The following is a 57,671-nucleotide window of genomic DNA, read 5'->3' on the forward strand; positions in this document are numbered from 1 at the left end:
TGCCGCTCTACCTCGAGGCAGACCTGCTCGCACACCTCCAGCCGACACTCGACGACCTCGGGCCGCGACTGGGTGGCGAGATGGACGACTGGGCGCACCAGGCGGATACCAACCCGCCAGTCCTCCATCACCGCACGCGCTCCGGGCGCGACCGCCAGTGGATCGAGGTGCACCCGGCCTACCGGTCGCTGCAGAAGGTCGCGTTCGAAGAACTGGGCATGCACGCGATGAGCCACACGCCCGTGCTGGGTTGGGATCGGCCGATGCCGCCGCTCGTGAAGTACACGTTCTTCTACCTCTTCGCGCAGGCCGAGTTCGGGCTCGAATGCCCCGTCTCCATGACGGACGCGCTCACCCGCACCCTGCGGAAGTTCGGGGACCAGGAGCTCATCGACCGCTACCTGCCGTCGATGATCTCGACCTCGATGGACACGCTCACGCAGGGCGCGATGTTCATGACGGAGCAGGACGCGGGATCCGACGTGGGCCGTGCGACGACACATGCCGAGGACAACGGTGACGGCACGTGGGCGCTCACGGGGGAGAAGTGGTTCTGCTCCAACGCCGACGCGGACGTCACGATGATCCTCGCCCGCCCGGAGGGTGCGCCCGCGGGCATCAAGGGGATCGGTCTCTTCCTGCTGCCCCGCACACTGCCGGACGGCACCCCGAACGCGTACCGGATCGTGAGGCTCAAGGACAAGCTGGGGACCCGGTCCATGCCGTCCGGCGAAGTGAGCCTGGACGGCGCGACCGCCTACCTGGTGGGCGACCTGGGGCAGGGCTTCAAGCAGATGGCGGACATGGTGAATTCCTCCCGCCTGTCGAACGCCGTCCGTTCCGCCGGCATGATGCGCCGAGCTTTCGGCGAATCCCGCTTCGTCTGCCTGGAGCGCGAGGCGTTCGGCACCCGCCTGCTCGACCTGCCGCTGCAGCGCCGCCAGCTCGCGAAGCTGCTGCTGCCCACCGAACAGGGGCTCAGCATGTCGCTGCACACCGCCCGCGTCTTCGAGCGGGCCGATGCCGGCGACGACGAAGCCGCTGCCGTCCTGCGCATCCTCACCCCGATCATCAAGTTCCGCACGACGCGGGAGGCCCGCAAGGTCACCGCCGACGCGATGGAGGTCCGCGGGGGCGTGGGCTACATCGAGGAGTACGGCGACGCCCGCATGTTCCGCGATGCTCAGCTGGGGTCCATCTGGGAGGGCACCTCGAACATCGTCGCTCTGGACGTCGTGCGTGCCGCCCACCGGTCGTCGGCGCTCAAGCCGCTCATGGGCTACCTGGGTGAGCTGACCGCTGAGCTCGCCGGCCGTACCGCCCCCGAGGCCGCTGTCCCCGACGCTGCCTTCGCACCTCTGGCGAACGAGCTGGACCGGATCTCCGCAGAGCTCATGCACGCCCTGGAGACCCTGGGGGACAGGCAGAACGAGGCGCAGACACGGCAGATCGCCACCGCGCTGTACTGCCTGTGCTCGGCGGTGTTCCTCGCATGGGAGGGACTGCGGATCGGTGCGCGCGACGGCGATTACTCCCGCGTGGTCCTCGCCGCGATGGTCATCCGTCATCGGCTGCTGCCGCAGGATCCGCTCACGGTCGTCGAGGACCCGGCCGACCTGCTCACGACGCTCATCCTGCAGGACACGGTGTCGAAGGAGACCGCGGTCGGCTACATCGGCCTGACGCTGGGAGCTGCCGTATGACGGGAGAGTGTCGATTTGTGGACCCACGGACGTGCGCAGTAATATAGAGCGGTCGTCTTCGGATGGCAGCGGTCTCGTGCGAGTGGCTGCGGGGCTATAGCTCAGTTGGTAGAGCGCTTCGTTCGCAACGAAGAGGTCAGGGGTTCGAATCCCCTTAGCTCCACCCCTGTCCTGAGTCGCGACATCGTTTTCCGCTGGTGTCGCGGCTCAGGGCTTTTTCGTGTGTCCGAACGCTAGTCGACGACAGTGATGCCCAGGTGGTTGGCGAAGATGCGGGCGAGGTCGACGGCTTGGGCGGGGGAGACGACGGCGCCACGCATCGACTCGACACCACTGATGCTCTCGAGGTCCAGGCCGCGCAGGTCGACGTGACGCAGCTGCGCATGGTCGAAACGGAGCGCGCGAACCGTGCAGTCACTGAACGCCAACCGCTCGACGAGTGCCTCACCAAGGTCGAGTTCATCGATGACGCAGTGATCGAACCGGACGTCGAGCAGCTTCGACGCCCGCAGGTTCACGAACGAGAGCTTGCTGTCGGTGATACGGACCGACTCGAGATGGGCGTCGTACATCTCGACCGCGCCGAACCGTGAGCCCTCGATGTGGACATCCCGCCACGTGGTGCGCGCAGAGTTGAGTGTCGTCGCGGTTGCGCGAGCGATGCGGGTCTCGATGAAACGGGACCCCAGCAGTTTTGTGTCGTGGATTTCGAGGCCGGTGAAGTCGCACTCGGTGAAGGAAGCGCCGGTGAGATCACGACCCGAGAGGTCCGCGTCGATGTAGCGGCAGGCTTCGTGGTCGCCCCGCGCAGCAATCTCGGAAGGGTCGGTTTCGGTGAGGTCGATGGGATGCAGGTCGTCGATGATCGGGGCGGGAATCTTCTGGCGACGTGCGGACATGCTGCCGATCCTACGGGCAGCGAGTCCTACTGCCCGCTCATCACGACCTGGGATCGCGGCCCAGGAAGGCGAGGAGCCGTTCACCCGTCGTCGCATCGACCGGGGCGGGGACCTCGGGTCCGCATATCCCGTCCATCCGCAGGGTGTCGCCGTGGGAGCGTGCGGCCTCCAGGTAGTGCGCAGCATCGGTGTCGTCGAGCCTCTGGTGAGCGGTCGTTCCGGCACCGCGTGCGATGTCCCAGCGGTGGACGAGGAGGTCCATCCCGTAGAAGCGGTCGACGACCTCTGCGATTGTCGTCGGCCCGAAGAATCCCTCGAAGGACGTAGCGCCGCGCTCATCGGCGAGGACCGACTGCGCGAGGGTGCGGACGTTCTCCCAGTCCCTGCGCACCTCACCCGTTGCAGGTTCGAGGTCGACATGCCGACCGAGGAAGTCGCGCTGTGTGTCGACGATGTGCTGAAGCACGTCCCGGACTGTCCAGCCCTCACAAGGGGTGGGTGCGTTCCAGGCCTCCGTCGGGAGGTCGTCGACAGCGGCTGAGAGCTGTTGGGAGAGCCGCCGGTAGCGGCTACTGATCGTGCTGTTCATGACGGCATCCCATCACAGGAGCGATCGGTGGCTCTTGTACGAATCGGACACGTGCGGGCAGCCGCCGTGAGGTCGAGCACGACTGTCTGCCCGTCATCTGCGAGGTGGTGGGCAATGGAGAACACCTCGAGGTCGATCGTGCGCAGCGCTTCGTCGAGCTGCCCCGCATGGAGTTCCATGAGCAGTCGACCACCCGCTCGCAGCCACGCGACCGATTGCTCGATGAGAGCGCGGGCGTGTGCGAGTCCGTCGTCGCCCCCGAACAGAGCCGCCGACGGCTCGTGGTCGCGTGCCTCCCGTGGGAGCAGAGACGCATGGGGGACCGGTACGTACGGCGGGACTGCCGCGATGACCGCGACTGTGCCGCGCAACCGGTGCGGCAGCCCCGCCAGCACGTCCCCTCGATGGACGCCGGCGTCGGCACCCGCGTTCGCGCGCGCAAACGCCAGTGCCTGTTCGTCGATGTCTGTCACATGGATCTCCGCCTGGGGCGCGGCTGCGTGCACCGACGCCGCGAGTGGGGCGACGCCGGAGAATGCTTCGACGAACACGGGTGTGGGAGTGTCCGACGACCGAGCCGCCTGCACCGCGTGGACCGTCAGCTCCGCCAGCAGCAGGGTGCGCTGCCGCGGCACGAAGACTCCCGGGCCCACCTGCAGCCGGAGTCTGCCGAACTCGACGTGTCCTACCACGTGCTCGAGCGGGGCGCCTGCCGTGCGCGCCGCCAGGAGCTCCTCGAAGTGGACCGCGCTGACCGCCGCTTCACGGAGGATCCGCGCCTCGTCCTCGGCGAACACGCACCCCGCGCGGCGCAGTGAAGTGACGACGAGGTCCTCATCCCGGTCGTCCGTGTGGGCGTCCCCCTGTGCCATGCGCCCTACAGTACTTCCGCGACGGGGGCTGAACCCGCGCGAGTCACCACCCGCGTTCGGCCAGGCGGTGCGGCGCCGGGAGGTCTGCGACGTTGATACCGACCATCGCCTCACCCAGCCCGCGCGATGCCTCCGCCACGACCGCCGCGTCCGCATGGTTCGCAGTCGCCCGCACGATCGCCTCGGCTCGCTGTTCGGGGTTCCCGGACTTGAAGATCCCGGATCCCACGAACACGCCGTCCGCACCCAGCTGCATCATCATCGCGGCATCGGCCGGTGTCGCCACTCCGCCCGCGGTGAGCAGGGGGACGGGCAGACGGCATGCGTCTGCGACCTCGGCGACGAGGTCGTGCGGTGCCTGCAGCTCCTTCGCCGCGACGTACAGCTCGTCCTTCTTCAGTGAGCCCAGCGCCGCGATCTCCGCCGTGATCGTGCGGATGTGCTTCGTCGCCTCCGACACGTCACCGGTACCGGCCTCGCCCTTCGACCGGATCATCGCCGCGCCCTCGGCGATGCGGCGCAGTGCCTCACCCAGGTTCGTCGCACCGCACACGAACGGCACGGTGAAGTCCCGCTTGCTGATGTGGTGGACGTAATCGGCGGGGGAGAGGACCTCCGATTCGTCGATGAAGTCGACCCCCAGCTCCTGCAGGATCTGCGCTTCCACGAAGTGCCCGATCCGCGCCTTCGCCATCACCGGGATCGACACCGCGGCGATGATCCCGTCGATGAGATCCGGGTCGCTCATGCGGGCCACGCCGCCCTGCGCGCGGATGTCCGCCGGGACGCGCTCCAGTGCCATGACGGCGACCGCGCCGGCGTCCTGGGCGATCTTCGCCTGGTCCGGGGTCACGACGTCCATGATGACGCCTCCGGTGAGCTTCTTCGCCAGATCCCGCCCGGCCCGGCCCGTGCTGCTGCTGGCGTGTGCTGTGGCCTCTGTCGTCGTGGTCATCGTCGTCCTCGAATCCTCTGTGTGTGCTGGTGGGGTCTGCAGCCGTGGCGTCTGCAGGTCCGTGAGGCCACTGCCGGCGGGTGCCACGTCCGGCAGCCCACCTGATTGGCCTAGGCCATTGTTTGACCTAGGCCAAAACATAGCATGCGTACCCCTAGACTCGGAAGAGTGGAATCACAGACAGGGGCGCCCGGAGTGGCCTCAGGCGCCAGTGGGCGCATCGCCATCAGCGGACGCACTGCGGCGGAGATCGCGGACAGCGTCCGCGACCTCGTCGACCGCGGCGACCTGGGGCCCGGAGACGGGCTGCCGTCGGTGCGGGCGCTGGCCGACGACCTCGGCGTCAACCGCAACACGGTCGTCTCCGCATACGGCCAACTGAGCCGGACCGGGGTCGTCGAGGGGCAGGGCCGCGCCGGTACTCGCATCGCCGGGCACGCTCCCGTTGCGCAGGAAGGGTATGCGCCGCAGGGGACGCTGCGGGACGTCGCCAGCGGCAACCCCGACCCCGCACTCATCCCGGACCCGTCGGACGCGCTGTACGCGGCAGGGGGACGGCCGGTCCTCTACGGAGAGCCGGTCATCGACGCGGACCTCGAGCAGTGGGCGCGGGCGTGGATAAGCCCGGACACGCCCGACGCCTTCGCGCTCACCGTCACGAGCGGCGCGGTCGACGCGGTCGAACGGCTGCTGGCCCAAGCGCTGTCCCGCGACGACGCGGTCGCGCTCGAGGACCCCTGCTTCCTCGCGAGCATCCACACCGTCCGCCTGGGCGGCTACCGTGCGGTCCCCGTCGCCGTCGACGACGAGGGCATGACGGTCGAGGGGCTGCGTGCCGCGCTCGACCAGGGTGTGCGTGCGGTCGTCTGCACCCCGCGCGCACAGAACCCCACGGGCGCGTCGAGGAGCGCCGCCCGCGCTGCCCAGCTGCGCGATGTCCTCGCCGATCACCCGTACGTGCTCGTCATCGAGGACGACTACTACTCGCTGCTGTCCCAGCGGCCCTTCCACCCGATCATCGGGCCGGGGCACCGCCGCTGGGCGCTCGTGCGGTCGCTGTCGAAGTTCATCGGCCCGGACATCGCCGTCGCCCTGGTCGCCTCCGACGAGGACACCGCGGACAGGCTCGCGATGCGGCTGAGCCCCGGCACGACCTGGGTGAGTCACCTCCTGCAGCGGGTGGCCCACGCGCTCCTCACCGACGACGCGGCGGTCGCGACCGTCGCACGTGCCGGTGCGCACTACGCCCGGCGGAACGCGCAGTTCGCGCGGCTGCTGAGCGAGCGAGGCCTGCAGGTGGCGGCCGGGGACGGGCTGAGTCTGTGGGTCCCCGTCGCCGTGCCCGCCGGGGGTGTCCGTGATTCCCTGGCCCGCCGAGGCTGGCTCGTGCGGCCCGGAGACGAATTCCGCTTCGCCGACCAGGCGGCCGTGTCCCACCGGCTGCGGATCACGGTCCATTCCCTCACCGACGCCGAGGCCGCAACCCTGGCCGACGCCCTCGTCGCCTCTGTCGAGGAGGCCGGCGGAGACGGCTGATGCTCAGCAGTGCCGCTCAGTAGTGCCCGGGTGGGTCGCTGCTGGGAAAGGACTCCTTGCCCCATTCGTCGGCGAGCGCGTCGTCGTGATCGTGTGCGGCCTTGTCGACAGCAGCCTGGCTGCGGTCCGGTGTCTCGTCCGTCGGCACGTCGACAGGAACGGGATCAGTCGTGGGCACCGCGGGGTCTGCGGGCCGACCGCCCGTCGGTCCGTTGGGCTCCGTCGTGTGTGCGTCCATCGTGATCGTCCTCCTCAGGATGCGACCCGGTGGCCACGACCGGGCCTCCCCTCTCACGGTACGCCCGCCGGTAAGGCGTGTCGAGGGTCACATGGGCCTCAGGTCGTAGCGTCTGCGCAACCCGGCGCCTCTTCTCGTGGCAGCCGGCGCCTGCGGCGCGGTCAGTGGTTCGCGGGCGGGTCGCTGGCGGGGAAGGATTCCTTGCCCCATTCGTCTGCGACCTCGACCTCGGTCTCGAGGTCCGTGTCCTCGGCCTCCCGCGCTTCGGCCCGCTGAGCCGCCGCCTTCTGCGCGTCGGCCTCCTGTGGATCGAGATGCTGCGGGTCGGCTGCCCGCGGGCCGTTGTCCTCCCGCGGTCGGTTCATGTCGTCCATCTCGCCCTCCTCCTGTCCGGGGTTGTGTGCGCCGATCGGACTGCGCCGGGTCCGGCTCTCACCGTACGTCTGCGAGTGGGGCGTGTCGAGAGCCCGTTAAGCAAGGCGGCTTGCTGAGGGCCCGCTGGGAGAACGATGGGCGGTGAGGGTGTCCGGGTCGGTGCCGGTTGTGTGTCGTGCCGGGCGCCCATACGGTCGAACCAGCACGAAAAGAACAAGGCACCTTCACCTCACGGCGTGCGCGCCCACAGAGAGCGAGTGACTATGAGCCCCACGAATATCTTCGTCCTGGCCATGACGGACGAACAGCGCAGAGAGCTCGAGACCGTACGGGGAGCAGAGGACCTCACGTTCCACAACCTTCTCGCTTACGACAGGGCAGTCGGGGTCGGAGAGATCGATTTCGAAGGACTCCTCGCGGAGGCGCGAGCCGAACTCGACGCGTTCGACGGCTCCGTCGACGCGATCATCGCCCACTGGGACTTCCCGTCGAGCATCATCGGACCGATCCTTGCGGCGGAACGGGGACTCCCCGCCCCGTCGCTCACGAGTCTGCTGGCGAGCGAGCACAAGTACTGGAGCCGCCTCGCCCAGCGTGAGTGCATCCCCGAATGCGTCCCCGGCTTCGCCGCGTTCGACCCGTTCGACGATGACGCGCTCACGCACGTCCGCAGCGAACTGTCCTTCCCGTTCTGGGTGAAGCCCGTCAAGGCGCACTCCTCGATGCTGGGGTTCAAAGTGACGAACGACGACGACTTCAGGGAGGCCCAGTTGGAGATCCGGGAGTCGATCGAGGGGATGGGCGATGCGTTCAACGCGGCTCTCCGGCTCGTCGATGTGCCGGACGAGGTCGGTGCGGCAGGCGGCAACACGTGCCTGGCGGAGCAGTTCGTCGAAGGGGTGCAGGCCGCGCCGGAGGGCACGGTGTTCCGCGGCGAATTCCGGGTCCACGGACTGTTCGACATGCACAAGGACGAGGCTGGGACCAGCTTCGACCGCCTCGACTACCCGGCCGGCAGCGTGCCCGAGCACGTGCAGACGAGGATGATCGACCTCTCGCGTCGCTACCTCGAGCACGTGGGATTCGACGACGGCTGCTTCAACGCGGAGTTCATGTGGGACGAGTCTGACGACCAGCTGTGGCTCGTCGAGGTGAACACCCGGATCAGCCAGTCGCACAGCGATCTCTTCGCCAAGGTGGACGGTGGATCGAACCACGAGGTGGCGATCGACATCGCACGAGGTATCACGCCTCGCATGCCGCACCGTGAAGGCGACTACGCCGTCGCAGGCCAGTGCATGGTCTTCCACGACGAGGATGTCGTCGTCACTCGCGTGCCCGACGACGAGGACATGGTGCGGATCCGGGCGCACTACCCTGATGTGAGGTTCGTCCCCGAGGTCGAGGTGGGGGACCGGCTGTCGGAGCTGGCGGGGCAGGACAGCTACCGCCACATCGTCGGCAAGCTCTACATCGGTGCGGACAGCCGCGACGAGCTGGGCCGACTGCACAAGGAGGTCGCGGCTGCGCTGCCGTTCGAGTACGAAGAGCCCGAGGACTGAGATCGGCGGTGCGCAGGCCCCTGGCCTTCACACGAGAGGAGACTCTGCATGAGAACCACCATGGACTTCCCCCACGAGGTGCGCGTCGTCGAGAACGTCTTCATCCCGCTGCGTGACGGCCAGCGGGTCGCTGCACGGATGTGGATACCGACCTCGGCGGAATCGCGCCCGCTCCCGGCCGTGCTCGAGTACATCCCGTACCGCAAGCGCGACGGGACCCGGGGCCGGGACGCGCTCAACCACCCGTACACGGCGGGGCACGGATACGTCTGTGTCCGCGTCGACATGCGCGGCAGCGGCGACTCCGACGGCGTCCTCGTCGACGAGTACATGGAGCAGGAGCACGCGGACGCGGAGGACGTCATCGCCTGGCTCGCCGAGCAGCCGTGGTGCGACGGCAACGTCGGGATGATGGGCATCTCGTGGGGCGGGTTCAACAGTCTCCAGGTGGCCGCCCGCAGACCGCCCGCGCTCAAGGCGATAGTGAGCGCCTCCGCCACGGACGACCTGTACGTGGACAACATGCACTACATGGGCGGTGCGCTCCTGTCGGACAACCTGTCCGAGGCGACCGTCATGTTCGCCTTCAACAGCCTCCCGCCGGACCCCGCGATCGTCGGGGAGCGGTGGCGGGACATGTGGCACGAACGGCTGGAGGGCAGCGGCCTCTGGATCGAGCAGTGGCTCCAGCACCAGCGTCGCGACGACTATTGGAAGCGCGCCTCTGTCAACGAGGACTATGCGGACATCACTTGCCCCGTCATGGCGGTGGGCGGCTGGGCGGACGGCTACACGAACGCGATCTTCCGGCTCATGGAGCACCTCGATGTGCCGCGTCGTGCCCTCATCGGACCGTGGGGCCACAAGTATCCGCACCTGGGTGTGCCAGGACCCACGATCGGGTTCCTCCAGGAGACGGTCCGCTGGTGGGACCACTGGCTCAAGGGCTCGGACACCGGGATCATGGACGAACCGATGATGCGGGTGTGGATGCAGGACAGCGTCGCCCCGCAGGCGTCCTATGCGGAGAGGCCCGGCCGCTGGGTGGCCGAGCCGTCCTGGCCCTCCCCGCACACGGAGACTCTCGAGTACGCGCTGAGCGGCCACCACCTCGTGCCCGAACCGGACGAGGGCCAAGCCAGTGAGGTGACCCTCGCGTCACCCCTGAGCGTGGGGCTTTTCGCGGGCAAGTGGGCCTCGTACGCCGCGACACCGGACCTGCCGTTCGACCAGCGGGAGGAGGACGGCGGCGCGCTCGTCTACGAGACGAAGCCGCTGGACCACGACCTCGAGGTGCTCGGGATGGCGGAGTGCGAGCTCGAGGTGTCGGCGGACGCTCCCGTCGCCCAGGTCATCGCACGACTGTCCGACGTGCTGCCCGACGGGGAGACGACCCGTGTGACCTATGGGGTCCTCAACCTCACTCACCGCGACGGCAGTGCGGAGCCGACCCCACTGGAGCCCGGTGAGAAGTACAGAGTGCGCATTCCCCTCAACGGCATCGCACAGCACTTCCCGAAGGGCCACCGCATCCGCCTGTCACTGTCGACGTCCTACTTCCCGCTCGTGTGGCCGGCACCCACGGCGGCCTCCGTCACCTTCACGACGGAGGTGAGCCGGTTGCGCCTGCCGGTGCGCCCGCCCCGGGAGGACGACGCCCGTCTGCGGGAACTCGAACCGGCGGAAGCGGCACCGGAGCTCGAGACGGAGACACTGGCACCCGGCAACCACCAGTGGCGAGTGATCCGCGACCTCGCGACCGACGTGTCCACCCTCGAGATCGTCAACGACGAAGGGGCGTTCCAGATCGCGGAGACCGGCACCGTCATGCGACGCGCGACGAACGAGTGGTTCAGCTTCCGATGGAACGACGTGAACTCCATTCGGGGCGAGACCAAGACCCTGAGGCGGATCGAACGGGAGGGATGGCGGACCGAAGTCGTCACCCGCACCGTCCTCACGTCGACGGAGCACGACTTCCACATCACTGCCGAACTGGACGCGTACGAACTCGATGCCGCACGTGGGCATCCGCGCGTCTACTCGCAGAACTGGCACACGTCGGTTCCCCGCGACTGCGTGTGAACCGGACTGAGCGGAGCCGGCGAGAGCACTGGTGGGGGCGCGACCCCCAGGGTCGCGCCCCCACCAGTGCTCTCAGGCGGACTTCGACGAACCAGAGGACTTCTTCGCTGAGGTCTTCGTAGGCTCGGTCTTCTTCGTCGAGGCCTTCGTCCCGGACCCTTGTGCTCTGGTCTTCTTCGTCGTGGCCTTCGTAGGCTCGGTCTTCTTCGCTGAACTCTTCGTCCCGGACCCCTTCGTTCCGGACCCCTTCTCTCCGCTCTTCTTCGCCGACGAGGCCCGGGGCTTCTTCTTCGGTGCGGAACCGGACTTCTTGGCAGAGCTCGTGGCCGTCGATCGTGCCTTCTTCGCCGCGGGCTTCCGCGCGCTCGTCCGCTTGGAGTCGACGCTTCGCCTGAGCGCCTCCATGAGGTCGATGACATCGCCACCACCGTCGGCGTCGTCCTCAGAAACATCCCCGAAGGTCGCGTCCGTGTCGAGGACGTCTCCGTGCTCCATCTTCGCGTCGATGAGAGCACGCAGCTGCTCCTGGTATTCGTCGACGAACCTGTCCGGTTCGTAGTCCTCGGAGAACTGCTCCACGAGGGACCGCGCCATCTTCATCTCCCGGGCACTGATCTTCACGTCGGACCGTGTCGACGGGAAGTCTGCCTCCCGAAGCTCGTCGGCCCACCGGATGGTCTGCAGCACGATGACCTCGTCCCGCACTCTCAAGGCGGCCAGACGGGTGCGGGAGCGCATCGCGAACTTCACGATCGCGGTCCGTTCGGTCTGCTCCAGCACATTCCGCAACAGGATGTACGCCTTGGGCGACTTCGAATCCGGCTCGAGGTAGTAGCTCTTCTCGAAGCTCATCGGATCGATCTGCTCGTCGGGCACGAACTGCACGACCTCGATGTCGCTGCCTTCGCCCGCAGGCAGCGAGTCGAGGTCCTCGTCGGTGATGATGACGGTGTCCTCACCGTCGTCGAAGGCCTTGTCGATGTGCTCGAAGTCGATCTTCTTGCCGCAGACCTCGCAGCGGCGCTGGTAGCGAATGCGCCCGCCGTCGTCGTCATGGACCTGGTGCAGTGAGACGTCGTGGCTCTGGGTGGCCGAGTACAGCTTCACGGGCACGCTCACGAGGCCGAACGCCACTGTTCCGGACTTGATCGCTCTCATGTCACACCCCTGTCGGTGGGCTCGGGACAGCAGTAGCATGTGTCGTGAACCAGCCTAGCGAGTTCACCAAGGAACACAACGGTCCTTGGCGTCAGGGGGAGTGGTGGCCGGATCCGGATCGCGCACGCAGCGGACAGTGACAGTAGACGGCCGGAAGCTGCGGCTCACTCACCTCGACAAGATCCTGTACCCGGAGTCGGGGACGACGAAGGCCGATGTCCAGGAGTACCTGGCCGCGGTCGCCCCCGTGCTCCTCCCACAGTCCGCGTGGCGGCCCGTCACCCGCAAGCGGTGGCCGGACGGCGTCGGGTCCTCCGACGAACCGCAGAAGCCGTTCTTCCGCAAGGACCTGGAGAAGTCCGCTCCCGACTGGGTGCCGCGGATGCAGCAGGAGCACAGCGACCACACGAACACGTATCCGCTGGCGAACGACCCAGCGGTACTGGCGTGGTTCGGTCAGGTCGCGGCACTGGAGATCCACGTCCCGCAATGGCGGTTCGCGCCCGACGGCACTGCACAGAACCCGGATCGTCTGGTGCTCGATCTGGACCCCGGCCCGGGAACGGGGCTCAGCGACTGTGCCGAGCTCGCCCGCCTGTGCCGGCAGATCCTCACCGACATGGGACTCGAAGCGGTCCCCGTGACCTCCGGGTCGAAGGGCCTTCATCTCTACGCCGCGCTGGATGGGAGCTACACCTCCGAGCAGGTCTCCCGGGTCGCCCACGAACTCGCGCGGTCCCTCGAGGCGGACCACCCGGACCTCGCGGTCAGCGATATGAAGAAGGAGCTGCGCCGCGGGAAGATCCTGGTGGACTGGAGTCAGAACAGTGCCAGCAAGACCACCGTCTGCCCGTACTCGCTGCGCGGCAGGTCCTGGCCCACGGTCGCGGCGCCACGGACATGGGACGAACTGGACGACTCCGGCCTCCGCCAGCTCGACCTTCACGAAGTGATGGCGCGGGTCGCGGAGGGGACCGACCCGATGGAGAGTTTCGGCATCGCACCTGAGGCCGGGGCGACAGAGGCCGCCGCGGATGCACTGCGCACCTACCGCTCGAAGCGCGACCGGCGGAAGACGCCGGAGCCGGTGCCATCCGACTCCCCACGGACCTCGGGGACGGATCCGATCTTCGTCATCCAGGAGCACCACGCGAGCCGTCTGCACTACGACACCCGGCTCGAGCGCGAGGACGTGCTCGTGTCGTGGGCCGTCCCGAAGGGGCCGCCCCTGCGCACGGGAATCAACCGCCTCGCAGTGCAGACCGAGGACCATCCCATGGAGTACGCGACGTTCGAGGGCCGGATCCCGAAAGGGGAATACGGTGCCGGCGAGGTCTCGATCTGGGACACGGGCACGATCGAGATCGAGAAGTGGAAGGACGGCGAAGAAGTGATCGCCGTGCTGCACGGGCGCCCGGACGGCGGACTGGGCGGTGAACCGCGACGCTTCGTCTTCATCCACACCGACGGCGACCAGTGGCTCATGCAGCTCATGAAGGAACAGCCGAAGAAGAGCCACGCGACCAGTGGCACCAGGAAGAAGGGGAAACGCGCCGGGCCCACGGAGAGGAAGACGTCTCCGCGTGAGGAAGCTCCGCCGGCGCCGATGCTCGCCACCCCCGCGTCCCCGGGTGACATCGATCCTGACGAGGACTGGGCCTTCGAGGGGAAGTGGGACGGCTACCGCGCGATCATCAGTGTCGGGGAGGACGGAGTGGACGTGCGCAGTCGCAATGGGAACGACATGAGCGACACGTTCCCGGAACTCGCCGAACTCGCACAGCTGGCCCCACCCGGCACCGTCGTCGACGGGGAGATCGTGGCGCTCGATCGAAGATCCCGGCCGAACTTCGGGCTCCTGCAGACGCGGGGGAAGCTCACGAGCAGACGCGGAATCGACCGCGCGCGGAACAGCACACCCGTCCAGTGCTTCGTCTTCGACGTGCTGCGCACGCCGGAGCGCGGAGACGTGCATGACCTCGACTACGATGCTCGGCGCGCCCTGCTCGAGCGCACTCTGAAAGCCGGTGCCCACGTGCAGGTACCCGCTGTGCTGGGCTCCTCGGAGGAGATCGGCCTCGACGACGCTCTCGACATCAGCAGGGAACTCGGTCTGGAAGGCGTGCTCGCCAAGCGCAGGGACAGCACGTATCGGCCCGGGAGGCGCACACACAGCTGGCTGAAGCTCAAGCACGACGCGCACCAGGAAGTCGTCCTCATCGGTTGGCGGCACGGCAGGGGCGAACGCTCTGACACCTTCGGGTCCCTGCTGCTCGCCGTACCCGATGAGGGGAAGGACAGCGACAGTGAACTGCACTACGCGGGGCGCGTCGGCACGGGGTTCGCAGCGGAAGAGCTCACAGACCTGCGTGCCCGGCTGCAGGGGATGGCGCGCAAGACCCCCGCCGCGCACGACGTTCCGGCAGCTGACCGCCGGGACGCCCAGTGGGTCAGCCCGAAGCTCGTGGGTGAGGTCAGCCACTCCGGTCGCACTCGAGACGGTCGGCTGCGCCATCCCGTGTGGCGAGGACTCCGCCCTGACAAGGAACCTGGCGAAGTGCGGTGGGAGGGACCGCAGACGTGACGAAGCTCCACCCGGTCGTTCGCAGGACCGGGTGGGCGGTTCGGACGACTTTCTGCATACTATGTGGTGTACACGCAGTGAATGCCGGATGTCGGCATGACCGCCGCCGCCCGACAGCGCCCGCCACTCGGCCCTGAAGGACGACGGGTTGTCCCCTCCAACTCTAGGTAGTCAGTGGAACTCCTCACCCTCACAGTCGTGCTGGTCATCGCACTCGCACTGTTCTTCGACTTCACCAACGGCTTCCACGACACCGCGAACGCGATGGCGACACCCATCGCGACGGGAGCTCTCAAGCCCAAGACGGCGGTCGCCCTCGCCGCGATCCTCAACCTGATCGGCGCACTGCTGTCGACAGAGGTCGCGAAGACCGTGTCCGGTGGGATCATCCACGAGGACCAGATCAGCGCGGACTTCTTCCCCTACGTGATCTTCGCGGGCCTCATCGGCGCCATCTTCTGGAACATGCTCACCTGGCTCCTGGGCCTGCCCTCCAGCTCGTCGCACGCCCTCTTCGGCGGACTGCTGGGGGCGACGATCGTCGGCGTGGGCTTCGCGTCCGTGAACGGGGCGGGCGTCATGTCGAAGATCATCCTGCCCGCCATCCTGTCACCCCTCACCGCGGCCGTCGTGGCGTTCGTCGCGACGAAGATCGCCTACCGGACGACGCGTCGCTACGACCGCAAGCCGAATGGTCGCGACGGCTTCCGCCGGGGACAGATCTTCACCTCGTCTCTGGTGGCACTGGCACACGGCACGAACGACGCACAGAAGACCATGGGCATCATCACACTGCTCCTCATCACGGTCGGATGGCAGTCTTCGACCCACCACGAACCGCAGCTGTGGGTCGTCCTCTCGTGTGCGATCACGATCGCCCTGGGCACCTACATGGGCGGGTGGCGGATCATCCGCACGCTGGGCAAGGGGCTCACCGAGGTTCGCCCGGCGCAGGGGTTCGCCGCAGAGACGTCGACGGGTGCGACCATCCTGGTCTCCTCCGCGCTGGGCTTCGCGCTGTCGACGACGCAGGTCGCCTCCGGTTCCGTCATCGGGTCCGGTGTGGGCCGTCGGGGGTCGACCGTGAAGTGGTCGACCGCGGGCAAGATCGTCTCCGGATGGCTTCTCACCCTGCCAGCGGCCGGCCTGGTGGGAGCCGTCGCGACGCTCGTGATCATGTGGGTCGGACCCTGGGGCCTCCTCATCGATGTGCTCGTCGCAGGAGGAATCGTCCTCACCCTCTACCTGCGGTCGCTGGCGACGCGCATCGACCACGCGAACGCGTTCAGCGACGTCGCGGCATCGGGTCACGCAGTCGACATCAAGGGCAGGAAGGAGGCTGATCGCGCATGATCGATTGGCTGGCATTCGTCGAGGTCTTCGCCGTCTCGCTCGTCTGCGCGGGTGTCGGGGTGTTCTTCTACTCGCTGGGGCTCAGGCTGCTGGTGTCCGGGGGCAGACCGCCCGTGGTGCCGCCCGCGGAATTCCCCGACGCGATCGCGGTGAGGTCGGACAAGCAGGCCGCCCGCATCGCGAAGAAGGTGAAGAAGGTCGCGTCACGGTCCCCGCTCACCCGGGGTCAGCAGCGGCTGCTGCTGGCGGTGGCGTACGCCTGCTTCGGGGTGTGTGCGCTCGCGGTCATCGGCGCCGTGCTCTACCTCATGCTGTACTGACGTGGCGACTGTTCCTCCGGAACGGGAGCGCCGTCCCGTGACCCCTCCTGCACGGGGGAGCCGCCCTCTCGTCCCCAGCGAGCGCCCCTTACTCACGGGCGACTACGTCCGGCAGTACTCTGCCGCGACCGTCGCCCTCCTCGCGACGATCGGGGTCCTGGCCTCGTACCTGCTCGAGACGGGTCAGGCCGTCCGCGGCCGCTCGAGCGGCGCCGCCTTCTTCTCCGCCTACTTCAAGGAAGCGGCGCCACTCGTCTACCTGGTCTTCTGGGTGCTCTTCTCCAGCCTCTACTGCGTCGTCACCCACTGGGCCTACGTGCGACTGGACTCCGCACGATTGCACGCGGTGTGCGCGGCACAGCACCGGGCTCCGGTGCGCTGGTGGCATTCGGCGCTCGGCTCCTCGAGCGCCGAATCATGGACGATGTCCGCAGCGACCGTGGCCGCCTGCCTCACGATCCTCATCGCCACGACGGGCATGCTGCGGGACTCCGTCCTCATGATCCTCCTGGGGTTCGGCACAGTCGCCGGATCCTGGGCGATGATGGTCTATTCGTTCGCTCTCCGCTATGCGCGCATCCGGGCTTCCGGTCAGCGGATGGACATCCCCGTCGAGGACGCGCCGGTCTTCGGCGACTTCCTCGCGCAGTCCATCTTCGTCTCCACGATGATCGGGGGCTACGCCCTCCTCCACACGCGGGAGGCGTGGACAGCGCAGCGGTCGCACACCGTGCTCGCCTTCGCGTTCAACACCGTCATCGTCGCGATGTCCGTGACGCTGCTGTTCGGAGGCATCGCCGGGTGACTCCCGCCCCTCAGCCGCCTGTCATCGAGCCGTGTGTCGCGAGCGCCTGCTGGTCTGTCATCGACGCGACGTAGTCGAGGATCGCGCGTGAGCGACCCTGACGCCGCAGGCTGGCGTCGTCTCTCCTGCCGACCAGCAGGTCCGGCCTGTGGTCGCGCAGGGAGAACGTCGCCTCCGTCGTCTCGTCGACCCACTCGAGGAGCCGTCGCGGAGCCCGCCCCGCATCGTGCGGGTCGTCCAGCCACGCATCGAAACCGCGCACCAGCTCCTCGATGACCCGGGTCTGCCCGCGCTGCGCCTGTGCGATGTCCGGGAGGTCCAGGACGAACCGCGCGTGCACGAACTTCAGGACGAGCACTTCGTGCCACGCCCGCTGGTCGAGACGCACGTGACCGCTGCGCACGTGCGGGTGGGCTTCGACGACGATCCCGCGGCGCAGCCTCTCGATCCATCGCCGGGTGAACGCGGACACGGCGCGCTCCGACTCGACACCCCCGTCGTAGGGCCGTGCGAGCAGCTGATCGCCCAGCTCGCGGCTGATCCGCCGCACAGCATCCGTGAAGACCTCCTTCTCAGCGATCCACGGATCCTTCCTGCGCGTCTCGCGCCACAGCAGCTCGAGTGAGACCCCCGGCTCCCGCCAGCGGCCCTGCAGCTGAGGGGTCTGCTCGTCGTCGACACCTCCGGTGTCGGCCAGCCATGCGTGGAACTCGCCCGCCACCTCCGCGTGCTGGAGCACACCGGCCCGCACGAAGTCGTCGAGGTCGTGGACGGCGTACGCGATGTCGTCGGCCAGGTCCATGATCGCGCAGTCGACCGTCTGGATACCGTCACCGATGGCGGGGAAGGCGGAGAGCACGTCGGCCATCTCCTCCGCTTCCAGCCCGTAGGCGGAGAACTTCGCCGCTCCCCGGGCCGGGTCCAGACCGACCCCGCGGGGACGGTCCTCGACCGGGACCTCGGCGCCGTCGACTCCGGTCCAGCGTCCGCGGGTCCACGGGTACTTGAGGACGGAGGCGCGCACCGCGGCGGTGAGGTTGATGCCGGGGAAATCTCGCCCGAGCGTGTCGAGGGACGTGAGGATCCGGAACGTCTGGGCGTTGCCCTCGAACCCTTCGGCGAGGCCCAGCTCCGTCGTCGCGAGTCGGTCGAGCACCCGCTCGCCCAGGTGACCGAACGGGGGATGCCCGAGGTCGTGGGCATGGGCCGCCGCCTGCGCCACGATCGTGTCGCATCCGCCCAGACGGTCCAGAGTCCTCCCGACCTCGTCGTCGGTGGTCTCGGCCCCGGCCACGTGTGCGCGGTGGTGGGAGAGGTGGGCTGCGAGGTTGGCTGAGATGACACGGGCCACCGCGCTCACCTTGAGCGAATGCGTGAGGCGATTGTGCATGACGGGGCCCACGCCTGACTGCGGCACCACCTGGGTGACGGCGGAGAGCCGCCCGAAATAGGGGGAGAAGCGCAGTCGCTCGAGGTCGATGCGGTACTCGTGGACCTCCGTCTGCGCGCTCGGATCGGCATCCTGCCGCTCCTCGATCTCCGACCGGTGCTGGGAACGGATGGATTCGGGGTGGCGCCGGCGGAGCCTGAGGTCCGCATCGGTGCGGGAAGAGACGACCATACCGGTCATTCAAACACGGACGTCGAGTTGCGCGAGCAGAGTGTCGCTCAGCGCGCCCCCGTCCGGATCGGACACCCCTCCGGTGACGAGGAGCTCGTCCGCACCGGTGTGGCGCACGATCTCCGCGAGTCGGGCGGCGACCTGGTCCGGCGTGCCGTGGACAGTGGTCGCGAGCGCCCGCTCGACACGTCGCGCCTGCTGCTGTGTGAGCCTGTCGACATCGAGGTCCTGCACCGACTGCAGCGGGTCGAAGGAACCGGTGGAGCGGGACAGTGCGAGCGCCCACGCTTCGGGCAGCGCAAGACTCCGCGCGGCCTCCTCCGTCGGTGCGATGGCGACGGAGACATTCACGAGGAGCCGTGGACCGGCGCACCAGGGCGACGGGGAGAAATCGCGCCGGTAGGCGAGTGCCGCCGGGTGACCGGGGCCTCGGGCCGGGGGGCCGGGATCCAGCCGAACGGAGTCGTCCGGCTTCGGCGGGTGGACGGAGGGGCCGCCGATCACGGCGCCGAGGCCCAAGCGTGCGGCCAGCGGCAGCCGACCACCGCCGGTGAGGACGAAGAGGGGAGTCGGAGCGGACGGCTGCGGACGCACCGTCACCGCGCTGCGTCCGTCCAGGACAGCCGTGAGCTCCTCCAGGTCGTCGTCGAACCGGTCCGCCGCATCCTCGGACTGCCGGAGCGCCCTGCGCACGGCCGCCGTGAACCCGGTGCTGGCACCCAGCCCGGCGTCGATGCGGCCCGGGTGGAGCGACTCGAGCGTAGCGATCGTCTCCGCGACGATGAACGGGGGATGGGCCGGCAGCATGATCCCGCCCGTGCCCACGCGGACCCGCGAGGTCGCCCCTGCGACGGCGGCGGCGAGCAGACCGGGGGAGGAGCCGGCGATACCGGGGACCGCGTGGTGCTCCGCAACCCACACGCCGCGGAAGCCAAGCTCCTCGAGACGGACCGCGCGGTCGACGACTTCGCGCAGGACGGAGGCGTCGGGAACGCCGTCGCGCGCGAGCGCCCGGTCGAGGACCGAAACCGGGACCCGGTCTGCGGTGCTCACCGCTCCGCGGGCTGCCGTTCGGTGTCCGGGAGGATCCACCCGAGCACCGCGGACACCACCGCGACGATGATCGCCGCGAGCACCGCGGTCCAGAAGAACGCGTCGACGGACAGGACGAACGGGGTGAACTCCGACAGCCATGCGGTGAGCGACACCATGAGCGCGTTGACGATGATCGAGAACAGCCCGAGGGTCAGACACGTGAGCGGCGTGGACACGAACGACACGACCGGTTTGATGAGCGCATTCACCAGCCCGAACACCGCTGCGATCACGAGGTACGCGACCACGGTGGCGGGCCGGTCGCCGATCGACCCGGCGAGCGTGTCGCTCCCGGCGATCGTGAGGCCTGGCAGCAGGAACGCCGCTGCGGCCAGGGCGAGCGCGTTGATGACGGTGCGGACGAGGAATCTCATGACCCTAGCCTACGGAGCGCCTCTGGAAGAACGCTCAGGGGAGCCGCGTGCGGATGTCGTCGAGGACACGTGCCGCCATCGACGCGTTCTTCTTGCCGTCCATGAGTGCGCGCGGGGCATCCGGGAGTCCCGTGACGACCAGTTCGACTCGCGCTCCCTCCGCCTCACCCAGGACCTGGGCCGTGACGACGTGGCCCCACGAGACGAGTGTCCTTTTCGTCTGGAACGTGACAGCGAGCGCTTCGTCATCCGCCTCGAGCACCTGCTGTGCGTCCGCCGCGCACGCCCGCAGCGCCTGGAAGACCCTGTCGGGGTCTTCGTGGTAGCTGCGCTGGCTTTCCTTCTCGAACATGCTCGTGCTCCGTGGCCTGGTCGGGCGGTCCCCTTCGTGAGACCGCTGCGATTCATAGAATAGAACGCTCCCGCGCGGCACGCGGGGGTATCGGTGTTCCCGTCCTGGCACACGTGTGACGGTGTTAGGAGCAGGAGCAGGAGCAGGAGCAGGAGCGCGGGCGAGGCCGTTCGGCCCCACCATGGGAGTGGTCGTCACCACATTGTGCGAGAGTGTCCTCTGGACCGCGTGAGGCAATCGGTGCCGAATCGTCGGTCGACGTGATGAGAACACAGATGTGAGGAGTACGAAGACGTGACCGCACAACCCACCACCCGCACCCTGTCCTACAGCTCGGGAGTGTCCGACACACCGCTGCTGGGGCGCACTCTGGGAGACGACCTCGCCGCGGCGACGGCCTCCCACCCGGGCCGTGAGGCGCTGGTCGACGTCCCCTCAGGGCGCCGGTGGACCTACACGGAGCTGGACGAGGACACCCGGGTGCTGGCCGTCGCGCTCCTGGACCGCGGTGTGGTGCCCGGCGACCGCGTGGCGATCTGGGCGCAGAACGTCCCCGAATGGACCCTTGTCATGTACGCGGTGGCGCGGATCGGTGGGATCCTCGTGAACGTCAACCCCGCCTACCGGGTGCACGAGCTCGAATACGTCCTCACGCAGAACGGCACCCGCACCCTCATCACGCAGGTGGCGGATGCGCGCACCGACTTCCTGGGGATCGCGAACGAAGCGGCAGGGAGCGTGGCGGGTCTGAACGTCGTGGCGCTCGACACCGTCCCGGGCCCCCTGGGTGCGGATGCCGGCGCACGGATCGCGGCGGACCAGTCGTTCGCGCACCTCATGGAGCGGGGACGTCTCCTGCTGGAGGACACCGGCGCGAAATGGGCGACGCGACTGCGGAAGATCGAGGACGAGGTCGCCGCCGACGACCCCGTCAACCTTCAGTACACGTCCGGCACGACCGGGTTCCCAAAGGGCGTGACACTCAGCCACCACAACATCCTCAACAACGGGTTCTCCATCGGTGAACTGCTGGGGTACACGGAGACCGACCGCGTCGTGCTGCCCGTGCCGTTCTTCCACTGCTTCGGCATGGTCATCGGCACGCTCGCGATCGTGTCGCACGGCGCGTGCGCGGTGATCCCCGCGGCATCCTTCGACCCGGGGGCGACGCTGCGCTCCGTGGAGCAGGAGAAGGCGACCTCCCTGTACGGGGTCCCGACCATGTTCATCGCGGAGCTCGCACTCCCGGACTTCGACTCGTTCGACCTGCGCTCCCTGCGCACCGGCGTGATGGCCGGGTCGACGTGCCCCGTGGAAGTCATGCGTGAGGTGATCGACCGGATGCATATGACCGAGGTCGCGATCTGCTACGGCATGACGGAGACCTCTCCCGTGTCCACGATGACCCGCCGTGACGACTCGCTCGCACGGCGCACGGAGACCGTGGGCCGGGCGATGCCGCACGTCGAGATCAAGATCGTCGACCCGGTCACGGGGCGCACCGCGCCGCGGGGTGTGAAGGGCGAGGTCTGCACCCGCGGGTACTCCGTCATGCTCGGGTACTGGGAGGAGCCGGACAAGACGGCCGAGGCGATCGACGCGGCCCGCTGGATGCGCACCGGCGATCTGGGAATCATGGACGAGGACGGGTATGTCGAAGTGACAGGCCGTATCAAGGACATGGTGATCCGGGGCGGGGAGAACGTCTACCCGCGCGAGATCGAGGAGTTCTTCTACCGTCACCCTGCGATCCGGGACATCCAGGTGGTGGGTGTGCCGGACGAGAAGTACGGGGAGGAGCTCATGGCGTGGATCGTGCTCGCGGACGGGCACGAATCCCTCACGGCGGAGGACCTGCGCTCCTTCGCCCAGGGTCGCCTGGCCCACTACAAGGTCCCGCGCTATGTCGAGCTGCGCAACGGCTTCCCGATGACGGTATCAGGGAAGGTGCGGAAGGTGGAGCTCCGGGAAGAGGGCGCGCGTCTGGTGGGCGGCGCATAGGCCGGACCGCGTCGGTGGGCCCGGTCGGCCTCCCGTCCCGGGAGGTCCGGCCGGGCGCCCGGAATCCGGGTCAGGAACGATCTTCGCGGTCCGGTCAGGCCCCGTTCTCCGCGCTGCCGCGAAGGGTGTCCAGGGTGCTCCTCGACAAGTCGTCCAGCGGCGTCGAGCGCCGTGTCGACGTGTCGGTGAGCACCATGACGGATTCTGCACGCGCGTGGGGGATGCCCTCGCTGACGAGCAGCTGTTCGACGGTGATCGAGCTGGTGCCCACACGGACGACACGGGAACCCACTTCGACGTCACCGGGCCACAGGAGTTCCTTGAGGTACTCGATGGTGATCTTCGCGAGGACGAAGTCCCGTGCGGGATCCGCCGCGACCTGCCGCAGCTGGTGCATGAGCTCGACGCGTCCCGTCTCGAAGAACGTGGAGTAGACCGCGTTGTTCACGTGTCCCTGCCGGTCCGTGTCCGCGTAGCGCAGCTTGTCGTAGGACCGCATGGGATAGCCCGACAGCGGTGAGGGCATGGGGGAGGCTCCTTCGCTCATGTCAGTACGCCTTCACGCGCTGCTCGACGATGATGTGGATGAGAGCGAAGCGGCCCTCGTCGATCGCGGCGAACGCCGTGTCGAGCGCCGCCGGCACGTCCGCGTCGTGCTCGACGCGCACGCCGGTCCCCCCGAATGCCTCCGCCATGAGCGCGAAGTCGGGGTTGACCATCTGCGTGCCGGACACTCGGTCCGGGTATTCCCGCTCCTGGTGGGTGCGGATGGTCCCGTACTCCTGGTTGTCCATCACGACGACCAGGGGGTGCGCGCCGTACTGGGCGGCCGTCGCGAGCTCCTGCCCGTTCATGAGGAACTCGCCGTCGCCGGCGATCGACACGACCTGGCGGTCGGGGAAGCGCAGGGAGGCGGCGATGGCGGAGGGGACGGAATAGCCCATCGACCCGTTGCGGGCGGAGAGCATCGAGGCGTACCCGTTGGTCGGGAAGTATCGGTGAGCCCAGTTCGTGTGCTCTCCCGCGCCGAAGGTCACCATCGCGTCCTCCTCGAGGCGCTCGACGAGTCCGGCCATGAGCGTGGCCATGCGGGCCTGCCCCTCTCCGGGTGTCGCGGACGGCGGTGTGGAGAAGTCGACCTGCTGCTGCCGCAGACGGTTCGTCCACTGACGCCACGTGTCGCGCACGGGGAGGTCCATGCGGACGAGGTCGCGGACGAACGGGTCCGGCTTCGCGACGATCTGGTGGGTGACGGGCCCGGACCGGCCTCGGAGGGAGGGGTCGATCGTCACGATGAAGTTCGTCTTGTCCCAGTTCTGACGGACGGTGAAGCCATCGGTGATGACGTCTCCGGGCACCGTGCCGACGAACACGAGGAGGTCGGATTCGTCCATGAGGCTCTGTGTGAAGTCCGGGCGACCGTACCCCAGGGGCCCCACGTAGGACGGCGAGCCGAACGGGACGGTGCCCTGGCAGCGCCATTCGGCTGCAGCCGGGAGGTTGTGGTCCTCGAGCCACCGCGTGAATTCGTCGGCGGCCTCGTGCGACCAGTCATTGCCGCCGAATACGAACAGCGGACGGTCGGAGTGATCGAGCGCGGTCTTGAGCGCCTTCCAGTCGGTCACCGTCATGCCGCCGGTGGCGATGGGGATCTCCGGGTGCACGAAGTCCTCGTGGGGCTCGCGGATGACGTCCTCGGGAAGACCGACGACCACGGGGCCGGGGCGCCCGGAGTTCGCGGCGAAAATGGCCTCCGCGACGATCTCCGACGCGCGCTCCGGGTGGTCGAGCACCATGACGCGCTTCGCCCCGGTGTCGAACCACGCCTTGGGGTCGAACTCCTGGAACGCCTCCTTCTCGCGGTGCTCGAAGGGGATGAGGCCGACGAACAGCACCATGGGGGTCGAATCCTGCCACGCGGTGTGGAGCCCCACGTGGGCGTTGGCGGCACCCGGACCGCGGGTCACCATGGCGATGCCGGGGAGGCTCGTCATCTTCCCATCGGCCTCGGCCATGTACGCCGCACCGCCCTCGTGGCGGCAGACGACCGTCTGGATGCTCGATCCGTGCAGGCCGTCGAGGACGTCCAGGTAGGACTCTCCGGGGATCACGTAGACGCGTTCGACGCCGTGCTGTTCGAGCGAGCGGACGATCATGTGTCCGGCGGACGGAGTGCCGTGGCGGGCGGAGTCTGACGCCATTGTGTGAGTTCCTTCGTGATCGCGGGGGCGGTCGTTGTGTGGGGTCCGGTTCATTATGCGCGGAAGTGTCGTGTTGGGAAGCGAATCTGCCCGACTGGGCGCGGATCGGCAGGGATGTCTCGCCTCCTGAGACGGGAGATGGGCGCAGGGCGCTCCTCCGTACATGGTCGGGAATGATGACGATTGTGTTTCGATTTATGTGGGACACGCACAAATCGCCAATCTGAGATGCCCCTGGAAGCCACTTGTGAGTAGTCTTGGCGCCATGACCACGAACGTGACCAGCGACACGGGTGCGCCCCTTGTCGAGATGAAGGACGTCGAGAAGTACTACGGAGACTTCCACGCCCTGAAGAACGTCAACCTGAACGTCTCGCGCGGCGAGGTCGTCGTCGTGATCGGGCCCTCCGGGTCCGGCAAGTCGACCCTCTGCCGCACGATCAACCGCCTGGAGACCATCAGCGCCGGAACCATCACGATCGACGGGAAGAAGCTGCCGGAGGAGGGTGCTGCACTGGCGCGGCTCCGCTCCGACGTGGGCATGGTCTTCCAGTCGTTCAACCTCTTCGCCCATCTCACGATCCTCGAGAACGTGACCCTCGGCCCGACCAAGGTGAGAGGACTGAAGAAGGCGGAGGCGGATGAGCTTGCGATGCAGCTGCTCAAGCGCGTGGGCGTCGGTCATCAGGCGGAGAAGTATCCTGCGCAGCTGTCCGGCGGGCAGCAGCAGCGCGTCGCGATCGCCCGGTCGCTCGCGATGAAGCCAAAACTCATGCTCTTCGACGAGCCGACCTCGGCGCTCGACCCGGAGATGATCAACGAGGTCCTCGACACGATGGTCGAACTGGCGCAGGAGGGGATGACGATGGTCGTCGTCACCCACGAGATGGGCTTCGCGCGCAAGGCCGCTCACCGCGTCGTCTTCATGGCCGACGGCGAGATCGTCGAAGTGGCGGGCCCGGAGGAGTTCTTCACGAACCCGCAGTCCGACCGGGCGAAGGACTTCCTCTCGAAGCTCCTCACCCAGTGATCCACCGGTGGCGGACGCCTCCGTCCGTTCACCGGCACCCCCTCCGTCGACGCAGACGGAACACACGCTCTGACAAGGAGAGAACATGAAGAAGCTCAGCACCATCGTCGCCGGCGCAGCCGTCGGCCTGCTCGCGCTCACCGCGTGCGGCCAGGAGGGCACCCCGGATGCCGGCGGTGGCGAGGGCGCCGCGGAAGCCCCCGAATACACCGTCGCGGAGGATGTGGACCTCTCGGACAGTCCGACGTGGGAGTCCGCGGACTCCTCGGGCACCCTCAAGGTCGGCGTGAAGAAGGACCAGCCCGGACTGGGCAATGTGGAGCCCGGTTCCGACATCCCCGAAGGCTTCGACATCGAGATCGCGAAGATCACGGCCGCCGCACTGGGCTTCGCCCCCGATGACATCGAGTGGGTCGAGACGGTGTCCGCGAACCGTGAGCCGTTCCTCCAGCAGGGGAACGTCGACATGATCGTCGCGACCTACACGATCAACGACGAGCGCAAGAAGGTCGTGGACTTCGCCGGCCCGTACTACGTGGCGGGCCAGGACCTCCTCGTCGCGGAGGATTCGGACATCAGCAGTCCGGACGACATCGCGGGCAAGCGCGTGTGCTCCGTCGACGGTTCGACACCGGCGCAGAACATCGAGGAGGAGTACTCGGAGGCGGAGCTCGTGACCTACGACGCGTACTCCAAGTGCGTGACAGACCTGCAGTCCGGTTCGGTGGACGCGGTCACCACGGATGACGCGATCCTCCGCGGGTACGCGGCGCAGTACGAAGGTGAGTTCAAGGTCGTCGGCGACCCGTTCACCGAAGAGCCCTACGGCGTCGGTCTGCCGAAGGACGACGACGCCCTGCGTGACGCCGTGAACGATGCGCTCGAGGCGTCGATGGAGGACGGCACGTGGACGGAGGCGTTCGAGTACACGCTCGGCGACTCCTCGGGTGTCGAGCAGCCCTCCGTCGATCGGTACTGACTCCGCATCGATTTCCACATCCGCACCGGTGGCGGATGAGGCCCGGCGGTCGCACAGCGCGGCCGCCGGGCCGATCCGCCCACCGGTCAGGGAGAACGAGAGACTCTTGTGAATCCGCTCATCCAGATGTTCCTCAACGGAACCTGGGGGACGCTGTCGCTGTTCGGCGTGACGCTGATCGGCTGCCTGATCGGCGGTACGATCCTCGCGGCGATGCGCGTGTCACCCACGCCCGTACTGCGGGGCGCAGCCGCGACCTACGTCAACGTCGTGAGGAACACACCCCTCACCCTCGTGATGTTCTTCTGCGTGTTCGGCCTCCCGTACCTCGACATCCGCTTCGGCAGCACCGCCGCGATGAACTCGTTCGTCCTCGCGAACATCGCGCTCATCGCCTACACGTCGTGCTTCGTGGCGGAGACGCTGCGCTCCGGCATCGCAACCGTCCCGGTCGGGCAGGCGGAGGCCGCACGCGCGGTCGGCCTGGGGTTCGGCCAGGTGCTGAGCTTCGTGGTGCTGCCGCAGGCATTCCGCACCGTGCTGCCGCCGATGGGCAGTGTCATCATCGCGATGCTGAAGAACACGTCGATCGCGTCGGCCTTCAACAACCGTGAGCTGATCTCCGCGATGCGCAACGCGATCGAGGTCCGCGGCGACATCGTCATCCCGCTGCTGCTCGCCACCGCACTCGTCTACCTGGTGCTGGCGATCGGGATCGGTCGCGTCTTCGAATACCTCGAGAAGAAGCTGGTGATCGTCCGATGAGTGCACCGACTCAGGTCCTGTTCGACGAGCCGGGGCCCCGCGCGCGCCGGATGAACGTCGGCCTGTCGATCCTGTCCGTCATCTTGCTGCTGGGGCTGATCGCGTTCATCGGCTGGAAGTTCTCCGACGCCGGTCAGCTCACGGCTGCCAAGTGGGAGCCCTTCTCCTACGCCGTCATCCAGAAGGCGCTGCTCACGGGTATGTGGGCGACGATCAAGGTGGCCATCGTCGCGACGATCCTGGCGCTGGTCGTGGGTGTCACGTTCGCACTGCTGCGGCTGGCCCCGCAGAAGGTGATCTCGCTGCCGTCGACAATCGTGCTCGAGATCTTCCGCGGTGTTCCGGTGCTGCTGCTCATCTTCGCGATGTTCCTGCTGTTCGGGAATGAGATCGGCTCGTTCTGGTCCGTGGTCATCGGCCTCACGCTGTACAACGGCATGGTGATCGCGGAGATCATCCGTGCGGGCATCCTCGCTGTGCCGCGCGGACAGCGCGAGGCATCGATGTCCATCGGCATGCGCGGCGCCCAGACGATGCGGATGATCCTCATGCCGCAGGCGATCCGGGCGATGATGCCCACGCTCATCGCGCAGGTGGTCGTGCTGCTGAAGGACTCCGCACTGGGTTTCATCGTCACCTACCAGGACCTGCTCTACCAGGTGAATTCGATCGGGCGTGCCTACAACAACCTGCTGCCCACGTTCATCGTCGGAGCAGTGATCTTCATTCTCATCAACATGGTGGTCGCGGGCATTGCGCGGTACCTTGAGAAGAGGATGTCGAGGAAGACGGCGGCGACCACCGGTCCCGCCAAGGGCGCCGACTGACGGAGGAGTGACGTGTTCCATGGCTGAGCCGACGAAGGTCCCGACGCGATACGACGTCACTGAGGAAGAGGATCGCATGCGGATCGTCATCCGCGACCTGTCGGGCGACACGCCCGTGCTCGTGGGGTTCCTCGAATACAGGATGGACGGCGACGTGCGGACGATCCTCCACACGATCATCGACGAGGCCTACTCCCGGCAGGGATGGGCGCGCACGCTCGTGACGGAGGCGCTTGCGCTCTTCGCGCGCGACGACGCGAAGATCCGGTCGATGTGCAGCTATGTGGATCGCTACCTGGAGCGCTTCCCGCAGTACCGCACCATGCTCGCGTGAGGCGAGCGGACGGCGGCCCCCACCGGTGCTCGGTGGGGGCCGCGGTCTTTCCGCGCTCAGTCCTCCTTCCGGGCTCAGTCCTCGCGCAGGATCCTGAGGACGCCGACGGGCACACTCGAGCAGGCCAGCACTCGCCCGGGTCCCGGGTCCGCTGTGGCGTCGAGCACCTGGACGGTGGACGAGGGGTCGTCGACTGCGATCGTGCAGGTGCCGCAGGAGCCCGACCGACACGTGAACGGGATGCGCGCACCGTCCGCCTCCAGGGCGTCGAGCAGTGTTCCGTCGTCGCGTGTCCACGTGAGCCGCGTGCCGTCGGGTCGTTCGACGACCGCGGGCGGGAAGTCCTGCAGTCGGTCGTCCAAGTCGTCGACGGGGGAGGTGAAGGCCTCGCGGTGGATACGGGTCGACGGGACCCCTGCCGTTTCGGTGACCGCCGTCGTCGCGGCGACGAACTCCGCGCCCCCGCAGACCACCACCGCCGAGGCGCCGGTCACCGCCGCTGCCAGGTCGGCCTCGCCCGGCCGGCCCGTGGTCGCGGTGTCCCAGACGGTGAGGGACCGGGCGGGGGCGGAAGCGAGTCGACGCAGTGCGTCGACGCTCGCCCGCGCGCCCTCATCCGCAGCGCGGTCGATGTGGAGGAGGGTCACGGGGAGGGTGTGTGGCAGCCCCGGGAGCAGGGAGAGCGCCGTCGTGATGCCGACGCCCGAGGTGACGAGGGTCAGGGAACCGCGGGTGCGCGGGTCGTGGAGGTGCGAATCGGGTGGCTGCGAGTCGCGGGACTGAGCCTCGTCGACTGTCGCGGCGACACGCGCCGCGGTGAGCGCCCCGAAGGGACCGGAGACGGTGAGCCGGTCGCCCGGCATCAGTCGTGAGAGCGCTGTGGACACGGCGCCCCGGACGCCGATGATGAGCGAGAATCCGCTTCCGTCTGCAAGCACTGCGGTGTAGGTGCGCCAGGTGTGTCGACCGTTTACCGGCAGGTGGACGCGGACATGCTGTCCCGGCTCCCAGTGGACGGGGAACCAGCGGTACGGGTCGTGCAGGCGCAGCAGGTGTCGGCCGTCCTCCAGCGGAGCGGAATCGACCACGCTCATGGATCGCGGCCCTGTAGCAGCCGGGAGCGGGTCGTCCGTCGTCCGGGACTCGAGGATGATCGGGTCGTCGGGGTGCACCTCGCCGGGGGAGAGGACCGTGCCGTACACACCGCAGTGGATGTGCCCGAACTCCGTGGCGAGCATGCGGGGGACACCCAGGTCGGAGGCTGCGGTGCGGGGACCCACCGTCGTCGCCGTGCACCGTTCGATCGACTGGCGGATGAGCAGCCGCGCACCGCCGATGCGGACGACTGCGCCGATGAGGTCGAATTCCTCGAACGGCTCCCACCCGTCGACCAGAAGATTGCCGCGGAAGCGCAGGGGATCGATCGCAGCCCCGGTCTGCTGTGCGAGTGCTCGGAGTGTCGAGAGCGAGATGAGGCTCACGTGCCCGTGCTCGCTGTCGAACATCCCCTGACCCGCGCGGGGCGTGTACGCGGTGATGATACCCACGGCGTCCGGATCCGCACCCGGAAGATGGTGGGCCACCTGTGCGGCTGCCGCGTCCCGCGCATCGGGATCGGTCGGATCGATGAGGATCGGGGCGGAGGATGCAGGCGGGGTGAGGGCCACTGAGCCGTCGTCACGTGTCAGGACTGACCACGCGGCCAGATCCGGCCGCTTCTTGAGGGCGAAGAAGTGCGACCACCGGTTCCAGGTCCCCGGGACGGTGGGGGCCGTGCCGTCCGAGACGGCGAGAACCCGGTCACCGGGGATACCGGCGCCGGGCTCCAGCGATGCCCGCGGGACTCCCTCCGCCGGGAAGCCCTTGACGGGGTACCGGTGGAGGGAGACGACGAGTGCGGTCATGGGGGCCATCCTCCGTCAGAAGTGTGAGGTGAGGGAGGACGGACACTGCGTCAGGACATCAGCGGCACGCGTCAGTCGTTGCGGCGGAAGGACCTCTTCGCGTCCGCACGGCTCACGTCGCGACCGCCGGGCCTGCCGGGCTTGCGTCCGTCCGTGCGATCACCACGGTACCCGCCACGGTCCGAACGGTTCCCGCGTGCATCGCCGCCTTCGTGCGGCCGCTTCGAGTACGGGCGTCCCGGGCGGCCCTTGTCGGGACGGATGTCGATCGGCCGGCCCTGGATCTTCGTCCGTGACAGGCGGCCCAGGGTGCTCTCCGACAGATTCTCCGGCAGGTCGACGAGCGAGTGGGTGGCCCGGATGTCGATCGCACCGATCTGCGCGGAGGTGAGCCCGCCCTCGTTCGCGATCGCTCCGACGATCCCGCCCGGCTGCACGCGGTCGTTGCGACCCACCGCGATCCGGTAGGTGCGCATGCCGGCGTTCGACCGGCTGCCGCCGCGCTCGTTGCGCGTTGCGCGGGCCTTGGGCTCCGGCAGCGGGTCCGCTGTGAGCGACTCGCCGTCCAGCAGGAGGACGGCCAGCGCGGACGCGACCTCTTCCGCCGGCACGTCGTGCGTCTGGATGTAGTCCTCGATGACGGGACGGACCTCACTGAGGTCGGACCCGGACAGAGCTTCCGTGATCCTGCCGGCGAACCGGGCGACACGGCTGTTCGTGAGCTGCTCGACCGTCGGCAGCTCGAGCTTCTCGACGCGCTGACGGGTCGCCTTCTCGATCTGACGCAGCAGGTGGGTCTCACGCGGGGTGACGAAGAGGATCGCCTCACCGGAACGGCCGGCGCGGCCGGTGCGCCCGATGCGGTGGACGTAGGACTCCGTGTCGTGCGGGATGTCGTAGTTGACGACCAGCTCGATGCGCTCGACGTCCAGGCCGCGTGCGGCGACGTCCGTGGCGACGAGGATGTCGATCCTGCCGTTGCGCAGCTGTTCGACGGTGCGCTCGCGCGCCTGCTGGGGGATGTCGCCGTTGATGGCGGACGCGGTGAATCCGCGTGCCCGCAGCTTCTCCGCGAGCTCCTCCGTCGCCTGCTTCGTGCGGACGAACATGATGGTGCCGTCGTACTCCTCGATCTCGAGCACGCGGGTGAGCGCATCGAGCTTGTGCGAGTGCATGACGGTGAGGAAGCGCTGGCGGATGTTCGCGCCCGCCGTCGTCTTCGAGTCGACGCGGACCTCGACGGGGTCGTTGAGGTACTTCTTCGTGATGCGGTGGATGGATCCCGGCATCGTGGCGGAGAAGAGTGCCACCTGGCGGGTGGAGCCGGTCGCCGCGAAGATCTCCTCGATGTCCTCCTGGAAGCCCATCTTGAGCATCTCGTCCGCCTCGTCCAGGACGAAGTGACGCAGGGACGCCAGATTCAGGGATCCCTTCTTGAGGTGGTCGATCACACGCCCGGGGGTGCCGACGACGACCTGCGCACCCCGGCGGAGGCCTGCCAGCTGCGGTCCGTACGACTGACCGCCGTAGATGGGGAGGACGGAGAAGTCGGACAGGTGGGCGGCGTACGACGAGTACGCCTCGGCCACCTGGATCGCGAGCTCACGGGTGGGTGTGAGCACCAGGGCGTGGGGACCGTCGTTCGCGCGGCCCAGGTCCGCCATCGCGGACAGGGTCGGCAGTGCGAACGCGGCAGTCTTGCCGGTGCCGGTCTGCGCGAGCCCGATGACGTCGCGGCCCTCGAGGAGTGCGGGGATCGTGCGCTCCTGGATCGGCGACGGGGATTCGTACCCGAGGTCGACGACCGAGGCGGCGACGGAGGGGTGGAGCGCCATCGCGGCGAAGCCGGTCCGCTCCTCGTCGGCGGCGGCCTGGGGGACCTCGTCCGCGGCAGCCGTTTCGGAGGCAGCGTCGGCGTCGCCTGCGTCGGGGGCCTCGGCGGGTGCGGGGGCGTCGCCTGCGGCGGGGGCCGCTGCAGGTGCCGGGGATTCGGCCGCTGCGGGCGCCTCGGCGGCGGGGACCTCGAAGAGGGGGGCGTCCGAAGCGACGGCGTCGGAAGCGGAGGCCTCCGAGGCGGCCGTCCGGTTTTCGGCGTCGATCGTGTGCGGTGTTTCTGGCATGGGTGAGCTCATTCCTAAGACGTAGCGCGCGCACGTCCGCAGTGGTCTTCGGTGGCGGGTGCGCGGGGTTCGGCCGAAAGTGCTCGTCTCATGCACGGAGGCCGCAAACAGCAATTCTACACGGGGTGAGACGCGGAGGCCTCCAGATCTGTAGGGTTGTGTCCGATCGAACAGCAGCCAGCGGTTCACAACGACCCCATGAGGAGCACTTCAGTGGCATCGACCCTTGATTCCGTCATCACTCTCGCCAAACGGCGCGGATTCGTCTTCCAGGCGGGTGAGATCTACGGGGGGTCCCGTTCGGCGTGGGACTACGGTCCGCTTGGCGTCGAGCTCAAGGAGAACATCAAGTCGCTCTGGTGGCAGACGTTCGTCCGCGGTCGTGAGGACATGGTGGGGCTCGACTCCTCGATCATCCTGCCGCGGCGGGTGTGGGAGGCTTCCGGCCACGTCGAGACGTTCGTCGACCCGCTCGTCGAATCCCTCCACACCCACAAGCGGTACCGCGCAGACCACCTCATCGAGGCCTACGTCGCGAAGCACGGCCACGAGCCCGCGAACGGCCTCGCGGACATCCGTGACCCGGAGACCGGGCAGGAGGGCAACTGGACGGAGCCGCAGCAGTTCTCCGGACTCGTGAAGACCTACCTCGGCGCGGTCGACAACGAAGAGGGACTGCACTACATGCGTCCGGAGACGGCGCAGGGCATCTTCGTGAACTTCAACAACGTCGTGACAGCGGCGCGGAAGAGGCCGCCGTTCGGCATCGGCCAGATCGGCAAGGCGTTCCGCAACGAGATCACCCCCGGCAACTTCATCTTCCGCACCCGCGAGTTCGAGCAGATGGAGATCGAGTACTTCGTCCACCCGGACGATGCGAAGCGCTACTACGAGGAATGGGTCGAAGCCTGCTGGGACTGGTTCATCGACCTGGGCGTCGACGCGGACAACCTGCGCCGGTACGACGTCCCGGACGGTGAGCGCGCCCACTATTCGGACGCCACGATCGACCTCGAGTACAAGTTCGGGTTCCAGGGCTCCGACTGGGGCGAGCTCATGGGCATCGCGAACCGCACCGACTACGACCTGGGCCGCCACACGGAGGAATCCGGCACGAAGCTGCAGTACTTCGACCAGGCCACGGGCGACCGGTACACGCCCTACGTCATCGAGCCCAGCTTCGGTCTGACCCGCGCGATGATGGCGTTCCTCGTCGACGCGTACACGGAGGACGAGGCACCCAACACGAAGGGCGGCACGGACACCCGCATCGTCCTCAAGCTGGACCCCCGCCTGTCACCGGTGAAGGCCGCGGTGCTGCCGCTGTCGCGGAATGAGAAGCTGAGCCCCAAGGCTCGCGAGCTCGCCGCGACGCTGCGGAAGAACTGGAACGTCGACTTCGACGACGCCGGCGCGATCGGCCGCCGCTACCGCCGCCAGGACGAGATCGGCACGCCGTTCTGCATCACGTACGACTTCGACTCGCTGGACGACGGGGCCGTGACGATCCGCAAGCGCGACGACATGACGCAGGAGCGCGTTGCCATCGCAGACGTCCCCGCGTACATCGCCGCAGGGCTGGCGGGCTGACGCTCGCCCTCCTCGCCCGAGGTCCGGACGGCCTCCTCCGCACAGTGCGGGGGAGGCCGTCGTCGTCTTCAGCGGTGAGACCTCGGATGGACGGGGTGACCGCGGGTGGACGGAGACACCTCAGGTGGGCGGCGTCGCCTCAGGTGGTGAGTGTGAGGGCGACGGCGACTCCCGCTGCGCTCACACCGGACAGGACGACGACCCAGCCCAGTACCGCGCTCTCCGCGGAGCGCCGCTGGGCGGACGTGAGTGATTCCTGCGTGACGGCCTCCGGGGAGTCCTCGGTGTCGTCCCGCGAAGTCCCGGCTCCCGCGGGCAGCGCTGCGACCGCGACGGCGATCGCAAGCGCTGCACGGGCAGGGGACGCTCCGTTCGCCATGCCGGAGGCCGCCATCCCCGCAGCGACCACGGGCAGCTCCGGTGAGCCCGTGATCGACGCGATCGATCCGAAGGTCGTCGCGAACATCGACAGCGACCCGGTGATGGATCCTGCGAGGATGCTGCCGACCATGCCGAGCGCCGGGACGGTCCACACGCCCAGTCCGGACAGGGCCTCTCCGATCCGGGTGCTCATGTCGAAGACGGACAGCGACCACCCCATGATCATGAACGCCGCCGTGGACAGGCCCACCGGGACCCAGGAGCGAGTCCCTTCCCGCACCGTTGCGGCTGCCCCGGGCCCGCGGTTCGCCAAACGGATCACCGCGGCGACACACGCGGCGGCGAGCCAGACGGGTGGTGACGTGAGCAGAATCGTGACGGGGTGCGGCCACAGCGCCGCGATGCCGCTGCACAGCAGCAGCCCCACGGTGAGGACGCCGTAGGGCACCAGCGCCAGCCCCAGCTCCCGGTCGAACCCCGCTTGTGCGCCGCGCATTCGGAAGGCGCCCAGGAGCACCACGACGACCAGCAGGGTCGCGAGCACACCGGCGAGTGGTGTCCCCACGAGTGTGTTGAAGCTCCAGATGCCGATGCTCAGCACGACCCCGGCGAGCAGGCTGTAGAGGAAGCCAGCCAGTCGATCCCGCACTGCGAACGTGACGACGAGGACGGCGACCGTCACCGGGACGACGTTGTAGTACGAGGTGGTGATGCCCAGGTCCGTGAGCGAGAGCCCCAGCAGACCCGAAGCGACCTTGGCTCCCGGTGCCAGTCCGCCCCAGGGGGCTGCGACCATGCCCAGGAGGCCCAGTACCGCGGCCTTCCGGATCGAGTAACCCAGGTGCACGAGGATCGGGATGCCGACGGTGATCCCGATGCCGAAACCGGTGACGGATTCCGCGAAGGGGATGATGCCGAAGACGACGAGCACCGCGCCGGCCGTCGCTCCGGGGGAGGCGTCGAGCACCCAGTCGCTGATCCGGCCCATCGCCCCGAGCGTCCCCAGCAGCCGCGCGAGCACCACGCCGGTGAGCAGGATGAGCGTGACCTCGACGACGACGGGGAGGAAATCGAGCCCCTCCGCGGCCATGAGCGCACCGGCGACGGGGAAGGCGAGGAAGCCGATGGCCAGGGCCAGCACGAGGCCGACGAGGGAGGAGGGAACGGCTCCCCGACCCAGGGCGAGGAGGGCGATGACGGCGAGGAGCGGCGCTGCGGCGAGGAGGACGGTCACGATTGCACTCTGTCACCAGCGACGTCTTTTGTCAGCCAGGGCGTCACAAGGGTGCCTGCGCGGGCCGTTCCGCGGGCCTCCGCGGCGGTCTTCCCCAGCACATACCCCCGTCCGGATGCCGGTTTGACCGATCGGAGACAATGGTCCAGTGACTGCTGTGACCGCTCTCCGTCCCGATGCCCTCGCCGAGCCCACCCGACCCGCACTGCGGATCGGGGGCATCGAGCTGAGCTCCCCCGTCGTGCTCGCGCCCATGGCCGGCATCACCAACACCGCGTTCCGGCGTCTGTGCCGTGAGTACGGGGGTGGCCTGTACGTCACGGAGATGGTGACGACCCGCGCGCTCGTCGAGCGCAACGAGAAGACGATGCGGATCATCCACCACGAGCCGTTCGAGACGCCGCGCTCCGTGCAGCTCTACGGGGTCGACCCCGTGACGACGGGGCAGGCGGTGCGCCTCCTCGTCGAAGAGGACCGGGCGGACCACATCGACCTCAACTTCGGCTGCCCCGTGCCGAAGGTGACGCGCAAGGGCGGCGGGTCCGCCCTGCCGTGGAAGACGGACCTCTTCGCGTCGATCATCCACACGGCGGTGCGGGAGGCCTCGCGCGGTGGGATCCCGCTCACGATCAAGATGCGCAAGGGCATCGACGACGACCACCTCACGTACCTCGACGCGGCCCGCATCGGGGTCGATGCCGGCGTCTCCGCGATCACGCTGCACGGCCGCACCTGCGCGCAGCTGTACTCCGGCACCGCTGACTGGACGGCGATCGGCGAGCTCAAGGAGGAGGTCTCCCGGCTGGCGGGGGATGAGATCCCCGTGCTGGGCAACGGCGACATCTTCGCGGCCGAGGATGCGCTGTCGATGATGGAGCAGACAGGATGCGACGGCGTCGTCATCGGCCGCGGGTGCCAGGGGCGCCCCTGGCTGTTCGGCGATCTGGAGAACGCGCTGGCCGGCAACCCGCTGCGCAACCAGCCCGACCTGGGCGGCGTGGCCGACGCGGTCCGTCTGCACGGTGAGTACATGGTCGACCACTACGCGGACGAATTCATGGGCGTCCGCGACCTGCGGAAGCACATGGCCTGGTACTTCAAGGGCTACCCGGTGGGCGGAGACCTCCGCAGCCGGCTGGCGAAGGTGTCCTCGCTCGGTGAGCTCGACGCCCTGCTGGGTGAACTGGACCGTTCGCAGCCGTATCCCGGCGCTGCCGCGGAGGGCTCCCGAGGCCGCACGACCCGGGCGAAGCGTCCGCACCTCCCGGAGGGCTGGCTAGACACCCGGGAGATGGACGAGTCGTGGTGCGCGGATCTCGCGGACGCCGAACTCGACATCTCGGGAGGCTGACGTGGCGAACCGCTACATCCCCGCTCCAGTGTTCGAGTACGACGACGCCGACCGTGAGCGCTGGGTCGACGAGCCGCCCAAGAACCCGCGCCGCACGGAGTTCCAGCGCGACCGCGCGCGGGTGCTCCACTCGTCCGGTCTGCGCAGGCTGGGCGCGAAGACGCAGGTCGTCTCACCGAGCAGCGACGACTTCGTCCGCACCCGCCTCACCCATTCGCTCGAAGTAGCGCAGGTGGGCCGCGAACTCGCCCGGTACCTGGGCTGCGACCCGGAGATCGTCGACACCGCGTGCCTGAGCCACGACCTCGGGCACCCGCCGTTCGGGCACAACGGGGAGGTGGTGCTCGACGCGCTGGCCGCGGACATCGGCGGGTTCGAGGGCAACGCGCAGACGCTGCGCCTGCTCACCCGGCTGGAGCCGAAGGTCGTCACCGACGACGGGGGACCTGCTGGCCTCAACCTCACCCGGGCCACCCTCGACGCGTGCACGAAGTACCCGTGGCCGCGCAGCCAGGCGCCCGAGGGGCGGGAAGGCGCCCGCGTGCGGAAATTCGGCGTGTACGAGGATGACCGCGGCGTCTTCGACTTCTACCGCGACGGGCGGGAGGACACGCGCCAGTGCCTGGAGGCGCAGATCATGGATCTGGCGGACGACATCTCCTACTCCGTGCACGACGTCGAGGATGCGATCGTCGCCGGACACCTGCAGCTCACGGCGTTCGCGCACGACGATGCGCTCGACCGTCTCATCGAGATCACGCGGGCCTGGTACCTCCCGGGAGCCCGCGACGAGGACATCGTCACGGCCCTGGACCGTCTGCGCGCAGCCTCCTACTGGCCGCGGGGCGAATACACGGGGTCACGCCGCGACCAGGCGTCCCTCAAGCACATGACGAGCCAGCTCATCGGCCGCTTCGCGGCCACTGCGGAAGCGGCGACGCGCGAGGAGTCCGGGTGGGGGCCGCTGGGCCGCTACGCCGGCAGCCTCGTCGTCCCGGAAACGGCCGCGCACGAGATCGCGGTGCTCAAGGGACTCGCGACCGTCACCGTCATGGTGGCGGACGACCGGCTGCGGCTCCAGGACATCCAGGCGGACGTCCTGCGGACCGTCGCGGAATTCTTCCACGACCACCCGGAGGCGATGGACCCCCTCTACACCGCGGACCACGCGGAGGCGGACACGGATGCGGAGCGGCTGCGCGCGGTCATCGACCAGGTGGCCTCCCTCACGGACCATTCCGCGTGGACCCACTACCACCGGCTGCGGGCCGGAGCGTCGGACCTGCTCTGATGGCGGGTCTCATCAAACGGGAGGACATCGACGAAGTCCGGTCGCGTGCACGACTGGACGACGTCGTGGGGGAGTTCGTCACCCTCCGCACCGCCGGGGTCGGATCGCTCAAGGGACTGTGTCCCTTCCATGACGAGCGCACCCCGTCGTTCCACGTCCGCCCGCAGGTGGGCATGTACCACTGCTTCGGCTGCGGCGAATCGGGGGACGTCTTCACGTTCCTCCAGAAGCTGGACGGCGTCACGTTCGTCGAGGCCGTCGAGCGCATGGCGGAGCGGACCGGTGTGCAGCTGCGGTACGAGGAGGGCACGAAGGGACCCGACCGCGAAGAGGTGGGCCGCCGCCAGCGGCTGGTCGAGATGCACCAGATCGCAGAGGAGTTCTACCGTCGTCAGATGGAGGAGGGGGAGGCGCAGACCGCCCGCGAGTACCTCACCGCCCGCGGCTTCGACTCCCAGGCCCTCACGCAGTTCGGCGTCGGCTACGCCCCGCGGGGCTGGGACAACCTCCTGCGGGCGCTGCGCGGGCGGGGGTTCACAACGGAGGAGATCGCCGCCTCGGGCCTGGTGTCCGAGGGGCGCCGCGGCGTGTACGACCGGTTCCGCGGCCGCATCATGTGGCCCATCCGCGACGTCACCGGCCGCACCATCGGGTTCGGGGCGCGCAAGCTCTACGAGGACGACCAGGGCCCCAAGTACCTCAACACCCCGGAGACCGCGCTCTACAAGAAGGCGCAGGTGCTCTACGGCCTGGACCTTGCGAAGCGCGAGATCTCACGGTCGAAGCGGGTCGTCATCGTCGAGGGGTACACGGACGTGATGGCCGCGCACCTCGCCGGTGTGGGGCAGGCCGTCGCAACGTGCGGCACCGCGTTCGGTGAGGAGCACGCGAAGATCGTCAGCCGCCTCCTGGGCGACGAATCCACCGGAGCGGGTGAGGTCGTCTTCACGTTCGACGGCGACGAGGCCGGGCAGAAGGCGGCCCTCAAGGCGTTCGAGCTGGAGCAGCGATTCGTCGCCCAGACGTTCGTCGCGGTGGAGGCCAGTGGCCGTGATCCCTCCGACCTGCGGTCGCAGGACGGGGACGCGGCGGTCCGCGACCTCGTGGACGGGCGCAGGCCCCTCTTCGAGTTCGCGATCACATCAGCCATCGCGCGCTTCGACCTGTCGACGGTGGAGGGGCGCGTCGGGGCGATGCGCGCTGCCGCGCCCGTCGTCGCGTCCATACGGGATTCCGCGATGCGGCCCGGGTACGAACGGTTCGTCGCGGGCCAGCTGGGCGTGAGCATCGACGAGGTCGCCGAGGCCGTTCGCCGTGCGAAGCCCGCCGGCGGCGGGCGCACGGGCCGGTCAGGGCCGGGTGGTCCGGGCAGACCGGGTGGGGCCGGCCGAGGGTCCGGTTCTCGGGTGCCGGGAAGCCGGGGACCCGGTGGCCAGGACGTGCGTGGCCAGGGAGGGTACGACTCGAGGGGTCGGGACCCGCGGCGGCAGGGCGCCTCGGGCGGACAGGGTGCACCCGGGCTCCGCGGGCTGCCGGGCGGCGCACCGGGCAGCCCCTACGAGCCGGCCACGGCGGGGCGCATCGAGGCATACGCCGAGGAACTCGGGGGACCGATGGCGCCCGTTCCCGAGTACGACCCGGTCGCGGTCCGCATCGAGAGGAGTGCGCTCCAAGTCGCGCTGCAGCAGCCGCAGTTCGTCAACGCGACCCTCTTCGACGGGCTGAACGGCGAAGTCTTCACCCACCCGGACCTGCGCTCCGTGCACGTGTGCATGCAGGACGCGGGCGGTATCCGCACCGGTCTGGCCGACCCCTCCGGGTGGCCGGAGAAGGTCATGGAGGCCGCAGCGGCGCGGAGTGACGACCGCGTGCGCTCCCTCGTGGGTGCCCTGTCCGTGGAGCCGCTGCCCGCAGAGGACGCCGCAGGAGTCGAACGGTATTCGCGGGGGATCATCGCCAGACTCTTCGACTCCGACATGGCGCGCATCGCATCAGAGCTGCATTCCCGTCTCCAGCGGACGGACCCGGGCGATCTGGAGACGAGCTCCGCTCTGCTCAACCAGCTGCAGATCCTCGAGCAGCAGCGCGCGCGGATCCGCCAACTCATGTGACTGTGACGCATCTCCTGCACTCACTGCACCTTTGCACTTGATGCAAGGATGCAGGGGGTGCATAATTCAACGAGTGAGTACGACGAACCCTCCGCCTGCAGAAGGCGAATCCCTCCGCGATCGCAAGGCCCGCCTCACGCGTGAAGCCATCCACTCCGCAGCTGTCCGCCTCTGCTACGAGCGCGGGCTCGACGCTGCGACGATCGCGCAGATCACCGACGAAGCGGGGGTCTCACAGCGAACGTTCTTCAACTACTTCGCCAGCAAGGAGGACGCGATCATCGGTACCGCTGCGAGTGGGCCCGATGAACGAGTGGTGAAGACAGCCGCGGCGTCCGCGGACTTCTCGCAGGGCGTCCTCGAAGAGACGGCGCGGGTCGTCCGCGATGTCCTCTCCCACTCCCTGGGCGACGAGGACACCGTGCGGATGCGCAGGATCCTCTTCCTGCGCAATCCCGTGCTCGTCCAGCGCAACGCGGATGCGGGCAGCGCCCTTGCGACTCTGCTCATCGACGAACTCCTGCCGCTGCTGGCCGACGAAGTCGAGGCGCTCGACCTGCCCGACGGCACCCCGCCCCGCGATGTCGTGCGGATGATCGTCCTCATCGCGTTCGCACCTCTGCGCCACTCCTTCGTAAAACCGAAACCACCGCCGGAAGCGGACCCCTCGCCGCAGGACCTGCTGGACCGCTTCGACCACTCACTTGCACTTTTCCGCTCTGTCCTGGAAGGCACCCGACTGTGAGACGCTCCCCCCACAACATCATCGCGACGGAGACCACTGTGAAACGATCCACGGACGTCTCCGCCCCCGGCGGCGGACCCGCCCAGCCCTCGACCGGACAGATCATCGTCCTCTTCATCGGCCTCATGCTGGCGATGTTCATGTTCTCCCTCAACCAGACCGTCCTCGCGACGGCACTGCCCACGATCGTCGGCGAGCTCAACGGCGTCGACCAGATGCTGTGGGTCCAGACTGGCTTCATGCTGTCCTCGACGATCCTCATGCCGGCGTACGGCAGGCTGGGCGATCAGCTGGGACGCAAGAATCTCTTCATCACGGCGATCTCCATCTTCATCGCGGGGTCCGTCATCGGCTTCCTCTCCCAGTCGATGGGCTGGCTCATCGCCGGCCGTGTCGTGCAGGGCGTGGGCGGCGGCGGGATGATGATCCTGTCGCAGGCGATCATTGCAAGCGTCGTCCCCGCCCGGCAGCGCGGCAAGTACATGGGGATCATGGGATCGGTGTTCGCCGTGTCGTCCGTCGCCGGCCCCCTGATCGGCGGATGGCTCACGGAGGGCCCCGGCTGGCGGTGGGCGTTCATCCTGGCCCTGCCACTGGGTCTCCTGGCGATCCTCGCGACAGCGCTCTTCTTCCGTGAGGATCCCAGCACGCGCACGGGCGAACGGTCCGTCGACGGCTCGGGCCTCGCACTCATCGCGGTGTTCACGAGCTCCGTCGTGCTCATCTCCGCCTGGGGCGGGACGCACTACGACTGGTCCTCGCCGCAGATCATCGGCCTCATCATCGCCGGTGTGCTCGCCGCCGTCGCCTTCGTGTTCGTCGAGAACCGGGTCGACGCGCCCATCATCCCGATGTGGCTCTTCAAGGATCGGAACTTCACCCTCGCGTCGATCGCCGGTATCACCCTGTCGGTCGGCATGTTCGGTGTGATCTCCTACATGCCCACCTATCTGCAGATGACGCACGAACTGTCACCGGCCGTCGCCGGTCTGTCGATGATCCCGCTCATGGCCTCGATGCTCGTCGTCGGCACGTCCGTCGGGTTCCTCATCGCACGGACCGGCCGCTACAAGGGCTACCCGATCGCAGGGCTGTTCCTCGCGGCACTGGGCCTGGTCCTGCTGTCGACGCTCACGCCCACCACCCCGATCTGGATGCTCATGGTGTTCCTCGCGGTGTTCGGCACCGGTCTGGGCCTCGCACTCCAGCAGCTCGTCCTCATCGTGCAGAACTCCTTCCCGGTCGCGATGGTCGGAACGGCTACCGCGTCGAACAACTACTTCCGGCAGGTCGGAGGCACCCTGGGCATGTCGCTCGTCGGTACGCTCTTCACGTCGCGGCTCATGGCGAACCTCGAGGAGGGGCTCAGCGCTGTTCCCGGTGGAGCAGGGGACCTGGGGTCGGCGAACAGCATCACTCCGGACATCGTCTCGAACCTGCCCGGACCCATGTACGACCTCGTGGTCGGTGCGTACAACGACGCGCTCGTGCCGCTGTTCCTGTGGATCGCGCCGCTTGCGCTCGTGGGCGGGGTCATCGCCTGCTTCATCGACCCGAAACCGCTCGCGACGTCGAACGAGCCCGTGGAGCGGAACGTGCTGGAGGACGCCTGAGGAGCGGATGAGAAGATGAGGACATGACTGTTCTCACCATTCTCACCACCCCGGAGAAGGGTCGCCCCGCGGCCTTCGACGCCCTCGATGCCGAGGTCCGATGGGCGGAGGCGGACACGCTCGCCTCCGCCCTGCCGGGTTCCGACGCCCTGCTCATGTGGGACTTCTTCTCCACCGCACTCGAGGACGCCTTCCCTGCGGCCGACCGGCTCTCATGGGTGCATGCCGCGAGCGCGGGCGTGGACTCGCTGCGATTCCCCGGTCTGGTGGAATCCGACATCACCGTGACGAACGCCCACGGCGTCTTCGACCAGGCGATCGCGGAGTACGTCCTGGGCGTCGTGCTCATGTTCGCGAAGAGCTCCGTGGAGAGCCTCGATCTCCAGCGCGACCATGTCTGGCACCGGCGGGAGACGGAGACCGTCGCAGGCACTCGCGCCCTGATCGTCGGGACGGGAGGGATCGGACGGAGGACCGCCCGTCTGCTGCGCGCTCTCGACGTGGACGTGATCGGCGCTGCCACGCGAGAACGCGACGGAGACGCGGATTTCTCCCACATCATCGACTCCGCGGACCTGGCGGATCACGTGAGGGACGTCGACTGGCTCATCAACGCCGCACCGCTCACCGAGCAGACGCGCGGCCTGTTCGACGCGACGATCTTCCGCGCCATGCGGAGTACCGGTCGCTTCGTGAGCATCGGGCGCGGGGCGTCGACCGTGACCGACGACCTGTTGGCAGCGCTGAATGACGGATCGATCGCAGGTGCTGGTCTCGATGTCGTCGATCCTGAGCCGCTTCCGGCGGGGCACCCCCTGTGGGACGCTCCGAACACCCTCATCACCGCGCATCTGTCGGGTGACACACAGGGATGGACGGACAGGCTCGCGGTGCAGTTCCTCGGGCACTGGGAGCGGTGGATCGCAGGCGAGCCCTTCCCACAGACGGTCGACCTGAAAGCCGGATACGTGCCCAGCTGATCAGACCGAAGCGGGGTCGGAGGCCGCCGGTCCGGTGAGGCTCCGCGGATCGGGTCAGGCCCAGCCCAGCGAACGCTCGACTGCCGACTCCCATCGGGACCGCCGGTGGGTACGCTCGTCGACCGGCATGGTGGGTGTCCACGCTCCGGTCTCCTGCCACAGCTCCTCGACGTCTTCCGTGCCGGCGTAGATCCCGTGGCCGATCCCGGCGGCGAACGCCGCTCCGATCGCGGTGGACTCGATCCCGCCGCGCACCACCTCGCAGTCTGAGATGTCCGCCTGGAACTGGAGCAGGTCGTCATTGACGGACATCCCGCCGTCTGCGCGCAGTGACGTGATCGAGAAGCTTGAATCACGGCGGAGCGTCTCGATCACCTCTGTCGTCTGGAACACCGTCGACTCGATTGCGGCCCGGGCGATGTGGGCCTTCGTGGAATAGCGGGTGAGGCCCACGATGGTGCCCCGCGCGTCGGCACGCCACCGAGGCGCGTACAGCCCGGAGAACGCGGGGACGAAATACACGTCCCCGGAATCGTCGACCGACCCCGCGAGCTCCTCGACCTCCGCGGAATCGCGGATGATGCCCAGGTTGTCGCGCAGCCACTGGACCAGCGAACCGGCGACGGCGATCGACCCCTCGAGAGCGTACTGCGCGGGGTGCCCCTCCTGCTGGAAGGCGACGGTGGAGATGAGCCCTCCGCCTGCGCGTTCTATACCGGTCCCGGTGTTCGTGAGGAGGAAGCACCCGGTGCCGTAGGTGTTCTTCGTGGCACCCGGAGTGAACGCGCACTGTCCGAAGGCAGCGGACTGCTGATCGCCCAGGACGCCGGTGATCGGGACACCGCCCAGCAGATGGCGGTCGTCGACCACGCCGAAATCGCCGATCGACGGGCGGATCCGCGGCAGGATGCCGCGGGGGATGCCGGTGAGCGACAGCATCTCGTCCGACCAGTCGAGTGTCGTGAGGTCCATGAGCATCGTCCGTGACGCGTTCGTCACGTCGGTGACGTGGAGCCCGCCGCGGCTCCCACCCGTCAGATTCCAGATCAGCCACGAATCGATGGTCCCGAACAGCAGGGTGCCGTCGTCGGCCGCACGGCGCACCGCCTCGACGTTCTCCAGCATCCACAGCAGCTTGACGGCGGAGAAATAGGTCGCCGGCGGAAGCCCGGTGATCTCCGTGATGCGTGAGTCCGCTGACTCCGACAGCCTTTCGACGATGTCCTCGCCGCGCGTGTCCTGCCAGACGATCGCCGGAGCGAGGGGCTGTCCGGTCGTGCGATCCCAGACCACCGTCGTCTCCCGCTGATCGGTGATGCCGATGCAGCTGATGTCCGCTGCGGTGAGCTGGGAGGTGCCCAGCACCTGACCGATCATCTCGCGGGTCACCCGCCAGATCTCCGACGCGTCGTGCTCCACCCACCCCGGCTGTGGGAAGGACTGCCGGAACTCACGGGACGCGGACGCGACCGTGCGGCCGCCCTCATCGAGGACGGCCGCACGTGTCGAGGTCGTTCCCTCATCGATCGCGAGGATGTGGGTCATCGTGACGGGGCCTCAGCCGATCCGGTCGATCAGGCCTGCGCCGGCAGTGCGGGAAGCGCGGGCAGGTCGAGTCCCGCCATCTGCGCGACGCAGCGGATGACCTGGCAGGAGTACCCGAACTCGTTGTCGTACCAGACGTACACGACCACACGGCGACCGTCCACGATGGTGGCGAGGCCGTCGACGATCCCGGCGCGCTTCGAACCGACGAAGTCCGTCGACACGACTTCGGGGGAGTTGATGTAGTCGATCTGGTTCCGCAGCGACGAGTGCAGCGAGGTGCTGCGGAGGAAGGTGTTGAGCTCGTCCACCGTCGTCCCGCGCTCGAGGTTGAGGTTGAGGACCGCCATCGACACGTTCGGGGTGGGCACCCGGATCGCGTTTCCGGACAGCTTCCCGGCGAACTCCGGCAGCGCCTTCGACACGGCCTTCGCAGCGCCCGTCTCCGTGAGGACCATGTTGAGCCCGGCAGCGCGACCGCGGCGGGAGCCCTTGTGGTAGTTGTCGATGAGGTTCTGGTCGTTGGTGAACGAGTGGACGGTCTCCACGTGGCCGTTCTCCACACCGAACTCGTCGTTGATCACCTTGAGGACGGGCGTGATCGCGTTCGTTGTGCACGACGCGGCGGACACGACGGTGTCCTCCGGCAGGATGGCGTCGGAGTTCACCCCGTAGACGATGTTCTTCACGGAGCCCTTGCCGGGGGCCGTGAGGATGACCTTCGAGGCTCCCGGGCAGGCGAGGTGCTTGCTGAGTCCCTCGTCGTCGCGCCAGATGCCGGTGTTGTCGATGATGATCGCATCGTTGATCCCGTGGGCCGTGTAGTCGACGCTGGAGGGGTCGTTCGAGTAGATCACCTTGATGAGGGTGCCGTTGGCGAGGATCGTCTCGTTCTCCTCGTCGACGACGATGTTGCCGTCGAACTTGCCGTGGACGGAATCCCGCCTCAGCAGCGAGGCGCGCTTGACGATGTCACCCTCGCCGCCGCGGCGGACGACGATCGCGCGCAGCCGCAGGCCAGTTCCGCCGGCACGGTCGATGAGGATGCGGGCGAGGAGGCGGCCGATCCGGCCGAAGCCGTACAGGACGACGTCGCGGGGCTCCTCCTCGTTCGCCGCGGCCTGACCGGCGACGGGGGAGAGCTGGTCGGCGAGAAGGGCGGCGAGGTCGCCCCCGCCGTCGCGCTGCGCTGCGGCGAGACGACCGAGGTCGATCGTGCAGGGACCCAGGTCCATGTCGATGAGCTGCGCCGCGATCGTCAGCGTGTCCGCGGGATCGAGTTCGGCACCGTCGAAGTGGCGCGCATAGCGGTGGGCCTTGATGATCCCGTTGACGGACTTGTTGAGAAGACTGCGCCCGTACACGGTGAGCAGCACGTCGTTCTCGCGGTAGAGGCGTCCGACGAGGGGGGTCAGCCCCTCCGCCGCGCTCTGCTTGGCGGCCCATGTCTGGGCAGCGGCCTGGATCTGGTCGGTCAAGAGACGAACCCTTTCACTCCACGGTGGTGTCGGGGCCATTGTACGCACGTGGGACGGAGCCGACGGCATCCTGTCGGATCCGTGTGCCTCAGTGCGTGCGCTCCGGGCGCCTGTCGGGGGACTGGAAGCGGTTGAACCCCACGAGTGTGAGGGCGATGAGTGCGGATGCGGCCGCGAAAGCCACGACGGTGTCGGCAGGGCTGTCGTCTGCGGGCCTGCGCGTCGGATCCGCCGGGGGCGCCTCGGCGACCGTCTGGAACATCGAATCGTCGCCTGCGGTCCCCATCCACGCGGCGACCATGAGGATGATGCGGGCGACGATGTTGAGCGACAGCATGATCGCGATGATCGGCCCGAACACGGACGCTGCGGGCGACCCGGAGAAGAGATCGATCAGCAGGGTGGCGAAGCGGACGATGACCGCCAGTGCGATCGCGCCGACGAGCGCGCCCTTCGCCTTCGTCCGGCGCGGGATCGGCGACGACGGCAGCAGGGTGAAGACCAGGAACAGCAGCAGCCAGAACGTTGCGGCGGACACCACGAGGGGCACCAGTTGGAAGACCGGGCCCATCCACCCGGGCAGTTCGAGCCATTGCACGATGACGGAGCGGAGGCTCGACGAGACGATGGTGAGCGAGATCGCAAGTCCTGCACCCACGAGCACGATGAGGAGTGTCAGCGTGTTGTTGACGACGCGGGGGACGAATCCGTCCTGGTCCTTCTGCACCCCTTCGTCGGACAGCTGTGACCGGACGGCGTCCTTGAGGTTCCCCATGAACCCCTGCGCCGTGTAGAGGGCGGACACGATCGCGACGATCCCCACACCGCGCCAGCCGCTGAGGAACTGCTGGAGCATCTGAGCGATATCCGCGCTGCCGCCCGTCTCGGAGATCTGCTCGCTCACGACCTCCATGAGGTCCGGCCGGACGACCTCGAGGAAGAAGCCCAGTGCGGAGAACGCGAACATGAGGATCGGGACCAGCGCGAGGATGAGGAAGTACGTGATCGCGGCGGCGAACTGGTTGCCCAGTCGATGGCCGTACCGCTCCAGCGTGGCCTGCAGGTGTGCGACACCGGGGCGACGCAGGAATCTCTGGGCCGAACCCTCACCCGCGTCCCGCTTCGACGTCGTGAGGATCCTGTCGGATGCATTCACAGTGGCAGTCATGCGTGTCATCCTACGTGCGACTGAGCCTCAGAGGCCTGCATCCGGCTGGATCCCTCGCCCAGCAGGTGCCTCTATGCTGACGCCCATGACCGTGTCGACGAGCGTCCTCGCCCGCTTCTCCGTGACCGCTGCTGATGCCGCGGCGCAGTCCCCGTCGTTCACCGACCGCTTCACGGAGTGGGTCGTGAGCGTCATGGAGGTGATCGGTGCGCCCGGCGTGGGACTGCTCGTGGCGCTGGAGAACCTCTTCCCGCCGATCCCCAGTGAGCTCATCCTGCCGCTGGCGGGCTTCACCGCGAGCCTCGGGCAGATGAGCATCGTCTCCGCGATCGCGTGGGCGACGATCGGCTCCGTGGTCGGAGCTCTTGCGCTGTACTGGCTGGGGCGCGCCTTCGGCCACGAGCGGATCGCGGGCTGGGCGCAGCGGCTGCCGCTCGTGGACCCGGACGACGTCGACAGAACGGTTGCGTGGTTCGGCCGCCACGGCCGCAAGGCGGTGCTCTTCGGGCGGATGATCCCGATCTTCCGCTCCCTCATCTCCATTCCCGCCGGCATCGAGAGGATGAGCCAGAGCTGGTTCCTGCTCCTCACGATGGCCGGTTCACTCATCTGGAACACGGTATTCGTGCTCCTGGGGTTCTGGGTCGGGGAGAACTACGCGGTCATCGAGGAGTATGCGGGCTGGTTCCAGCGAGCAGTGCTCGTCGTCGTGGTGGTCGCGATCGGGTGGTGGGTGGTGCGCCGTGTCCGCCGCAACCGCGCCCGCAGGGACAGTGACGCCCCCGACGGCGAGGTGCCCGGCACCTCGCCGTCGGGGGCGTGACCCGTACGGGTCACGAGCCCGCCGGTGTCCGAGTCAGCCGACCCAGGCCTCGGCGGTGTGCGCGTGCGGGACGACGTCCTCGGGCCGTGGCGGGGCGGGCGGCGTCCCGTCACCGAACGGATCGGCATCCGCGAGTGATTCCCGGCCGTGCGGTTCCAGCCAGCCGGACAGGTCCGGCCCTACGGGTACGACCTGTGTCGGGTTGATGTCCTCATGGACGATGTAGTAGTGCTCCTTGATCTGCTGGAAGTCGATGGTGTCACCGAATCCGGGAGTCTGATACAGATCACGGGCATAGCCCCACAGGGCGGGGAAGTCCGTCAGACGCTGGCGGTTGCACTTGAAGTGCGAGTAATAGACCGGGTCGAAGCGAGCGAGCGTCGTGAAGAGCCGCACATCCGCCTCCGTGATGAGATCACCCATGAGGTAGCGGCGAGTCGTGAGGCGCGCCTCGATCGTGTCGAGTGCGGTGAAGAGCCGGTCGAAGGCGGCGTTGTAGGCGTCCTGCCCGCCGGCGAAGCCGCAGCGGTACACCCCGTTGTTGATCTCCGTGTAGACGAGCTTCATGACCGGGTCCATCTCCTCGCGCAGAGCCTCCGGGTAGAGGTCCGGGGCGCCTTCGCGGTGGAAGCGGGTCCACTGCGAGGCGAAGTCCAGCGTGATCTGCGGGAAATCGTTCGTCACGACGGCACCGGACGGGATGTCCACGATCGCGGGGACGGTGATGCCGCGCGGATAGTCGGGGAAGCGGGTGAAGAACGCCTGCTGCAGGCGCTCGATGCCCAGGACCGGGTCGACGCCGCCCGGGTCCAGGTCGAAGGTCCACGACCGGGCGTCATGGGTGGGTCCCGGCATCCCCAGGGAGATCGCGTCCTCCAGCCCCAGGAGCCGACGGACGATCATCGTCCGGTTGGCCCACGGGCACGCACGGGCCGCGACCAGACGGTAGCGGTCGGCCTCGACGGGCCAGCGCGCCTGAGGGTCATCGAGGATCCGGTCCTCGATGTACTGCGTGTCCCGCGTGAACTCCTGGCCCTCCGCCACGTAGCTTCCCCGCGTCGAATGCTCCTCTGCACTCATGTCCGCCATCGCGCACTCCCTCCCAACGGTGGCCGGCGGCCGGAGGTCCGGCCGCCGGGTGGTCCACCGTCAGTCTACGTGCGGGCACCAGGCGAGGGCCTCGGCCGGTAGCCGACCGGTCTCCGGACGACACCCAGGACGAGGGGTGAGCGTCAGGAGGCCTGGGCAGCACCGTAGATGTCGTCGAGGACGCCGTCGAAGTCCTCGAGGACGAGGTGGCGCTTCACCGACTGCTTCGCGGACAGATAGCCGTTCTCCTCGCTCAGGACGGTTGGGACGATGCGGAACTCCCGAATCGATTCCGCACGTGACACCTTCCGGTTGACACGCTCCACCGCCTTCGCCACCGCGTCGTGCACGACGGGGTGGACCGCGGCGTCCTCGACGCTCATGTCCGCCGGCAGGTCCTGGTTCGACAGCCAGCCCGGCAGCATCTCAGGATCGAGGAAGATCAGCGCGGCGATGAAGTTCCGGTTGTCGCCCACCACCATCGGCTGGCCGATGATCGGGTGGCGGCGCAGCTCGTCCTCCAGCGGTGCCGGCGCGACGTTCTTGCCCGACGACGTGACGATGAGCTCCTTCTTGCGCCCCGTGATGCGGAGGAAGCCGTCCGCGTCGATCTCGCCGATGTCACCGGTGCGCAGCCAGTCGTCGTAGAAGGTGTCCGCCGTGGCCTGCTCGTTCTTCCAGTAGCCCTGGAAGACGCAGACACCCTTTGCGAGGACCTCACCGTCCGGAGCGATCGCGACCGCGCAGCCCGGCAGCGGCTTGCCGACTGTCCCCATCCGCGCGTCGTGCGGAACGCTCACCGTCACCGGCGCGGTCGTCTCGGTGAGGCCGTAGCCCTCGATGATGTCGATGCCGATCCCGCGGTAGAAGTGCCCCAGGTGCTCACCCAGCGGGCCTCCGCCGGATACCGCGTACTCGAGCCTGCCGCCCATGACCTCGCGCAGCTTGTTGTACACGAGCCTGTCGAACACCGCGTGCTGCGCCCTGAGCGGGAGCGAGGGCCCGCCCTCGTCCAAGGACCGGGAGTACGCGACGGCGGTCTTCTGCGCGGCGCGGAAGATCTTGCCCTTGCCGCCGGCCTCCGCAGTGGCGAGCGCGGAGTTGAAGACCTTCTCGAAGACGCGGGGGACACCCAGGATGTAGGTGGGCCGCACCTCGGCGAAGGTGTCCGTGAGGCGTCCGAGGTCGGAGGTGTGCGCCAGCACGCTGCCGACGTTGATCGCGAGCATCTGCACGAAGCGGGCGAACACGTGGGCGAGGGGGAGGAAGAGGAGGCAGACGGAGCCGGGGTGGAACACCTCGGGCACATGCTGCTGTGCTGATGCGACAGTCTCCACGAAGTTGCCGTGCGTGAGGACGCAGCCCTTCGACCGGCCGGTCGTGCCGGAGGTGTAGATGAGCGTCGCCATGGTGTCGCCCGTGACGGCCTTCCGGCGGGCTTCGAGTTCGTCGTCGGAGATGTCGCGGCCCAATGTTCGCAGCTCGTCGAGCCCGCCTTCGGCGAACACCCAGACGGGAACGGTGCCGGCGGCGATCCCGGCGTCCTGCGCGCCGCCCCGGGCGCGGTCCGCGTGCTCCGTCGACTCCACGAGTCCGAAGCCCACCTCCGCGTCCTCGATCATCCAGGCCAGCTGGTCGCGCGAGGAGGAGTCGTAGAAGGGGACGGTCACACCGCCGGCGAACCAGATCGCGTAATCGCAGAGCGTCCACTCGTAGGAGGTGGAGCCGAAGAGCGCGATCCGACCGCCGGGCTCGAGGCCTGCGGCGATGAGGCCCTTCGCCGTGGCGGTGACATCCTCGAGGAACTGCGCCCCACTCACGTCGTCCCACTGCCCCCGCGCCGATTCGCGCAGCATGAGAGTGCCGTCGGGATCGGCCTGGACACGCTCGAGCAGGACGTCGGTGATCGAGGAACCGGTGCGGAAATCGATCCCGTCACCCGGCGTCACGGTCTGCGGCATGGTCGTCGATTCCATCGGGGTGCCTCTCTGCAGCGGAAACGTCTGGCGTCGGCCCCCATCCTACGGCGACGTAACGTCCGTCACGAAACTCGAGAGGTACTGGTCAGCCCCGAGCTGGATCGCGCCACGGCGGTCTAGGATGGAGGGGTCTCAAGACCCGCCCTTCCGGAAGGATCCCCGCCGATGACCGCACCATCCGATCAGACGAGCCCCGTCGACCACAGGTACGACGCAGAGCTTGCGGATCGGATCGAGCGCAGATGGCAGGCCCGGTGGGCGCAGGAGCAGACCTTCGCCGCGCCCAATCCGACGGGGCACCTCGCCGATGCTGCGCCGGACCGGCCCGCCGGTGACCGCGAGCACGTCTACCTCATGGACATGTTCCCCTACCCGTCGGGCCGCGGCCTGCACGTCGGGCACCCCCTGGGCTATCTCGCGACCGACGTGTTCGCCCGCTACCACCGGATGCTGGGGCACAACGTCATGCACGCGCTGGGCTACGACTCCTTCGGCCTGCCGGCGGAGCAGTACGCCGTCCAGACGGGGCAGCACCCGCGTGTGACGACGGAGGAGAACATCGCGAACATGCGTCGTCAGCTCACCCGTCTGGGCCTGGGCCATGACGAGAGCCGCACGTTCTCCACGACGGACCCGGAGTTCGTCCGGTGGACCCAGTGGATCTTCCTCCAGATCTTCAACAGCTGGTACGACCCGGACGCCGGCGACGGCGCAGGTGCCGCGCGCCCGATCGACACGCTCATCGCCCAGTTCGAAGCCGGTCGTCCCACGGGGCACGACCGGGAGTGGGCAGACCTCAGCTACGCGGAGCGCGAAGAGGTCCTCCAGGAGCACCGCCTCGCATACATCTCCGATTCGCCCGTCAACTGGTGCCCCGGGCTGGGCACGGTCCTCGCGAACGAGGAAGTGACGCCGGAGGGGCGGAGCGAGCGCGGGAACTTCCCGGTCTTCACGCGGCGTCTGCGGCAGTGGAACATGCGCATCACCGCGTATGCGGACCGGCTGGCGGACGACCTCGACCTGGTCGACTGGCCCGACGCCGTCAAGCAGATGCAGCGCAACTGGATCGGACGGTCGACGGGCGCACTCATCCGCTACCCCGCCGGTGCGGTCGACATCGAGGTCTACACGACGCGTGCCGACACACAGTTCGGCACGACGTACCTGGTCCTGTCGCCGGAGCACCCCCTGGTCGACGTGCTCACGGTCGATGCGTGGGACGCGGACGTGCCGGAGTCCTGGCGCGGCGAGGGTGCGACACCGACCGAGGCGATCGCCGCCTACCGCCGTGCTGCGGCCGCGAAGACGTCCGTCGAGCGGCAGGAGGACCGGACGAAGACCGGCGTCTTCACCGGGACCTCCGTCGAGAACCCCGCGACCGGGGCCGAAGTGCCCGTGTTCGTCGCGGACTATGTGCTCATGAACTACGGGACCGGCGCCGTCATGGGTGTGCCCGGGGAGGACGCGCGCGACTGGGACTTCGCGAAGGCGTTCGGCCTGCCGTACATCCGCACGGTGCAGCCGCCTGCGGAGCACGATGAGGACTCCGTCTACACGGGCGACGGTGCGAAGATCAATTCCGCGAACGACGAGATCGACCTCAACGGGACGACCATCGACGAGGCGAAGGCGGCGATGCTCGGCTGGCTGGAGGGGAAGGGGCTCGCGAAGCCGTCCACCCAGTACCGGCTGCGCGACTGGCTGTTCTCCCGACAGCGGTACTGGGGTGAGCCCTTCCCGATCGTGTACGACGAATCCGGGGCCCCGCACGCCATCCCGGACGACCAGCTGCCCGTCGACCTGCCGGAGGTCCCGGACTTCTCGCCGCGCACCTTCGCCGCGGACGACGTCGACAGCGAACCGGAGGCGCCGCTCAGCCGCAACCACGAGTGGGCGGAGGTCGAACTCGACCTGGGCGACGGCCCGCGCATGTACCGGCGCGACACGAACACCATGCCGAACTGGGCCGGATCGTCCTGGTACCAGTTCCGCTATGCGGACCCGACGAACGCGCGGGAGTTCGTCGCGCCGGAGAACGAGGCCTACTGGCTGGGGCCCACCGCGGCGAAGCCCGCCGGTGGTGCGGACCTGTACGTCGGAGGCGTCGAGCACGCGGTGCTGCACCTCCTGTACTCCCGGTTCTGGCACAAGGTCCTCTACGACCTGGGCTTCTCGTCGTCGTTCGAACCGTTCCACAAGCTCATCAACCAGGGCTACATCCAGGCATTCGCGTTCACCGACGCGCGCGGCGCCTACGTGCCGGCGGGAGAGGTCGAGGAGCGCGTCGGGGACGACGGCACCTCCACGTGGTGGTGGGGTGGGCAGCAGGTCGACCGCGAGTACGGGAAGATGGGCAAGTCGCTCAAGAACGTCGTGACCCCGGATGAGATGTACGAGCAGTTCGGAGCGGACACGTTCCGCGTGTACGAGATGTCGATGGGGCCGCTCGAGGTGTCACGCGCGTGGGAGACGCGCGCGGTCGTGGGCGCCCATCGGTTCCTGCAGCGTGTCTGGCGACTCGTCGTGGACGAGGAGACCGGCGGCCTGCGCGTCGACGAGTCGCCCGCGGACACGGACACGCTGCGTGTCCTCCACCAGACGATCGCCGGAGTGCGCGAGGACCTCGAGCACTTCCGCAACAACACGGTCGTCTCTAAGCTCATCGTCCTCACGAACCACCTCACGAAGACGGGGGTCGCATCGCGGGAAGCGGTCGAACCGCTCACGCTCATGCTGGCACCGCTTGCTCCGCATCTCGCAGAGGAGCTGTGGGAGCGCCTGGGCCATGCGGAGTCGCTCACCTATGAGCCGTTCCCCGAAGCCGATCCCCAGCACCTCGTCGCGGACACCGTCACGGCGGTCGTCCAGGTGAAGGGCAAGGTGCGTGCTCGATTGGAGGTCGCCCCGGACATCGGCGCGGACGAACTCGAGCGGATGGCCCGCGAAGCGCCGGGCGCGCAGCGTGCACTGGACGGAGCAGGGATCCGCAAGGTGATCGTCAAGGCGCCCAAGCTCGTCAACATCGTCCCCGACGCGTAAGGAGACCTCCATGCCCGCCAGTCCCGAAGAGATCCGTGCAGCTCTGGGCGTGCAGGCGCAGATAGATCCCCACAAGGAGGTCGAGAGGCGCATCCGGTTCCTCGTCGAGTACGCGCGGAGGACGGGTGCGCGCGGTTTCGTGCTGGGGATCTCCGGAGGGCAGGACTCGAGCCTCGCGGGACGGCTGTGCCAGCTTGCGGCGGAGGACCTCCGCCAGCAGGGTGTGCGTGCACGCTTCCATGCTCTGCGGCTTCCGTACGGAGCGCAGGCGGACGCGGACGACGCCTCGAGCGCCCTCGACTTCATACGGCCGGACGAGATCGTCGACTTCGATGTCAAGCCCGCGACGGACGTGCTCGTCGACACCCATGATGCGGCGGCCGGTCGTCCTCTTCCCGATTTCCACCGCGGCAACGTCAAGGCCCGCATGAGGATGATCGCCCAGTACGCCGTGGCAGGGGAGAGGGGCGCACTCGTCGTCGGCACGGACCACGCGGCCGAGGCGGTGACGGGGTTCTTCACGAAATTCGGCGACGGCGGCGCCGACCTCATGCCGCTCACGGGACTCACGAAGAGGCAGGGCGCCGCCATGCTCCGTGCGCTCGGCAGCCCGGACCGCCTCTGGAAGAAGGTCCCCACCGCGGACCTGCTGGACGGGGAGCCGGGGCAGACGGATGAGGCCTCCCTGGGGCTCACATACGAGCAGATCGACGATTTCCTCGAGGGGAAGGCCGTCCCGGAGACCGTCTCCCTCACTCTGCAGAGCCGCTTCTCGGTATCCGAGCACAAGCGTCGGACCCCACCGGGGCCGTCCGACACGTGGTGGTGAGCCTCGGACGCCAGACCCTCGGGTCGGCTGCCCCCGTCTTCCTGGTTGAGACCCTCAGTCCTCGAGGATGCGGCTCACGAGGATGATGCGGGAGAATTCCGCACGCGCCGCGAGGAAGGCATCCGCGCGCTCCTCCCCGGCTCGCTTCGCATCTCCGAACGCCTGCCAGCCGCCGTCGCGACGATCACCGGGGACCAGCACGCGCTGCCCTTCGATGACGTCGGTCTCGCTGCGGATCCACGCGTCCAGCGCGCGAGCCGCCCGGTAGAACGTCATGAAGGCGCGGTGTGCGTGGGGCTCATCGAGTCGCGTGTGTGAGAAGTCCGACAGGAACGCGGAGAGCGGAGCAGTGAGGTCGTCCGGGAACTCCGTCACCTCCGCCTCGATCCGCAGACGCCGCACCAGCCCGTCGTTCTCGGGGAAGCGCTCTGTGATGTCCTTCGCCGCCTGGGAGTCCGCCCGGGCGAGCTCCTCCTGCGGTGTCTGACTCAGCTGCACCGGCGTGTAGGTCTCGTAGGCGTCCGCAGCCTCCGATGCGAGCGCGTCGATGCGGCTCTGGAGATGAGTCCACGTGAGAGACCACCCGAGCACCGCACCGGCCAGGAGCAGCACGGCGAGCACGAGCAGCAGCCAGGCGGTCCCGTGCAGCGGCGGTACGACCGCGCACACGAGGAGCACCACGCCCGCTGCGAGGAGGACGAGTGCGGAAGGAGTATTCACGAGGAAGTCACCGAAACGCTTCACGCCTTCAGACTACCCGGGGCGGCCCGTCCCCTATGCTGAGGCGCGTACCGCGCGTCGCAGCGACACGAACCCGCTGGGCGCGAACACGCTGAAGGGGAGAAGCACTATGACGACGCTGTCCGTTGTGGGTGTCGGGTATCTGGGAGCAGTGCACGCGGCCTCCATGGCATCACTCGGCCACACCGTGATCGGCGTCGACGTCGACGAGCGGAAGCTCGAGGACCTCGCTGCGGCGCGCGCCCCCTTCTTCGAGCCGGGCCTTCCCGAGCTGCTCGAGCGGACGCAGGACAGTGCACGCCTCTCCTTCACCTCGGACGCGTCCGTGGTGGCACCGGCGACGGTCCACTTCGTCTGCGTCGGCACGCCGCAGAGCGCGGACGGGCTGCACGCGGATCTCTCCCACGTCGACGCGGCGGTCGATTCGATCCTGCCCCACATCGGCCCGGGCCACCTGGTCGTGGGGAAGTCGACGGTGCCGGTCGGCACAGCCGAGCGGCTGGCAGGCAGGGTGCGTGCGACCGGTGCGGAGCTCGCCTGGAACCCGGAGTTCCTCCGCGAGGGCAAGGCCGTCCAGGACACACTCACCCCTGATCGCCTGGTGTACGGGGTCCCGGACGGTGCCGCCGGTGAACGTGCCGCGCAGCAGCTCGACGAGGTCTACCGGTCCGTGCTGGACCTCGGCACCACCCGCATCATCGCCGACTACCCGACGGCGGAACTCGTGAAGACGGCAGCGAACTCGTTCCTCGCGACGAAGATCTCCTTCATCAACGCGATGGCCGAGCTGTGCGAGACGGCGGGCGGCGACGTCACGGTGCTGGCCGACGCGATCGGCATCGACGACCGGATCGGACGGAAGTTCCTGAACGCGGGCCTGGGCTTCGGCGGCGGATGCCTGCCCAAGGACATCCGCGCCTTCATCGCGCGGGCCGACGACCTCGGCGCGGGAGAGGCCGTGAGCTTCCTCAAAGAGATCGACGCGATCAATCTGCGACGGCGCGACCGGATGGCCGACCTCGCGGTGGAGGTCTGCGGCGGTGACGT

Annotated in this window: 47 protein-coding genes and 1 tRNA gene (2 of these 48 cut by a window edge); 26 read left to right on the top strand and 22 right to left on the bottom strand. The window is 68.3% G+C overall.

Annotated elements, in window-relative coordinates; all coding sequences use genetic code 11:
• On the top strand, positions 1-1,703 hold the 3' portion of the coding sequence (locus tag JFC09_RS06160; RefSeq protein WP_198393117.1) for an acyl-CoA dehydrogenase family protein. It extends 136 nt beyond the left edge of the window; the window shows 1,703 of its 1,839 coding nt (coding positions 137-1,839); its start codon lies beyond the left edge, outside the window; the stop codon is at positions 1,701-1,703.
• Between the two features lie 90 nt (positions 1,704-1,793).
• Positions 1,794-1,866 (top strand) — tRNA-Ala (locus JFC09_RS06165).
• Between the two features lie 70 nt (positions 1,867-1,936).
• Here JFC09_RS06165 and JFC09_RS06170 read toward each other — a convergent pair.
• The 4 genes from JFC09_RS06170 to pdxS are packed head-to-tail and all read right to left on the bottom strand — an operon-like array spanning position 1,937 to position 5,018.
• On the bottom strand, positions 1,937-2,602 hold the full coding sequence (locus tag JFC09_RS06170) for a pentapeptide repeat-containing protein (RefSeq protein WP_198393118.1): 666 nt from the start codon (positions 2,600-2,602) through the stop codon (positions 1,937-1,939).
• Positions 2,603-2,642: 40 nt separating this feature from the next.
• On the bottom strand, positions 2,643-3,191 hold the full coding sequence (locus JFC09_RS06175; protein WP_198393119.1) for a TIGR03086 family metal-binding protein: 549 nt from the start codon (positions 3,189-3,191) through the stop codon (positions 2,643-2,645).
• Entirely contained in the window at positions 3,188-4,063 is an 876-nt protein-coding gene (locus tag JFC09_RS06180) for a N5-glutamine methyltransferase family protein (RefSeq protein ID WP_198393120.1), read from the bottom strand. The genes JFC09_RS06175 and JFC09_RS06180 overlap by 4 nt, the downstream gene beginning before the upstream one ends.
• 43 nt (positions 4,064-4,106) lie before the next feature.
• Entirely contained in the window at positions 4,107-5,018 is a 912-nt protein-coding gene (gene pdxS / locus JFC09_RS06185; RefSeq protein ID WP_198393121.1) for a pyridoxal 5'-phosphate synthase lyase subunit PdxS, read from the bottom strand.
• A gap of 168 nt (positions 5,019-5,186) precedes the next feature.
• Between pdxS and JFC09_RS06190 the strand changes: the two genes are divergently transcribed.
• Positions 5,187-6,554 (top strand): aminotransferase class I/II-fold pyridoxal phosphate-dependent enzyme, encoded by a 1,368-nt coding sequence (locus tag JFC09_RS06190; protein ID WP_332839672.1) that lies wholly within the window; start codon positions 5,187-5,189, stop codon positions 6,552-6,554.
• A 16-nt stretch (positions 6,555-6,570) separates the two neighbouring features.
• On the opposite strand, the gene JFC09_RS06195 is transcribed toward JFC09_RS06190, so the two are convergent.
• Positions 6,571-6,792 carry a hypothetical protein gene (locus tag JFC09_RS06195; protein WP_198393595.1) on the bottom strand — a complete coding sequence of 74 codons (222 nt, stop codon included), beginning with the start codon at positions 6,790-6,792 and terminating at the stop codon, positions 6,571-6,573.
• Positions 6,793-6,953: 161 nt separating this feature from the next.
• Positions 6,954-7,166: a hypothetical protein gene (locus JFC09_RS06200; protein WP_198393123.1), complete on the bottom strand. Its 213-nt coding sequence runs from the start codon at positions 7,164-7,166 to the stop codon at positions 6,954-6,956.
• 264 nt (positions 7,167-7,430) lie between these two features.
• Here JFC09_RS06200 and JFC09_RS06205 point away from each other — a divergent pair, with 264 nt between their 5' ends.
• The gene (locus JFC09_RS06205; protein ID WP_198393124.1) at positions 7,431-8,729 is read left to right on the top strand and encodes an ATP-grasp domain-containing protein; all 1,299 of its coding nucleotides are present in this window, start codon (positions 7,431-7,433) and stop codon (positions 8,727-8,729) included.
• A 48-nt stretch (positions 8,730-8,777) separates the two neighbouring features.
• The gene (locus JFC09_RS06210; RefSeq protein WP_198393125.1) at positions 8,778-10,814 is read left to right on the top strand and encodes a CocE/NonD family hydrolase; all 2,037 of its coding nucleotides are present in this window, start codon (positions 8,778-8,780) and stop codon (positions 10,812-10,814) included.
• A gap of 72 nt (positions 10,815-10,886) precedes the next feature.
• On the opposite strand, the gene ku is transcribed toward JFC09_RS06210, so the two are convergent.
• Positions 10,887-11,972 (bottom strand): non-homologous end joining protein Ku, encoded by a 1,086-nt coding sequence (gene ku / locus JFC09_RS06215; protein ID WP_198393126.1) that lies wholly within the window; start codon positions 11,970-11,972, stop codon positions 10,887-10,889.
• 136 nt (positions 11,973-12,108) lie between these two features.
• Here ku and JFC09_RS06220 point away from each other — a divergent pair, with 136 nt between their 5' ends.
• From JFC09_RS06220 to JFC09_RS06235, 4 genes are all read left to right on the top strand, one after another.
• On the top strand, positions 12,109-14,556 hold the full coding sequence (locus JFC09_RS06220; RefSeq protein WP_198393127.1) for an ATP-dependent DNA ligase: 2,448 nt from the start codon (positions 12,109-12,111) through the stop codon (positions 14,554-14,556).
• Positions 14,557-14,730: 174 nt separating this feature from the next.
• Positions 14,731-15,909 carry an inorganic phosphate transporter gene (locus tag JFC09_RS06225; protein WP_198393128.1) on the top strand — a complete coding sequence of 393 codons (1,179 nt, stop codon included), beginning with the start codon at positions 14,731-14,733 and terminating at the stop codon, positions 15,907-15,909.
• Entirely contained in the window at positions 15,906-16,229 is a 324-nt protein-coding gene (locus JFC09_RS06230; RefSeq protein ID WP_198393129.1) for a peptidase, read from the top strand. Before JFC09_RS06225 ends, JFC09_RS06230 begins: the two co-directional genes overlap by 4 nt.
• Positions 16,230-16,266: 37 nt before the next feature.
• Positions 16,267-17,034: a DUF1345 domain-containing protein gene (locus JFC09_RS06235; protein ID WP_198393130.1), complete on the top strand. Its 768-nt coding sequence runs from the start codon at positions 16,267-16,269 to the stop codon at positions 17,032-17,034.
• Between the two features lie 10 nt (positions 17,035-17,044).
• Here JFC09_RS06235 and JFC09_RS06240 read toward each other — a convergent pair whose 3' ends face one another.
• From JFC09_RS06240 to JFC09_RS06255, 4 genes are read right to left on the bottom strand one after another with little or no spacing between them, the layout of a single operon-like run.
• Positions 17,045-18,655, bottom strand: a complete 1,611-nt coding sequence (locus tag JFC09_RS06240) for a deoxyguanosinetriphosphate triphosphohydrolase family protein (RefSeq protein ID WP_198393131.1) — start codon at positions 18,653-18,655, stop codon at positions 17,045-17,047.
• A 9-nt stretch (positions 18,656-18,664) separates the two neighbouring features.
• Positions 18,665-19,708, bottom strand: a complete 1,044-nt coding sequence (locus JFC09_RS06245) for an MsnO8 family LLM class oxidoreductase (protein ID WP_198393132.1) — start codon at positions 19,706-19,708, stop codon at positions 18,665-18,667.
• A complete protein-coding gene (locus tag JFC09_RS06250; protein ID WP_198393133.1) occupies positions 19,705-20,124 on the bottom strand; it encodes a phage holin family protein in 420 nt (139 codons plus the stop codon). Before JFC09_RS06250 ends, JFC09_RS06245 begins: the two co-directional genes overlap by 4 nt.
• A gap of 34 nt (positions 20,125-20,158) precedes the next feature.
• Positions 20,159-20,476, bottom strand: coding sequence for a hypothetical protein (locus JFC09_RS06255; RefSeq protein WP_198393134.1), 318 nt, complete (start codon positions 20,474-20,476; stop codon positions 20,159-20,161).
• A gap of 294 nt (positions 20,477-20,770) precedes the next feature.
• Here JFC09_RS06255 and JFC09_RS06260 point away from each other — a divergent pair, with 294 nt between their 5' ends.
• Positions 20,771-22,477 carry an AMP-binding protein gene (locus tag JFC09_RS06260; RefSeq protein WP_198393135.1) on the top strand — a complete coding sequence of 569 codons (1,707 nt, stop codon included), beginning with the start codon at positions 20,771-20,773 and terminating at the stop codon, positions 22,475-22,477.
• 94 nt (positions 22,478-22,571) lie between these two features.
• Here JFC09_RS06260 and JFC09_RS06265 read toward each other — a convergent pair whose 3' ends face one another.
• The gene (locus JFC09_RS06265) at positions 22,572-23,024 is read right to left on the bottom strand and encodes an acyl-CoA thioesterase (protein WP_232483214.1); all 453 of its coding nucleotides are present in this window, start codon (positions 23,022-23,024) and stop codon (positions 22,572-22,574) included.
• Position 23,025: 1 nt separating this feature from the next.
• Entirely contained in the window at positions 23,026-24,678 is a 1,653-nt protein-coding gene (locus JFC09_RS06270) for a thiamine pyrophosphate-dependent enzyme (RefSeq protein ID WP_198393136.1), read from the bottom strand.
• Positions 24,679-24,988: 310 nt separating this feature from the next.
• Here JFC09_RS06270 and JFC09_RS06275 point away from each other — a divergent pair, with 310 nt between their 5' ends.
• From JFC09_RS06275 to JFC09_RS06295, 5 genes are all read left to right on the top strand, one after another.
• On the top strand, positions 24,989-25,708 hold the full coding sequence (locus JFC09_RS06275; protein ID WP_408610952.1) for an amino acid ABC transporter ATP-binding protein: 720 nt from the start codon (positions 24,989-24,991) through the stop codon (positions 25,706-25,708).
• Positions 25,709-25,793: 85 nt separating this feature from the next.
• On the top strand, positions 25,794-26,687 hold the full coding sequence (locus tag JFC09_RS06280) for a glutamate ABC transporter substrate-binding protein (protein ID WP_198393138.1): 894 nt from the start codon (positions 25,794-25,796) through the stop codon (positions 26,685-26,687).
• A 126-nt stretch (positions 26,688-26,813) separates the two neighbouring features.
• The gene (locus tag JFC09_RS06285; RefSeq protein ID WP_198393552.1) at positions 26,814-27,452 is read left to right on the top strand and encodes an amino acid ABC transporter permease; all 639 of its coding nucleotides are present in this window, start codon (positions 26,814-26,816) and stop codon (positions 27,450-27,452) included.
• Positions 27,449-28,279, top strand: coding sequence for an amino acid ABC transporter permease (locus tag JFC09_RS06290; RefSeq protein WP_198393139.1), 831 nt, complete (start codon positions 27,449-27,451; stop codon positions 28,277-28,279). The genes JFC09_RS06285 and JFC09_RS06290 overlap by 4 nt, the downstream gene beginning before the upstream one ends.
• A 19-nt stretch (positions 28,280-28,298) precedes the next feature.
• Positions 28,299-28,613 (top strand): GNAT family N-acetyltransferase, encoded by a 315-nt coding sequence (locus tag JFC09_RS06295; protein ID WP_198393140.1) that lies wholly within the window; start codon positions 28,299-28,301, stop codon positions 28,611-28,613.
• 74 nt (positions 28,614-28,687) lie between these two features.
• Here the strand turns inward: JFC09_RS06295 and JFC09_RS06300 are convergent, their stop codons facing one another.
• Positions 28,688-30,517 carry an MOSC domain-containing protein gene (locus JFC09_RS06300; protein ID WP_198393141.1) on the bottom strand — a complete coding sequence of 610 codons (1,830 nt, stop codon included), beginning with the start codon at positions 30,515-30,517 and terminating at the stop codon, positions 28,688-28,690.
• A gap of 71 nt (positions 30,518-30,588) precedes the next feature.
• Positions 30,589-32,637 carry a DEAD/DEAH box helicase gene (locus JFC09_RS06305; protein WP_408610941.1) on the bottom strand — a complete coding sequence of 683 codons (2,049 nt, stop codon included), beginning with the start codon at positions 32,635-32,637 and terminating at the stop codon, positions 30,589-30,591.
• Positions 32,638-32,850: 213 nt separating this feature from the next.
• On the opposite strand from JFC09_RS06305, the gene JFC09_RS06310 reads away from it, so the two are divergent.
• The gene (locus JFC09_RS06310) at positions 32,851-34,227 is read left to right on the top strand and encodes a glycine--tRNA ligase (protein ID WP_332839674.1); all 1,377 of its coding nucleotides are present in this window, start codon (positions 32,851-32,853) and stop codon (positions 34,225-34,227) included.
• Positions 34,228-34,366: 139 nt separating this feature from the next.
• On the opposite strand, the gene JFC09_RS06315 is transcribed toward JFC09_RS06310, so the two are convergent.
• Entirely contained in the window at positions 34,367-35,842 is a 1,476-nt protein-coding gene (locus JFC09_RS06315) for an L-lactate permease (protein WP_198393143.1), read from the bottom strand.
• A gap of 148 nt (positions 35,843-35,990) precedes the next feature.
• Between JFC09_RS06315 and dusB the strand changes: the two genes are divergently transcribed.
• The 6 genes from dusB (at position 35,991) to JFC09_RS06345 (ending at position 43,933) form a co-directional block, all read left to right on the top strand.
• Positions 35,991-37,193: a tRNA dihydrouridine synthase DusB gene (gene dusB, locus JFC09_RS06320; protein ID WP_332839675.1), complete on the top strand. Its 1,203-nt coding sequence runs from the start codon at positions 35,991-35,993 to the stop codon at positions 37,191-37,193.
• A gap of 1 nt (position 37,194) precedes the next feature.
• The gene (locus JFC09_RS06325; RefSeq protein ID WP_198393144.1) at positions 37,195-38,484 is read left to right on the top strand and encodes a deoxyguanosinetriphosphate triphosphohydrolase; all 1,290 of its coding nucleotides are present in this window, start codon (positions 37,195-37,197) and stop codon (positions 38,482-38,484) included.
• Positions 38,484-40,595 (top strand): DNA primase, encoded by a 2,112-nt coding sequence (gene dnaG, locus JFC09_RS06330; protein WP_198393145.1) that lies wholly within the window; start codon positions 38,484-38,486, stop codon positions 40,593-40,595. The genes JFC09_RS06325 and dnaG overlap by 1 nt, the downstream gene beginning before the upstream one ends.
• A gap of 73 nt (positions 40,596-40,668) precedes the next feature.
• Positions 40,669-41,340, top strand: coding sequence for a TetR/AcrR family transcriptional regulator (locus JFC09_RS06335; protein WP_332839676.1), 672 nt, complete (start codon positions 40,669-40,671; stop codon positions 41,338-41,340).
• A 38-nt stretch (positions 41,341-41,378) separates the two neighbouring features.
• Positions 41,379-42,953, top strand: coding sequence for a DHA2 family efflux MFS transporter permease subunit (locus tag JFC09_RS06340; protein ID WP_332839677.1), 1,575 nt, complete (start codon positions 41,379-41,381; stop codon positions 42,951-42,953).
• A gap of 23 nt (positions 42,954-42,976) precedes the next feature.
• Positions 42,977-43,933: a D-2-hydroxyacid dehydrogenase gene (locus JFC09_RS06345; protein ID WP_198393147.1), complete on the top strand. Its 957-nt coding sequence runs from the start codon at positions 42,977-42,979 to the stop codon at positions 43,931-43,933.
• A gap of 54 nt (positions 43,934-43,987) precedes the next feature.
• On the opposite strand, the gene glpK is transcribed toward JFC09_RS06345, so the two are convergent.
• The 3 genes from glpK to JFC09_RS06360 form a co-directional block, all read right to left on the bottom strand.
• Positions 43,988-45,478 carry a glycerol kinase GlpK gene (glpK, locus tag JFC09_RS06350; protein ID WP_198393148.1) on the bottom strand — a complete coding sequence of 497 codons (1,491 nt, stop codon included), beginning with the start codon at positions 45,476-45,478 and terminating at the stop codon, positions 43,988-43,990.
• 29 nt (positions 45,479-45,507) lie between these two features.
• A complete protein-coding gene (locus JFC09_RS06355) occupies positions 45,508-46,956 on the bottom strand; it encodes a glyceraldehyde-3-phosphate dehydrogenase (RefSeq protein WP_232483215.1) in 1,449 nt (482 codons plus the stop codon).
• Positions 46,957-47,044: 88 nt separating this feature from the next.
• Positions 47,045-48,124: a YhjD/YihY/BrkB family envelope integrity protein gene (locus tag JFC09_RS06360; RefSeq protein WP_198393150.1), complete on the bottom strand. Its 1,080-nt coding sequence runs from the start codon at positions 48,122-48,124 to the stop codon at positions 47,045-47,047.
• A gap of 85 nt (positions 48,125-48,209) precedes the next feature.
• On the opposite strand from JFC09_RS06360, the gene JFC09_RS06365 reads away from it, so the two are divergent.
• The gene (locus JFC09_RS06365; RefSeq protein WP_198393151.1) at positions 48,210-48,947 is read left to right on the top strand and encodes a DedA family protein; all 738 of its coding nucleotides are present in this window, start codon (positions 48,210-48,212) and stop codon (positions 48,945-48,947) included.
• A gap of 33 nt (positions 48,948-48,980) precedes the next feature.
• Here the strand turns inward: JFC09_RS06365 and JFC09_RS06370 are convergent, their stop codons facing one another.
• Together JFC09_RS06370 and JFC09_RS06375 are read right to left on the bottom strand one after the other, a co-directional pair.
• Positions 48,981-50,027, bottom strand: a complete 1,047-nt coding sequence (locus tag JFC09_RS06370; RefSeq protein WP_408610953.1) for a glutathione S-transferase family protein — start codon at positions 50,025-50,027, stop codon at positions 48,981-48,983.
• 152 nt (positions 50,028-50,179) lie between these two features.
• Positions 50,180-52,012, bottom strand: coding sequence for an AMP-dependent synthetase/ligase (locus JFC09_RS06375; RefSeq protein ID WP_198393153.1), 1,833 nt, complete (start codon positions 52,010-52,012; stop codon positions 50,180-50,182).
• Positions 52,013-52,180: 168 nt separating this feature from the next.
• On the opposite strand from JFC09_RS06375, the gene leuS reads away from it, so the two are divergent.
• Positions 52,181-55,054 (top strand): leucine--tRNA ligase, encoded by a 2,874-nt coding sequence (gene leuS, locus JFC09_RS06380; RefSeq protein WP_198393154.1) that lies wholly within the window; start codon positions 52,181-52,183, stop codon positions 55,052-55,054.
• Between the two features lie 10 nt (positions 55,055-55,064).
• The gene (gene nadE / locus JFC09_RS06385; RefSeq protein WP_198393155.1) at positions 55,065-55,883 is read left to right on the top strand and encodes an ammonia-dependent NAD(+) synthetase; all 819 of its coding nucleotides are present in this window, start codon (positions 55,065-55,067) and stop codon (positions 55,881-55,883) included.
• Positions 55,884-55,937: 54 nt separating this feature from the next.
• On the opposite strand, the gene JFC09_RS06390 is transcribed toward nadE, so the two are convergent.
• A complete protein-coding gene (locus JFC09_RS06390) occupies positions 55,938-56,627 on the bottom strand; it encodes a hypothetical protein (RefSeq protein WP_198393156.1) in 690 nt (229 codons plus the stop codon).
• A 106-nt stretch (positions 56,628-56,733) separates the two neighbouring features.
• Between JFC09_RS06390 and JFC09_RS06395 the strand changes: the two genes are divergently transcribed.
• On the top strand, positions 56,734-57,671 hold the 5' portion of the coding sequence (locus JFC09_RS06395; RefSeq protein ID WP_198393157.1) for a UDP-glucose dehydrogenase family protein. 373 nt of this gene lie beyond the right edge of the window; the window shows 938 of its 1,311 coding nt (coding positions 1-938); it begins with the start codon at positions 56,734-56,736; its stop codon lies beyond the right edge, outside the window.

The organism is Brevibacterium yomogidense, from assembly GCF_016107685.1.
In the GTDB taxonomy this organism is placed as follows: domain Bacteria; phylum Actinomycetota; class Actinomycetes; order Actinomycetales; family Brevibacteriaceae; genus Brevibacterium; species Brevibacterium yomogidense.

What these genes read in the sequence shown, in the direction of transcription:
- JFC09_RS06170 (WP_198393118.1), bottom strand. Translation starts at nt 2,602, where the DNA reads ATGTCCGCACGTCGCCAGAAGATTCCCGCCCCGATCATCGACGACCTG.
- JFC09_RS06175 (WP_198393119.1), bottom strand. Translation starts at nt 3,191, where the DNA reads ATGAACAGCACGATCAGTAGCCGCTACCGGCGGCTCTCCCAACAGCTC.
- JFC09_RS06180 (WP_198393120.1), bottom strand. Translation starts at nt 4,063, where the DNA reads ATGGCACAGGGGGACGCCCACACGGACGACCGGGATGAGGACCTCGTC.
- pdxS (WP_198393121.1), bottom strand. Translation starts at nt 5,018, where the DNA reads ATGACCACGACGACAGAGGCCACAGCACACGCCAGCAGCAGCACGGGC.
- JFC09_RS06195 (WP_198393595.1), bottom strand. Translation starts at nt 6,792, where the DNA reads ATGGACGCACACACGACGGAGCCCAACGGACCGACGGGCGGTCGGCCC.
- JFC09_RS06200 (WP_198393123.1), bottom strand. Translation starts at nt 7,166, where the DNA reads ATGGACGACATGAACCGACCGCGGGAGGACAACGGCCCGCGGGCAGCC.
- JFC09_RS06205 (WP_198393124.1), top strand. Translation starts at nt 7,431, where the DNA reads ATGAGCCCCACGAATATCTTCGTCCTGGCCATGACGGACGAACAGCGC.
- JFC09_RS06210 (WP_198393125.1), top strand. Translation starts at nt 8,778, where the DNA reads ATGAGAACCACCATGGACTTCCCCCACGAGGTGCGCGTCGTCGAGAAC.
- ku (WP_198393126.1), bottom strand. Translation starts at nt 11,972, where the DNA reads ATGAGAGCGATCAAGTCCGGAACAGTGGCGTTCGGCCTCGTGAGCGTG.
- JFC09_RS06230 (WP_198393129.1), top strand. Translation starts at nt 15,906, where the DNA reads ATGATCGATTGGCTGGCATTCGTCGAGGTCTTCGCCGTCTCGCTCGTC.
- JFC09_RS06240 (WP_198393131.1), bottom strand. Translation starts at nt 18,655, where the DNA reads ATGGTCGTCTCTTCCCGCACCGATGCGGACCTCAGGCTCCGCCGGCGC.
- JFC09_RS06250 (WP_198393133.1), bottom strand. Translation starts at nt 20,124, where the DNA reads ATGAGATTCCTCGTCCGCACCGTCATCAACGCGCTCGCCCTGGCCGCA.
- JFC09_RS06255 (WP_198393134.1), bottom strand. Translation starts at nt 20,476, where the DNA reads ATGTTCGAGAAGGAAAGCCAGCGCAGCTACCACGAAGACCCCGACAGG.
- JFC09_RS06265 (WP_232483214.1), bottom strand. Translation starts at nt 23,024, where the DNA reads ATGAGCGAAGGAGCCTCCCCCATGCCCTCACCGCTGTCGGGCTATCCC.
- JFC09_RS06270 (WP_198393136.1), bottom strand. Translation starts at nt 24,678, where the DNA reads ATGGCGTCAGACTCCGCCCGCCACGGCACTCCGTCCGCCGGACACATG.
- JFC09_RS06275 (WP_408610952.1), top strand. Translation starts at nt 24,989, where the DNA reads ATGAAGGACGTCGAGAAGTACTACGGAGACTTCCACGCCCTGAAGAAC.
- JFC09_RS06280 (WP_198393138.1), top strand. Translation starts at nt 25,794, where the DNA reads ATGAAGAAGCTCAGCACCATCGTCGCCGGCGCAGCCGTCGGCCTGCTC.
- JFC09_RS06285 (WP_198393552.1), top strand. Translation starts at nt 26,814, where the DNA reads ATGTTCCTCAACGGAACCTGGGGGACGCTGTCGCTGTTCGGCGTGACG.
- JFC09_RS06290 (WP_198393139.1), top strand. Translation starts at nt 27,449, where the DNA reads ATGAGTGCACCGACTCAGGTCCTGTTCGACGAGCCGGGGCCCCGCGCG.
- JFC09_RS06295 (WP_198393140.1), top strand. Translation starts at nt 28,299, where the DNA reads ATGGCTGAGCCGACGAAGGTCCCGACGCGATACGACGTCACTGAGGAA.
- JFC09_RS06300 (WP_198393141.1), bottom strand. Translation starts at nt 30,517, where the DNA reads ATGACCGCACTCGTCGTCTCCCTCCACCGGTACCCCGTCAAGGGCTTC.
- JFC09_RS06305 (WP_408610941.1), bottom strand. Translation starts at nt 32,637, where the DNA reads ATGCCAGAAACACCGCACACGATCGACGCCGAAAACCGGACGGCCGCC.
- dnaG (WP_198393145.1), top strand. Translation starts at nt 38,484, where the DNA reads ATGGCGGGTCTCATCAAACGGGAGGACATCGACGAAGTCCGGTCGCGT.
- JFC09_RS06345 (WP_198393147.1), top strand. Translation starts at nt 42,977, where the DNA reads ATGACTGTTCTCACCATTCTCACCACCCCGGAGAAGGGTCGCCCCGCG.
- glpK (WP_198393148.1), bottom strand. Translation starts at nt 45,478, where the DNA reads ATGACCCACATCCTCGCGATCGATGAGGGAACGACCTCGACACGTGCG.
- JFC09_RS06360 (WP_198393150.1), bottom strand. Translation starts at nt 48,124, where the DNA reads ATGACTGCCACTGTGAATGCATCCGACAGGATCCTCACGACGTCGAAG.
- JFC09_RS06365 (WP_198393151.1), top strand. Translation starts at nt 48,210, where the DNA reads ATGACCGTGTCGACGAGCGTCCTCGCCCGCTTCTCCGTGACCGCTGCT.
- JFC09_RS06370 (WP_408610953.1), bottom strand. Translation starts at nt 50,027, where the DNA reads ATGAGTGCAGAGGAGCATTCGACGCGGGGAAGCTACGTGGCGGAGGGC.
- JFC09_RS06375 (WP_198393153.1), bottom strand. Translation starts at nt 52,012, where the DNA reads ATGGAATCGACGACCATGCCGCAGACCGTGACGCCGGGTGACGGGATC.
- leuS (WP_198393154.1), top strand. Translation starts at nt 52,181, where the DNA reads ATGACCGCACCATCCGATCAGACGAGCCCCGTCGACCACAGGTACGAC.
- nadE (WP_198393155.1), top strand. Translation starts at nt 55,065, where the DNA reads ATGCCCGCCAGTCCCGAAGAGATCCGTGCAGCTCTGGGCGTGCAGGCG.